Source organism: Caulobacter sp. 10L414 (genome assembly GCF_056395525.1).
In genome coordinates this window covers 1-55,382 of sequence record NZ_JBFTJR010000021.1, presented here as the reverse complement: position 1 = coordinate 55,382, position 55,382 = coordinate 1, and the positions used below count along the sequence as shown (strand labels likewise).

The following is a 55,382-nucleotide window of genomic DNA, read 5'->3' as shown; positions in this document are numbered from 1 at the left end:
GGCGTCGCCGGCAAGCGCCACCGCCTGATCGGCCACAACGGCAAGTACATCCGCCAAAACCGCGGCACGAAGGTGATGAGCGAGGCTGACGCCAAGATCATCCGTACGTACCTGCCCTACGGCCTGTAAGAGGAGCGCTGACACATGGCTCGCGTTAAACGTGGCGTCACCGCCCACGCCAAGCACAAGAAGGTTCTGGAGCAGGCCAAGGGCTTCTACGGCCGCCGCAAGAACACCATCCGTACGGCCAAGGCCGCGGTCGACAAGGCCGGCCAGTACGCCTACCGCGACCGCAAGGTGCGCAAGCGCGCCTTCCGTTCGCTGTGGATCCAGCGCATCAACGCCGGCGCCCGCACCGAAGGTTTCACCTACTCGCAATTCATCCACGGCCTGGACGTGGCGGGTATCGTGATCGACCGTAAGGTCCTGGCGGACATCGCCGGCAACGACGCCGTTGCGTTCAAGGCCATCGCCGACAAGGTTCGCGCTGCCCTGGCCTAAGGACATCTGAGCCTCACCGCTCACCTATCCTTTGAAAAGCCCTTCGGCGCGAGCCGGAGGGCTTTTTGCTGTGCGTTATCCGGTTCCACCCAGCGTCAAAACCGCCTAGACCCACACCCGTCATGACCGATCTCAACACCCTCGAATCCGACGTCCTGGCCCAGGTGGCCGGCGCGGCCGACCTTTCAGCGCTCGACGCCGTCCGCGTGGCCGCCGTCGGCAAGACCGGCTCGATCTCGGGCCTGCTCAAGACCCTGGGCGCGATGAGCCCCGACGAGCGCAAGGAACGCGGCGCGGCGATCAACGCCCTGCGCGACCGCGTGCAGTCGGCCATCACCGAGAAGAAGGCCTCGCTGGAAGCCGCCGAGCTCGACGCGCGCCTGTCCCGCGAGACCCTCGACCTCACCCTGCCCGGACCCTATCGCCGCAAGGGCAGCGTCCACCCGACCATGCAGGTCATGGACGAGATGGTCTCGATCTTCGCCGACATGGGCTTCGCCGTCGCCGAAGGTCCGGACATCGAGGACGACTTCCACAACTTCACGGCGCTGAACTTCCCCGAGAAGCACCCGGCCCGCGAGATGCACGACACCTTCTTCTTCGAGCCGAAGGAAACGGGCGAGCGCATGCTGCTGCGCACGCACACCAGCCCCGTGCAGGTGCGCACCATGGTCTCGCAGAAGCCGCCGATCCGCATCATCGCGCCGGGCCGCACCTATCGCTGCGACAGCGACGCCACCCACACGCCGATGTTCCACCAGGTCGAGGGCCTGGTGATCGACAAGGGCATCCACATGGGCCACCTGAAGTGGACCCTGGAGACCTTCATCGCCCGGTTCTTCGAGACCGACGCGGTGACGACCCAGTTCCGGCCGCACCACTTCCCGTTCACCGAGCCGTCGGCCGAGATGGACGTGCAGTGCGACCGCTCGGGCGGCGAGATCAAGATCGGCCAGGGCTCGAGCTGGCTCGAGATCCTGGGCTGCGGCATGGTCCACCCGAACGTGCTGCGCGCCTGCGGCATCGATCCGGACGAGTACCAGGGCTTCGCCTTCGGCATGGGCGTCGATCGCCTGGGCATGCTGAAGTACGGCATGCCGGACCTGCGCGACATGTTCGCGTCGGACAGCCGGTGGCTGGCCCACTACGGCTTCTCGGGCTTCGCCGCGCCGAACCCCGCGTCGGGACTGAGCTGATGACCCAGAGCTTCCAACCCGGCGGCCGCCCCGGCCGCGTGCCGACCGACGCTTTCGCCACGGTGTTCGAGAACCTCGACATCTCGCTGTTCGACCTGGCGCGGGCCAACTTGGCCAGGCAGCAGAAGATCGTCGGCCGCACCTTCCGCAACTGTCATATCGACGGTCCGGCGGTGATGCTGGTGCTGGGCCGCACGACCTTCGACGCCACGAACTTCGGGCCGTCGGGGGGCGACATCCGCAACCTGATCCTGCGCCCGGCCGGCCCGACCAGCGTGGTCGGCGCGATCCCGGTGCAGGACTGCCAGTTCATCGGCTGCTCGTTCTTCAGCGTCGGCTTTACCGGCCCGGATGCGTTCCTGGACCAGTTGCTGAAGCTGCAGGCCGAGGCCTGAGTTTTCTTTTCGCGAGATCCGCGACCGCCGGCGCCGCCGGGGTTTCGGGCCTCTAGGACATAGTTTCGGATTTCGCTCCTCGCCCCGCGCGAGGCGAACCCAAGACCGGCGGACCGCCACATGAAATTCACCCTGTCCTGGCTCAAGGACCACCTCGACACCGAAGCGACCGCCGCCGAGGTGGTCGCCGCCATGACCATGGCCGGCCTCGAGGTCGAGCACGTCACCGACCCGGCCGCCAAGCTGGCCGCCTTCAGCGTCGCCAAGATCGTCGAGGCGGTGCAGCACCCCAACGCCGACCGCCTTCGCGTCTGCCAGGTCGACACGGTCGACGGCCGCAAGGAGATCGTCTGCGGCGCGCCGAACGCCCGCGTCGGCCTGACCACCATCTACGCCCCGATCGGCGCCTACGTGCCGGGCCTGGGCGTCACCCTGGTCGAGAAGCCGGTGCGCGGCGTCGTCTCCAACGGCATGCTGTGCTCGGGCTCGGAACTGGAAGCCGACGACGGCTCCGAAGGCATCCTGGAACTGTCCGGCGACCTGGCCGTCGGCACGCCGGCCGCCGTGGCGCTAGGCCTCGAAGCCGTCATCGACTTCGAAGTCACCCCCAACCGCCCCGACTGGCTGGGCGTCGCCGGCATCGCCCGCGATCTGGCCGCCGCGGGCGTGGGCAAGCTGAAGGACCTGTCGATCGCCCCGGTCGCCGGAACCTTCCCCTGCCCGATCACGGTCGAGGTGGACGGCGAGGCCTGCCCGGTGTTCGCCGGCCGCTTGATCAAGGGCGTCAGGAACGGCCCCTCGCCCCAGTGGCTGCAGGATCGCCTCAAGGCCATCGGCATCAATCCGAAGTCGGCCCTGGTCGACATCACCAACTTCATTTCCTACGACCGCGCCCGGCCGCTGCACGTCTATGACGCGGCCCTGCTTTCGGGGACCAAGATCGAGACGCGCCTGGGTCGCCACGGCGTCAACGGCGACGAGCACCTGATCGCGCTGGACGGCAAGACCTACGAACTGACCCCGGCCATGTGCGTCATCGCCGACGCCGGCGGGGAACGTCCGATCGGCCTTGGCGGCGTGATGGGCGGCGAGAGCACCGGCTGCTCGGAAGCCACCGTCGACGTCTTCGTCGAAAGCGCCTGGTTCGAGCCGATCCGCATCGCCCAGACCGGCCGCGACACCGGCATCAACAGCGACGCCCAGTACCGCTTCGCCCGCACGGTCGACACCGGCTCGGTCGTCCCGGGCCTGGAACTGGCCACCAAGCTGATCCTGGAGCTGTGCGGCGGCGAGGCCTCCGAGGTCGTGGTCGCCGGCCAGGCCCCGGCCGCGCCGGGCCCGATCCTGTTCGACCCGGCCTATGTGCAGGGCCTGTCGGGCCTGGATATCGCCCCCGAGCAGAGCCTGTCGATCCTGCAGGCCCTGGGCTTCAAGATCGAGCCGCCCAAGGACGTGCCGGTCGCCGAGTTCGCCACCCATGCCGAGAGCATGGTCTGCGTGACCCCGCCGACCTTCCGTCGCGACGTGCACGGCAAGGCCGACCTGGTGGAGGAAGTGGCCCGCATCGCCGGCTTCGGCGCCCTGCCCTCCACGCCGCTGCCGGACGTTCCGCGCGCCGTCGGCGGCGTGCTGACCGCTCGCCAGGCCCGCGCCCGCACCGCCCGTCGCGCCCTGGCCGCGGCCGGCTACGCCGAGGCCGTGACCTGGAGCTTCACCAGCCGCGCGACCGCCCAGCTGTTCGGCGGCGGCGCCGCCGAACTGGTGCTGGCCAACCCGATCGCCTCGGAACTGGACTGCATGCGCCCCTCGGTGCTGCCCAACCTGATCGAGGCGGCCGGCCGCAACGCCCGCCACGGCTTCGCCGACGTCGCCCTGTTCGAGGTCGGCCCGGTGTTCCTGAGCGACGGCCCCAAGGACCAGCGCACGGTCGTCGCCGGCATCCTGGCCCCGCGCCCGCCGCGCGCCTGGGACAAGCGCCCGGCCGAGGACGTGTTCACGGTGAAGACCGACCTCCTGAACCTGCTGGAGGAGATCGGCGCGCCGGTGGCCTCGCTGCAGACCGCCCAAGGGACGACCTCGCCCTGGTGGCACCCCGGCCGCTCGGCCCGCCTGCAGCTGGGCCCCAAGGCCGTCGTCGCCGAGTTCGGCGAACTGCACCCGGCAGTGCTGAAGGCGCTGGACGTGGCCGGCCCGGTCTACGGCTTCGAGATCGTCCTGGAGGCGATCCCCGAGCCGAAGAAGAAGGCGGTCAAGACCAAGGCGGCGTTCACGCCGTCGGCCCTGATGCCGCTGACCCGCGACTTAGCCTTCGTCGCCGACAAGGCCAAGGCGGCCGGCGATCTGGTCAAGGCCGCGGCCGGCGCCGACAAGGCCCTGATCGCCTCGGCCCGCGTCTTCGACGTCTACGAGGGCCCCGGCGTGCCGGAAGGCTCCAAGTCGGTGGCCATCGAGGTGCTGGTCCAGCCCCGCGAAGCCACCCTGACCGACGCCGAGATCGAGGCCCTGTCGGCCAAGGTCGTCGCGGCGGTCGAGAAGGCGGGCGGCAAGCTGCGCGCCTAGGCTTGAAGCCTTCGCACTAGACGCCATGTGCGGGGCGAAGGTGATGCTGCGCTGCATCCACCTTCGCCCTCTCGCGTTTCAGGCCCCATGAGCGATCTCTTCAGCCACAACCCCGCCAAGAGCCGCTACGAGCTGGACGTCGACGGCCTGATCGCCTTCGCCGACTACCAGCGCAGCGGCCATCGCCTGGTCATCCCTCACGTGGAGGCCGATCCCGCCCTGCGCGGCACCGGCGCGGCCGGCCGCCTGATGGTCAAGGTGGCCGAGGTGGCCAGGGCCGAGGGCATGCGGATCACCCCGCTGTGCTCCTACGCCGCCGCCTGGCTGCGCCGGAACGATCCCGAACTGATCGCCTGACGCTTTCCGACAGACGGATAATCCGGGAACAGCGGGCCGAACACCGGTCACCCGGCGTTTGCAACGCAGCAAAGCCCTTGGCGAGCGTGCGGCTACTCGTGCTAGAACTTTCGCGACGGTCCAACGCGCCCTGCCGGGAGCCTGCCCGACCGTGAGCGAAGGCTTGGATTTTCATGGTTGATATCAAGACGGTCGGCGTGATCGGCGCCGGCCAGATGGGTTCGGGCATCGCCCATGTCTGTGCGCTGGGCGGCTATGACGTCCGCCTGCACGACGTTTCGCGTGAGCGTATCGACGCCGGCGTCGCGCTGATCGGCAAGAACCTCGCCCGCCAGGTGGCGCGCAACATCATCGACCAGGACGCGGCCGACGCCGCCCTGGCCCGCATCTCCATCGCCGAGAACGTCGAGGCCATCGGCCAGACCGACCTGGCCATCGAGGCCGCCACCGAGAACGAAGAGGTCAAGAAGGCCATCTTCCGCAGCCTGCAGCCGCACCTGAAGCCCGACACGCTGCTGGCCTCGAACACCTCGTCGATCTCGATCACGCGCCTGGCCTCGACCACCGACCGCCCCGAGCGGTTCATCGGCCTGCACTTCATGAACCCCGTGCCGCTGATGAAGCTCGTGGAGATCATCCGCGGCATCGCCACCGACGTGCCGACCTACGAGACGGCCGTGGCCTTCGCCAAGTCGCTGGGCAAGATCACCAGCAACGCCGAGGATTTCCCCGCCTTCATCGTCAACCGCGTGCTGGTGCCGATGATCAACGAGGCGATCTACACGCTGTACGAGGGCGTCGGCACCGTCGACGCCATCGACACGGCCATGAAGCTGGGCGCCAACCATCCGATGGGCCCGCTGGAGCTGGGCGACTTCATCGGCCTGGACACCGTGCTGAGCATCATGAACGTGCTCTACGAGGGTCTCGCCGACAGCAAGTACCGCCCCTGCCCGCTGCTGGTGAAGTATGTCGAGGCCGGGTGGCTTGGCAAAAAGACCGGCCGCGGCTTCTATGACTATCGGGGCGAGACGCCGGTCCCCACGCGCTAGGCGTGCAGCGGCGTCTCCCGCGACAGGGGGACGCCGACATGACCGACACACCCAAGCATCGGTCCTGCGACCGGTCGCGGCCGCCGAGCGGCATCGCAGCCTCGACATCCTGCGGGGCCTGGGCGTGATGGGCATCCTGGCCGTCAACGCCGTGGGCTTCGCCCAGCCGATGTCGGTCTACCTCTCGCCGGAACTTTCGCCCCACCCGCTGGTCGGGGCCGAGGGCGGCGCCTGGTGGGTGGTCCAGACCTTCTTCCACTACAAGTTCGTCACCCTGTTCTCGATGCTGTTCGGGGTGTCGATCCTGCTGGTCGGCGGCGAGCGCGCCGACAAGCCCAGGGGCGCCCTGCTGCGCCGCCGGCTGTTCTGGCTGCTGGTCATCGGCCTGATCCACGGCCTCGTCATCTGGTTCGGCGACATCCTGCTGCTCTACGCCTGCACCGGCTTCATCGTGATGCTGATGCGCTCGTGGTCGCCCAGGCGGCTGTTCATCGTCAGCCTGACCATCATCGTGCTGGGCTCGGTGCTGGCGGTCGCGCCGTTCCTGGCGCTGGAGCACGCGCCGCTCGAGATCCAGAAGCAGGTCGCCGCCCAGATGAGCCCGCCGGGCTCGGACGTCGACGTGCCCACCGCCATCGCCGCCGTGCGCTCGGGCCTGGGGCCGGCGATGATGCAGAACCTGCAGCAATGGGCGATCCTGCAGTCGGCCAGCCTGATCGTCTTCATCTGGCGCACCGGCGCGCTGATGCTGCTGGGCATGGCGCTGTTCAAGACCGGCTTCCTGACCGGCAAGGCCAGGACCTCGGTCTACCTGGCCCTGATCGCCCTGGGCGCGGCGGGACTGGCCTGGTCGGGCTGGGAGAACGCCGCAAAGCTGGCCAGCGGCTTCGCCAAGCCCGAGGCGCTGGGCCGCTACCAGCTGGCCTACGAGTTCATGACCCTGCCGATCACGCTGGGCTATGCGTCGCTGGCGATCCTGCTGATCCGCAGCCAGGCGATCTCCAGGGCGCTGACGCCGCTGGCGCGCCTGGGCCAGATGGCCTTCACCAACTACCTGACCCAGTCGATCATCATGACCACGATCTTCTGGGGCGGGCGCGGCCTTGGCCTGTTCGGCCAGCTGGACCGCATCCAGCTGTGGGGATGCGTGCTCGCCATCTGGACGCTGCAGCTGGTCTGGTCGCCGCTGTGGCTGTCGCGCTTCAGGATGGGACCGCTGGAGTGGGTCTGGCGACGCCTGTCCTACGGCAAGGACCTGACGCGCGCCGGCTAGGGCGGGGGCCCTACCCCGCGCCCAGCGCCACGGCCGTGTGATAGACGACGAAGGCCGCCAGGTAGGCTAGGCCCACCATGTAGACGAACATCACCGTCGGCCAGACCCAGCTGTTGGTCTCGCGCTTGACCACGCCCAGCGTGGGCAGGCACTGCGGCGCGAAGACGTACCAGGCCAGGAAGGCCAGGGCCGTGGCCAGCGACCACTGCTGCGACAGCAGGGCGGTCAGCGCGTCGTGCGAGTCCGCGTCGCCGCCGACGGCGTACACCGTGCCCAGCACGCCCACGGCCACTTCGCGGGCGGCCATGCCGGGGATCAGGGCCACGGTCATCTGCCAGTTGAAGCCGATCGGCTCCATGATCGGCGCGATGAACTTACCGACCCGGCCGGCGATGCTGTAGTCGATGGCCGGCCCGGTCGCGCCTTCCGGCGGATAGGGGAAGGTGGCCAGCACCCAGACCAGCACCATCAGCGGCAGGATGATGCGGCCGGCGCGGCTCATGAAGATCTTGGCGCGGGTCCACAGGTTCAGCAGCACGTTGCGCGGCTCGGGCCAGCGATAGGTCGGCAGCTCCATCATCAGCGGCTCGGCCGCGCCGCGCCAGAAGATGCGGCGGATGATGAACGACACCAGCAGGCCGAAGATGATGCCGCTGGCGTAGAGGCCGAACATCACCAGGCCCTGCAGCGACAGCACGCCCCAGACCTTCTGGTTGGGGATGAAGGCGCCGATGATCAGAGTGTAGACCGGCACGCGCGCCGAGCAGGTCATCAGCGGCGCGATCAGGATGGTGGTCAGGCGGTCGCGCTTGTTGTCGATCACCCGCGTCGACATGATCCCGGGGATGGCGCAGGCGTGGCTCGACAGCAGCGGGATGAAGGCCCGCCCGTGCAGGCCGGCCACGCCCATCAGCTTGTCCAGCAGGAAGGCCGCGCGGGTCATGTAGCCGCTGTCTTCCAGGATCAGGATGAAGAAGAACAGCACCAGGATCTGGGGCAGGAACACCAGCACGCTGCCCACGCCGGCGATCAGGCCGTCGGCGATGAAGCTGGCCAGCAGGCCCTCCGGCAAGTGCTCCGACACCAGGCCCGCCAGCGCCCCGAAGCCGGCGTCGATGGCGTCGGCCGGGACGGTCGCCCAGGCGAACACCGACTGGAACACCAGGAACATCAGGATGGTCAGGATCGCCAGGCCGGCCACGGGCTGCAGCAGCACCGCGTCGATCTTGCCGGTCACCGTGTCGGGACGCTCGGGCGGGCGCACGCAGTCGCGATAGATGCGCTGGGCCTCGCCGTGGGCGGCGCGGATCTCGGCCGCGCTGGGCTCGCGCCAAGTGTTGTCGCCGGCGTTGGAGTGGGTCAGCGTCAGGGTGTCGACCTGGGTCAGCAGCTCGTCCAGGCCGCGCTTGCGGGTGGCCACCGTGGTGACGATCGGCGCGCCGATCTCGCGGCCCAGCTGCTCCAGATCGATGCGCAGGCCCTGGCGCTGGGCGATGTCGAACATGTTGAGGGCCAGCACGAACGGCCGGCCCACCTGCTTCAGCTCCAGCACCAGGCGCAGCACGAGGCGCAGGTTGGTGGCGTCGGCCACGCAGACCAGCACGTCCGGCGCGGTCTCGCCCGACAGACGGCCCAGCACGGCGTCGCGGGTGACCACCTCGTCGGGGCTGCGCGCCCGCAGCGAATAGGTGCCCGGCAGGTCGAGGACGCGGATCGTCCGGCCGCCCGGCGTGACCAGCTGGCCTTCCTTGCGCTCGACGGTGACGCCGGCGTAGTTGGCCACCTTCTGGCGGGCCCCGGTCAGGGCGTTGAACAGCGCGGTCTTGCCGGAATTCGGATTGCCGACCAGCGCGACGCGCGCGGGCCGGATAGCGGTGTCGGTCAAAGCGTCTATCCGTCGAACTGAACGGTCACGGCGCGCGCCTCGCGGCGGCGCAGGGCCACGCGGGTGTCGTCCACCCGCACGGCGATGGGATCACGGCCAAAGAGGCCTTCCTGCAGGATCTCGATGCGCGCGCCCTCGACGAAGCCCATCTCCAGCAGGCGGCGCTCCAGCTCCTCGGCGGCCACGGCCTCGGGCGCGCCGGTGTCGCCGCGCACCGCGACGATGACGCCCTTCTGTCCGCGCGAGGCCATGCTCAGGGCGCGGATCGGCGCGTCGGAAGCAAGGGCGTCATCGGCGGTGAGGACGGCGTCGGACATTCTTGGGCCTCGCGGCAAAAAGTTGCGAACGATTATCAGCCCCAACCGCCACTGTCGATGAAAGATGCCCCCTTCGAACGCCGGTCGCGGAAAAAATTAACAGGCATGGCGCGGCGTAATGGCCCAGCCGCGTTAATCTATTCGACTCAAGGCCGCTCCGGTTGCATTAATTTTTGCAAGCGATTCGTAGGGACCCGATATGCGAAGGCTCAAGCTGGCTCTGCTGACCGGCGCCTATCTTTGCCTGGCTCTTATCGTCTCCCTGCTGCTGTGGCGCATGGGGGCGACGCCGGCCGTCGGCCTGTCGGCCTTCATCGGCTCCCTGGGCCTGTGCTTCGCGTTCCACGGCATCATCAGCGGCATGTTCGACAACGCCCAGCTGAAGCTGGACATCGAGACCGTGCGCGAGGCCCACGGCATCCTGGTCGAGCAGATCGAGAAGATCGACGCGCGCATGACCAGCCTGGTCGAAAGCGTCGCCGAGGACGCCGAGAAGCGTTCGGCCGAGCTGACCAGCGAGGTCCACCAGCTTGAAGACCTGATGCAGCGCATGAGCGAGCGCCTGGAAAGCCAGCTGACCCACCAGGTCGCGGCCGCCCGCCACGACGCCCGCGGCCGCGGCGCCGCCGCCCCGGTCAACGCCGTGCTGGAAGCCGTGCAGGACGCGCTAGCCGAGAACCGCGTCGACCTGTACCTGCAGCCGGTCGTCAGCCTGCCCCAGCGCCGCACCGTTTTCTACGAAAGCTTCTCGCGCCTGCGCGACGAGACCGGCCGCGTGATGATGCCGGCCGAGTACCTGGCCGTGGCCGAGCCGGAAGGCCTGATGACGGCGGTCGACAACCTGCTGCTGTTCCGCTGCGTGCAGATCGTGCGCCGCCTGGCCAAGCAGGACCGCAAGGTCGGCATCTTCTGCAACATCTCGCTGGCCAGCCTGGCCGACGAAACCTTCTTCCCGCAGTTCCTCGAGTTCCTGCAGGGCAACAAGGACCTGGCCGGCTCGCTGATCTTCGAACTGGGCCAGACCGCCTTCAACCAGCGCGGCCCGGTCGAGGCCCGCCACATGGCGCGCCTGGCCAGCCTGGGCTTCCAGTTCAGCCTCGACAAGGTCGTGGACCTGGATCTCGACTTCCAGGACCTGGCCCGCGCCGACGTCAAGTTCGTCAAGGTCGGCGCCCAGCTGATCCTCGAACAGCTGGAAGAGCAGGACGGCAAGCTGGTGCTGAGCTCGCTGCCCGACCTGAACGCCGCCGACTTCGCCGCCCTGATGCGCCGCTACGGCGTCGAGGTGATCGCCGAGAAGGTCGAGGGCGAGCGCCAGATCGCCGAGATCCTGGATCTCGACATCGGCTACGGCCAGGGTCACCTGTTCGGCGAGCCCCGCGCCATCCGCGACGCCGTGCTGGCCGAAACCGATCCACCGGCCGACTTCGTCCAGGCCCCGCTGCGCCGCCGCGCCGCGAACTGGTAGGCGAGCCGCTTCACGAGACGTAAAGACCGCCGCCGGGGCCCCGCACCGGCGGCGGTTTTCGTTTGCGCAGCAAGCATCGGAATGACGCCCGCCTGCGACGGCGCGACCCTGTCGGCAGATCCGAAAGGAGCCCGACATGACCACCGCCTATTCCACTGACGAGCATCGCTGGGCCGCCATCGAGCGTCGCGATCGCGCCGCCGACGGCGCCTTCTTCTGCGGCGTGCGCACCACCGGCGTCTATTGCCGCCCCAGCTGCGCGGGCCGCCCCCTGCGCCGCAACGTCGCCTTCTACGAAACGCGCGAGGCCGCCCGCGCCGCCGGCTTGCGCCCCTGCCTGCGCTGCCGCCCGGACGAGCCGATCGAGACCCTGGCTTATGGCCTTGGCGAGACGCCGCTGGGCCTGGCCCTGGCGGCGGTCTCCGAGACGGGCCTGGCCCTGCTGATCCTCGGCGACGACCGCGCGGCGATGGCCCAGGACCTGGCCGCCCGCTTCCCCCGCGCCCGGCTGGCCGAGGACGCCGGCGCGGTCGCCCCCGCCCTGGCGGCCCTGTCGTCGGCGATCCAAGGCCGAGCCGCCGCCGGCCTGCCCCTCGACGAGCGCGGCACCGACCTGCAGCGCGCCGTCTGGAAGGCGCTGCGCGACATCCCCACGGGCGCTACCGCCTCCTACGCCCAGGTGGCCCGCGCCATCGGCCGTCCCGAGGCCGTGCGCGCGGTGGCCCAGGCCTGCGGGGCCAACCCGCTGGCCGTGCTGACGCCCTGCCATCGCGTGGTGCGCTCGGACGGCGGCCTTTCGGGCTATCGCTGGGGCGTGGCGCGCAAGCAGGCCCTGCTCGACCGCGAGCGCGCGCAAGAGGCGGCGGCGTGAACCTGGACTGGACGCGTATCGCCGCCGAGCTCGACGCCCGGGGCTGGGCCCTGACCGGCCCGGTCCTGACGCCGGAGACCTGCGCCAGGGTGACAGACCTCTACGCGCAGGAAACCCCGTTCCGCAGCCGGGTGGTGATGGCCCGCCACGGTTTCGGCCGCGGCGAGTACAAGTACTTCGCCTATCCCCTGCCCGAGGTCGTGCAGAAGCTGCGGGCCGGGCTCTATCCGCCGCTGGCCCAGATCGCCAACGGCTGGATGGCGCGGCTGGGCGAGGCGCGGCGCTTTCCGGAAATGCTCGAAGGCATGCTGGAGCGCTGCCACGCGGCCGAACAGGCGCGCCCCACGCCCCTGCTACTGACCTACGGCCCGGGCGACTACAACTGCCTGCACCAGGACCTCTACGGCGAGCATGTCTTTCCGCTGCAGGCCGCGTTCCTGCTGGACCAGCCCGGACGCGACTTCGAAGGCGGCGAGTTCGTCATCGTCGAGCAGCGCCCGCGCCAGCAGTCGGCCGCCCAGGTCGTGCCGCTGGCCCAGGGCGAGGGGGTAATCTTCGCCGTGCGCGAACGGCCGGCGGAGGGATCGCGCGGCGTCCATCGCCGCATCCTGCGCCACGGCGTCAGCGAGGTGCGCGGCGGAACCCGCCGGACGCTGGGCGTCATCTTCCACGACGCGACCTGACGCCGATACGAAAACGGCCCCGGAGTCTCCTCCGGGGCCGTCCTGCTGGATCAGGTCTGTTCGACGCTTACCAGGCGAAGCCGAAGCTGCCGCCGCTCATCACGTCGCGGCCGGTGGCCGAGAAGCCGACGTTGAAGCTGGCCGCGCGGCTGCTGTGGGTGTAGCCCGCCGCGATCGCGGCCTGGCCGCGATAGCCGCCGACGGCCAGCGACAGGCGGTTGGTCAGGCCGGCGTTCGCGCCGGCGCTGTTGCCCGCCATCATCGCCATCGCCGAGCTCATCGCGCCCACGCCGTCGAGGCGCGCCGAGACGTTCTTCAGGCGGTTGTCGAACTGGCTGGTAAAGCTGTCCACGCGCCAGTCGGTGTAGGCGTTGGCCGAGGCCAGCGTCTGGGCCGACTTGGTGTCGGTATAGCTGTTGGCCGCCGTCAGGGTCTGGGCCGAACGCGTGTCGGTATAGGCGTTGGCGGTCGTCACGGCCTGGACGCCGACGGTGTCGGCGTAGGTGTTGGCCGAGGCCAGGGTCTGGGCCGACTTGGTGTCGGTATAGCTGTTGGCGGTCGCCACGGCCTGCACGCCGACGGTGTCGGCATAGGTGTTGGCCGAGGCCAGCGTTTGGGACGCCACGGTGTCGGTGTAGCTGTTGGCCGAGGTCAGGGCGCCCGCGGCGGCCGTGTCGGCATAGGCGTTGGCCGAGTTCAGGGTCTGCGACGCCACGGTGTCGGTATAGCTGTTGGCCGAAGTCAGGGCGCCGGCGGCGGCCGTGTCGGCATAGGCGTTGGCCGTGCTCACCACGCCGGCGACGGCGGTGTCGGTATAGGCGTTGGCCGTGCTGACGACCGACGAAACGGCGGTGTCCGTATAGGCCTTGGCGTTGATCAGGGTGATGGCGTCGCCGTCGTTCATCTGGCCGACATTGGCCGCGTCCGTCGGGTTGGCGCCGGCGGTCACGTTGGTGATGCGGCGGCTCGAACCGGCCGAACCGACCGAGACCGTGTTGGCTTCGTTGGCGACCGAGCCGTAGCCGATGGCCACGCTGTTGTTCTGGGTGGCCGAGGCGTTGGCGCCGATGACGGTGGCGTTGTTGCCCGAAGCCGTGGTGTGCGTGCCGACGGCCACCGTGTTGGCGTTGGTGGCGTTTGCGCCTTCGCCCAGCGCGGTGGAATGGGTGGTGCTCGCCTGGGCGCCCACGCCGACGGCGGTGGCGGTGGCGTCAACGGCGGTCGCGCCGGAGCCGAGCGTCGTTTGAGCAAAGGCGCCTTGAGCGGCGAAGAAAGAAACCACAACAGCCGAGCAGAACAGAGCCGACTTCTTCGAGATGCTACGCACTATACAAACTCACTTACACAATCAGGCTCGGAATTCTTCCGCCGCCCCCTGCCACAATGAAGTAGTGCGTATGTATTATCGTACGGTTAAGCTCAAAATTACTAAGAAATATGAATGAACATAACGACGTTACAAGCAACCGCACGTAACATCGATATTGACGACTGACCGATAGACCGCGCCCCCGTTGATGGGTCGGGCCAGCATCACCATATGACCAGCGCGGACGGGCATCGGCGAGCGCCCCCGCCTCCATTGACGCCCTCGCTTTCGACCGGTACCCGCCCAACCCATGATCGACTTTCCCGCCGGCCTCTCCGCCCTGACCGACCGTTATGACGTGGTGCTCTGCGACGTCTGGGGCGTCATCCACAACGGCGTGCGCAATTTCCCCGAAGCCTGCGAGGCGCTGGAGCGCTTCAACAAGGACCACGGGCCGGTGGTGCTGATCTCCAACGCCCCGCGCCCGTCCAAGGACGTGCTGTCCCAGCTGGACGGCCTGAAGGTTCAGCGCGAGGCCTGGAGCGCCTTCGTCACCAGCGGCGACGCCACCCGCTCGCTGCTGACGCCGCAGGCGGGCAAGAAGGTCTGGAAGATCGGCCCCGACCGCGACGCGCCGCTGTGGGCCGGTCTCGACCTGTCGCTCGCCGGCTGCGACGACGCCGACTTCATCCTGTGCTCGGGCCTCTACGACGACGAGACCGAAGTCCCCGAGGATTATCGCGCGCGCCTGCAGGTCGCCGCCGATCGCGGCCTGCTGTTCATCTGCGCCAACCCCGACCGGGTGGTGCAGCGCGGCGACAAGCTGATCTTCTGCGCCGGCGCCCTGGCCGACCTCTATGAAGAGCTCGGCGGCAAGGTGGTGATGGCCGGAAAGCCCTATGCGGCGATCTACGACCTGGCCCTGGCCGAAGCCGAGCGCCTGAAGGGCGGCCCGGTGGACCGCTCGCGCGTGCTGTGCATCGGCGACGGGATCATCACCGACGTCCTGGGCGCCGAGAACCAGAAGCTGGCCTGCCTGTTCGTCGCCAAGGGCATCCACGGCGACAAGGCCCTGGGCCCCGACGGCCTGCTGGCCCCCGAGGCGGTGGCCAAGCTGCTGGCCGCCGAAAGCGTCGGCGCGACCCACGCCATCGCCGATCTGGTCTGGTGAAGCCAATCTGGTCTGGTGAAGACCGCCCGGCGCGCTAAAAAGCCCCAACAACAATCATAAGAACGCAGGATCGGGGATCATGCAGGGTCTCTTTCTCGAGGACTTGAGCGTCGGCCAGACCGCCGAGTTCAGCCGCACCGTGGGCGAAGCCGACATCCAGGCCTTCGCCGAGGTCACGGGCGACACCAACCCCGTGCACCTCGACGCCGACTACGCCGCCACGACCAGCTTCGGCGAACGCATCGCCCACGGCATGCTGTCGGCCGGCTACATCTCGGCGGCGCTGGGCACCACCCTGCCCGGCCCGGGCGCGGTCTATCTCTCGCAGTCGCTGAACTTCAAGCGGCCGGTGCGCATCGGCGACACCGTGGTGGTCAAGGTGACCGTCACCGCCATCGACGAGGCCAAGGGCCGCGTCACGCTGTCGACCACCTGCATCGTCGGCCGCAAGGCCGTGGTCGACGGCGAGGCCGTGGTCCTGGTTCCCAGGAAAGGCGCCTGAGCATGGATCAGCGCGTGCGCCTGAAGATCGTCCACGGCTGGAAGGACGTGCCGCCCGAGGAAAAGGGCGCCGCCGTCGCCCTGGGCAATTTCGACGGCGTGCATCGCGGCCACCAGCAGGTGATCGCCGAGGCCGCCAAGGCCGCACGCGAACTGAAGGTCCCGCTGGGCGTGGTCACCTTCGACCCGCACCCCCGTCGCCTGTTCCGCCCCACCGAGCCGGCCTTCCGGCTGATGACCATCGAGCAGCAGGCCCGCCTGCTGAGCGGCCTGGGCGTGGATTTTCTCTATCTGCTGCCGTTCGACTTCGAGATGGCCACGCTGGACGACCGCGCCTTCGCCGAGCGGGTGCTGCACCAAGGCCTGGGGATCAGGCACGTGGCCGTCGGCTTCGACATCTCGTTCGGCAAGGGCCGCACCGGCAGCCCGCAGGCGATGAAGGTCTATGGCCAGGAACTGGGCTTCTCGGTCTCGGTGGCCGAACCTGTCGCCAACCGCGACGGCGAGAAGTTCTCGTCCACCGGCGTGCGCGAGGCCCTGCGGGCCGGCCACCCTGAGGAAGCCGCCCGCATCCTGGGCCGCCCCTTCGCCATCGAGGGCGTAGTGCGCCGCGGCCAGCAGTTGGGCCGGCAGCTGGGCTTTCCCACCGCCAATGTCGAGATCGTCGACTACGTGGTGCCCAAGCTCGGCGTCTACGCCACCCGCACCCGCCTGCCCGACGGCCGGGTGATCCCGGGCGTCGCCAACCTCGGCAACAACCCGACGACGGGCGAGGTCGAGACCCGGCTGGAGACCTGGCTGTTCGACTTCGACGAGGACCTCTACGGCCAGGTCATCGAGACCCAGCTGATCGCCTTCCTGCGCCCCGAACTGAAGTTCGACAGCATCGAGCTGATGATCGACCAGATCCGCTGCGACGAGACCCAGGCCCGAGCGATCGTGGCTCCGTCGTTTTAGCCCCTCTCCCGGAGGGGAGAGGGAGGGGCCCGCGCGTAGCGTGGGAGGGTGAGGGGTGACGGTGTTTGACGTCGTGCCGGCACGCCGTCCTCAGTCCCTAACCCCTCATCCGACCTGCTTCGCAGGCCACCTTCTCCCTCCAGGGAGAAGGATTATCTGATCCCCGGCACGTGCAGGGCCGCCTCGCGCTCGGCCTTCTGGGCGTAGGCCAGGTCGCCGTACTTGGAATATTCCATCCGCGCGATGGTGCGGCAGTGCACCTCGTCGGGGCCGTCGGCCAGGCGCAGGGTGCGGATGCCGGCATAGAGCTTGGCCAGGCCAAAGTCGGTGGTCACGCCGCCGCCGCCGTGGGCCTGGATGGCGTCGTCGATGACCTTCAGAGCGATGCGCGGCGCGGCGACCTTGATCATCGCGATCTCGAGACGCGCGGCCTTGTTGCCGGCCTTGTCCATCATGTCCGCGGCCTTCAGGCACAAGAGGCGGCACATCTCGATGTCGATGCGGGCCTCGGCGATGCGCTGCTCCCACACCGAGTGCTCGGAGATGTACTTGCCGAAGGCCTTACGGGTCATCAGGCGCTTGACCATCTTCTCCAGCGCCACTTCCGCAGCCCCGATGGTGCGCATGCAGTGGTGGATGCGGCCCGGGCCAAGGCGGCCCTGGGCGATCTCGAAGCCGCGCCCCTCGCCCAGGATCAAGCCGTCCTCGACCGGCACGCGGACGTCTTTCAGGATCACCTCGGCGTGGCCGTGCGGGGCGTCGTCGAAGCCGAACACCGGCAGCATCCGCACCACCTCGATGCCGGGCGCGTCCATCGGCACCAGGATCTGGCTCTGCTGCTGGTGGGTGGAGGCGCTCGGATCGGTCTTGCCCATGACGATGGCGACCTTGCAGCGCGGGTCGCCCACGCCAGAGCTCCACCACTTGCGGCCGTTGATGACGTAGTCGTCGCCGTCACGCTCGATGCGGGTCTCGATGTTGGTGGCGTCGGAGCTGGCCACCGCCGGCTCGGTCATCAGGAAGGCCGAGCGGATCTGGCCGTTCATCAGCGGACGCAGCCAGCGCTCCTTCTGCGCCAGCGTGCCGTAGCGCATCAGCACTTCCATGTTGCCGGTGTCGGGCGCCGAGCAGTTGAAGACCTCCGACGCGAAGCCGATCTTGCCCAGCTGTTCGGCGATCAGGCTGTATTCGAGGTTGGTCAGCTGCACGCCCTCGAACTGGAACGTGTCGTCGACATGGGTCTGGCCGCTGTGCGGCGGCATGAAGAAGTTCCACAGCCCCTCGGCCTTGGCCTTCTGCTTCAGCTCCTCCAGCACCTGGACGACTTTCCAGCGCTGGTCGGCGGGGACGTCCATCTCGGCTTCGTAGACGGGGACCGCCGGACGCACGTGTGCGTCGATGAAGCCGTTCACCCGGTCGAGGAATTCCCGCTGGCGGGGAGAGATGTCGAAGTCCATGGCGTTCCCGATCCCTGGTTCAAACACTTGTTTGAAGCATGTGTAGCACCGAGTTGACGGGCGCGGCAAGCGGGCGTTGCGGACGGTTTGAACGTTCGCGTCGTCTTGAACGCGGCTGGCCGCCAGACGGCTTGTCACGCGGCCGCTCCTGGCGGAAAACACCGGTCATGAACCTGACCATCAAGCCCCTCGAAGGCCGCTACGTCCGGCTGGAACCGATCACCCGGGACCTGCGCGAAGAGTTGCGCGGCGCCATCGACTGCGATCCCGCCAGCTGGGAGATCATGTCGGTCAACGGCTGCGGCGAGGGTTTCGAGGACTGGTGGGGCGCCCTGCTGGGCGAAAGCGACCGCGGCGAACGCGTCGGCTTCGCCATCCGCCGCAAGTCGGACGGCAAGATCGTCGGCACCTCGAGCTATCTGAACATCCGCCGCCTGCACAAGGGCCTGGAGATCGGCTCGACCTTCCTGCACCCCGACGCCCGGTCGGGTCCGGTGAACCCCGAATCCAAGCGCCTGCTGCTGGGCCACGCCTTCGACGCCGGCGTCATCCGGGTCGAGTTCATGATCGACGTGCGCAACGCCCGCAGCCAGGCCGCGGTCGAGAAGCTGGGCGCCAGCAAGGAAGGCGTGCTGCGCAGCCACAAGATCACCTGGACCGGCCACGTGCGCGACACGGCCGTGTTCTCGATCACCGATTTCGACTGGCCCGGCGTCAAGCAGCGCCTGGAGTTCCGCCTCAGCGAAGACTTCGTCTAAAGCTCGCGGTCACCGGGAAAACCGGAGTGTCGCGAGCGCCATAGGCGAAAGCGATTGCGACACCCTGCCGCACCTATACCTGGGCAATACATAAAAAACCGCCGTTATCCTTCTCTCGTAAGGATTTCGCCAAGCATTGGCGGTCAAATTCCCGTCCATGACGGCCATAGCCTGCCTGCGTATCCTGCTCACCGCCGCGGAGACGGCGGGCGCCAGCGTTCCCCCCGCCCATGTCGAGGCGGCCGCCGACGTTTATCTCAAGCATCGCTGGAAGCATCCGCGCCGCTACGGCGTCGTCGCGCCCCTGGCCTTCGTGCTGGCGGACACCAAGGCCGAGCGCCTCGATCCCGAGGAGATGCAGGCCCTGGCCGTCGAGCTGGAGACCTCGCTGTTCCCCGGCCGCAAGAGCGGCCAGGTGTGCCTGATGACCTTCGAGGGCGACGAGAACGCAGTGCTGCAGTTCGCTAGCCTGTCGCAGGCGGAACTGGCCGGCCTGATGGCCGGTCGCGGCTATTCGGGCGCCCCGGGCCACGTGCAGGTGATCACCGCCGAGGAGATTCGCGCTGTCCCCAGCGCCCCGCCGGAGACCCCGCCCGCGCCGCAGGCCAAGCCGGCCGCGACCACCGCGCCGATCGAGCCGCCCAAGGCCAAACCCGCTCCCGCCAAGCCCGCCGCCGCCCCGGTCCGCCCGGTCGTCGCCGCGCCGCAGCCCAAGCCGGCCGCGCCCCTGACCACCGGCTGGCGCGCGATCTATCACCTGCCCTCCGAAAGCGTCGTCGGCGCGGTGCTGGGCCACAAGGCCGACCTGACCGCCCCGCGCCCGGAAGAAGACGGCGAGCTGCTGGCCCGCGACCTCACCGGCCTCAACGACGCCCAGTTCGGCTTCCCGACGGTCAAGACCGGCGAGGGTGCGCTGTTCCTGCCGCTCAGCTTCTGGAACCTGACGACCCCGGCCTCGCAGGAGGCCTACAAGCGCCGCCTGTCGCGCTATCCGCTCGACCTGCAGCCGCGCCTGGGCGCCACCGTCTACGACACCCCGCGCGAGCCCTCGATGGGCCTGCTGCAGCAGATCCGCGCCTTCCTTCAGGGCTCGTTCGCCTATATCGACCTCTGCATCTCCGACCCGAACTTCCCGGTGAACACCCTGCCGGGCGACATCGCCTCCAGCATCACCCTGGAACTGCGCGACGAGCCCGACGCCGAGCGGATCAAGGCCATCGCGCTCTTCGCCTCGCGCCAGTCGGTCTATCGCGCCAAGGGCGTGCACCAGGGCGTCCTGGGCGTGCGCAACGCCAAGGAACTGGACGCCTGCCGCGCCGCGGGCCTGGGCTATGTCACCGGCCTGGCCGTCAGCGCCCTGCTCGACAAGCCGCCGGCCCTGGGCGCCAACCCGGCCGACGCCCTGCCGCTGCAGGCGGCGTAGGGTTCATTTGGCGCGTTGCGGACGCCGAAACCGCTGACGCTTTCGGCCGCCACGCTTTGGAAAACCAGCGTTCGCGACGCTGGGTCGCAGCCGACCTATAACGCGTGATAACCACCTCCACGCAACCTAGGCGGCATGACCGCCATCGCCTGCCTGAAGGTCTTCGTCGGCGAAGATCCCGCCGAGACCGAGCGTAACGCCCCCCTGATCGCCAAGATCGCCGGCGACTATCTGAAGGGCGCGTGGCTGGCCCCGCGCCGCCATGGCCTGGTCGCGCCGTTCTCGTTCGTGCTGGCCGATCCGCGCGCCACGCGCCTGGACGCCCGCGAACTGCAGGCCCTGGCCCGGGCGCTGCAGCACAAGCTGTTCGGCGACGACGACGACGGCGAGATCGTCATGCTGATGTTCGAAGGCGACCAACACGAGGTCATGCGCTTCGCCGGCCTGCCGCCCCGCCAGCTGTCGCTGTTGCTGGCCGGCGAGGAGGACGCCTCGCTGGCCGGGCGCGTCTGCCGCATCACGCCGCGCGACGTGCGCTCGGTGATGCCCTTCGGCGGGCCGATCGCCGGCGTGCCGACCATGGAGGCCCTGGCGCGCCTGTGCCCGCGCCCGCCGCCGGCCCGCGTGGCCTGGCGCGGCGTCTACCACGCCGGCCGCGAACTGTTCGTCGGCAATGTCGGCGTCTGGCGCGAGGCGGGCCTGGCCGGCCGTCCCTACGAGATCTATGTCGACGGCCAGCGCCAGCAGCACGACCTGGCGATCCTGAAGTCGGCGATCGCCGCCATCGGCCCCAACAGCGGCGTCACCTACCTGCCGATCGGCTTTTCCTCCGCGCTCAAGCCCTCGCTGCGCGCCGAGCTGGAGGCCTGCCTGCGCACCCTGCCTCGCGACCTGCGCGGCCGGCTGGCGGCGGGCGTCTACGGCGTGCCCCGCGCACCGTCCTTCGTGGCGCTGGGCCAGATGAAGGCGTTCCTGGAGCCCTATTTCAGCCGCGTGGACCTGCGGATCAGCGATCCGGCCTTCAAGGTCGACGATCTGGCCCCGGGCCTGGCCGCCAGCGTCACCTTCACCCCCGAGGGCGAGGTCGAGGCCAGCCGCATCGCCGCCATCGGCCGCTTCCTGAAGGACGGCCCCGCCTATCGTCGCCGCCAGGTCTGGCAGGGCGTCAGCGACCTGCGCAGCCCGCGCGAACTGCTCGCCGCCCTCGACCAGGGCGCTCCGTTCGTCAGCGGCCCGATGGTCACCGACCTGCTGGAGGCGCCAGTGAACGTCACGCCCTACGCCAAGGGCCAGCTGCCGCTCTACGGCTGGACGGCGGAGGCCGCGGCCTGACCCACAGATCCTCCCCCTGAAGGGGGAGGTGGCGGCGAAGCCGACGGAGGGGGACGTGACGCCTTCAAAGCGGCATCGGTCCACTCGGAAGGGACTTCCCCCTCCGGCCCTTCGGGCCACCTCCCCCTTCGGGGGGAGGATCGGTCAGCGCCGCCCGAACAGCTTCTCGATGTCCGACAGCTTCAGCTCCACATAGGTCGGGCGGCCGTGGTTGCACTGGCCCGAGTGGGGCGTGGCCTCCATCTCGCGCAGCAGGGCGTTCATCTCGGCGGCGGCCAGGCGACGGCCGGCGCGGACGCTGCCGTGGCAGGCCATGGTCGAGCAGACCTCCTCCAGCCGCTCCTTCAGGGCCAGGGCCTGGCCGTTCTCGGCCAGGTCGTCGGCGATGTCGCGCACCAGGCCCGCGGCGTCGGCCTTGCCCAGCAGGGCCGGCGTCTCGCGCACCAGCACCGCGCCGGGGCCGAAGCTTTCCAAGACGAGGCCCAGGGTCGCCAGTTCGTCGGCGCGCGCCACCACCCGCTCGGCCTCGGCCGGGTCGAGCTCGACCACCTCGGGCAGCAGCAGGGTCTGGCGCGCCACGCCGCCGGCTTCCATCTCGTGCTTCATGCGCTCGTAGACCAGGCGCTCGTGGGCGGCGTGCTGGTCGACGATGACCACCCCGTCGCGGGTCTGCGAGACGATGTAGGTCTCGTGCACCTGGGCCCTCGCCGCCCCCAGCGGGAAGTCGATCGGGTCGAACGGCTGGGCCGGCGCATGGTCCTGACCCGGATAGGCCACGGCGGGCGGGGCGTCATAGCCGCCATAGGCCGCCTCGCGCACGGCCTCGGCGACGCCGCCGCCAAAGCCCCCGCCCAGCGTCTGGTAGGCCTCCTCCGGGCGCGCCTCGTGACGTGCCGAGACCTCCGACAGGCCCGGCAGGTCCATCGGACGCTGGGTCGGCGGCGTCCAGCCGCCCTCGCGCCAGGCCGAGAAGCCGGCGGGCGACGGGCCCGGCTGATATCCCGGAAAGACGCTCTGCGGGCGGATGCTGTCCAGCGCCTGGGCGGCCGTGGTGGTCGAGGCGCGGTGGCCGGCCCCGGCCAGGGCGTGGCGCAGGGCGCCGACGATCAGGCCGCGCACCAGCGACGGATCGCGGAAGCGCACCTCGGCCTTCGCGGGGTGCACGTTGATGTCGACCTCGGTCGGGTCGAGCGTGACGTAGAGCGCCGCGCTGGGATGGCGGTCCCTGGCGAGAAAGTCGGCATAGGCCGCGCGCAGCGCGCCCTGCAGCAGGCGGTCGCGCACCGGCCGGTCGTTGACGAACAGGTACTGGTGGGCGGCGTTGCCGCGGTTGTAGGTCGGAAGCCCCGCGAACCCCGACAGCCGCACGCCGTCGCGAATCTGGTCGATCTCCAGCGCGTTGTCCTGGAAGTCGCGGCCCAGCACGGCGGCCAGGCGGGCCAGACGGCCTTGCGGGCCGGGATGCTCGGGCGGCAGGCGCAGGATGCGGCGGCCGTCGATGTCGAGGGAGAAGCCCACAGACTCGTGGGCCATGGCCTGGCGCTTCAGTTCCTCGGTGATCGCCTGGGCCTCGGCGCGCTCGGACTTCATGAACTTCAGGCGCGCGGGCGTGGCGTAGAACAGGTCGCGCACCTCGATGCGGGTGCCGTGGTCGCCGGCGAAGGCGGCGGGCGCCACGTCGTCGACGCGGCCGCCCTCGACCAGGATCGACCAGGCCTCGCGCTGGCCCTTGGCGCGCGAACTGATCGACAGCCGCGCCACCGAGCCGATCGACGGCAGGGCCTCGCCGCGGAAGCCCATGGTGTGGATGCGCAGCAGGTCCCACAGCCCCTCGTCGTCGGGGGCCAGCTTGGAGGTGGCGTGGCGCTCGATGGCCACCGGCAGTTCCTCGGCGCTCATGCCGCAACCGTCGTCGGCGACCATGATCCGCGTCAGGCCGCCGCCGTGGGCCTCGACCTCGATCCGAGTGGCGCCGGCGTCGATGGCGTTGTCGACCAGTTCCTTGATGGCGCTCGCGGGCCGCTCGACCACCTCGCCGGCGGCGATGCGGTTGACGGTCTCGGGCGGCAGGCGGCGGATCGGCATCGAAATCGGACTTTCAGCGCAGCCGGGCAGCACAGGCGAGCCCTGCATTGCGGCGACTTAATTTGACCGCCCCGGTTGAGAACGGTTCAGCTTGCGGCGACCCGTCATCCTAGAACGATTCCAGACCCGCCGAGGACGAGAGATAGTGATCCGTCGCGTAGCCGCAGCCCCCGCCCTGGCCCTCGGGGCCTTCCTTCTGGCGGCCGCCGCCGGTCCCGCCATGGCCCAGCAGGCGGTCGACGCCTCCGGCCCGATCGACCTCCAGCKGGTGGATCCCAACGAGAACCTCGTCGAGGAGCTGGTGGTCAACGCCCGCCTGCCCGGCCCGGCCTGGTGGAAGGTCAGCGACGGCGACACCACCGTCTACGTGCTGGGCGTGCCGGCCATGGTCCCCAGCGACACCAGGGCCGAGGAATCGGTGCTGCGCCGCCGCCTGGACGGGGCCAACGTGCTGATCATGGGCCAGGAGGCCGACGTCAGCGTCGTTCGCCTGATCGCCCTGGCGATGGGCGGCCGCAAGCTGTTCGTTTCCGAGCAGCCGATGCGCCAGACCCTGCCGCCGGACCTGCGCCAGCGCCTGGAAGCGCGGCTGAAGATGATGAAGCAGAAGCCGGAATCGGTGGACGACATCAAGCCCGCCTTCACCGGCTTCATGGTCGCCAACAGCCAGGACGGCAGCGTCTCGATCAGCGTGGGCGGCGTCACCGACCGCATCCGCGACATCGCCAAGAGCCGCGATCTAGCCAAGCGCCCTCGCATCCAGAACCTGCCCGGCTACAGCCTGGCCGACGCCATCAAGGCGCTGGCGACCGCGCCCCAGCCGCTGCAGCTTCTCTGTCTCGACGCCGGCCTGAACCAGGCCGAAAGCGGCCAGGGCGGGATCAAGGACACCGCCCGGCGCTGGGCCGACGGCCAGGTGCGCGACGTGGTCGCCGCCGATCGCGGCTTCCAGCGCTGCCTGGACTCGACGCCCTCGATCGCCCGCGAGCTTCGCGAGGGCCGCGACGATGCGGTCAAGGCGATCGAGGTCGCCCTGAAAAAGCCCGGAAAGGCGGTTGCCGTCATCGAACTACGTTCTCTGCTGGCGCGGGACGGCGTCCTGGACCAGCTGCGGGCCAAGGGGTTCAAAGTCACGACGCCTGACGAATGACCGGGCGGCGTCGGCCAGGGGGAAATCACATCGTGCGCACACGCTTCGCGGCGATCGCCGCCCTGGCGGTCCTGGCGGCCGCCCCGCTGGCCCGCGCCCAGGGCGCCGAGCAACCGATCGACGATCCCGAGGCCAACGTCGTCGAGGAACTGGTGGTCAACGCCAGGCTGCCTGGCCCCGCCTGGTGGAAGGTCAGCGACGGCGACACCACGGTCTACATCCTGGGCGTCCCCGGCGCGGTTCCAAAGGGCATGACCTGGGACACCTCGGTGCTGGAGCGGCGGCTGGACGGGGCCTTCGCCGTCATCACCCCGCCCGTCGCCCGGGCGGGCCTGACCGACCTGCCGGCCCTGCTGTCGATGCGCAGCAAGCTCAAGGCCGAGCGTCCGCTGGAGCAGGTCGCGCCGGACCTCGCCCCGCGCATGGCCAGGGCCTGGACCGCGACGGGCCAGAAGGGCGACGGCTGGAAGGACTGGAAGCCGCTGGGCGCGGGCCTGCTGCTGGCGGGCAACGCGCAGAAGGCGAGCGGCCTGACCGGCCAGGAGCCCGACAAGACGATCCAGAAACTGGCCCGCAAGCACAGGGTCAAGTCACGGCCGGCCGCCGTCTACAAGGCCATGCCGATGATCAAGACCCTGGTGAAGCAGCACTCCGAAGAGGCGGGCCTGATCTGCCTGGAAGGCGTGCTCGACGAGGTCGAAGCCGGGCCCGAGCCGGTGCGCAAGGCCGCGCGCGCCTGGGCCCACGGCGACGTGCGCGCCGCCGTCCACGCCCCGCGCGAGGGCCAGCGCTGCGTCATGGCCCTGCCCGGCATGGCCGAGGAGTTCCGCAGGATGTCGGCCGCCCAGGTCGAGGCGGTGTCCCAGGCCATGAAGACCCCCGGCAAGGCGGTGGCGGTGTTCTCGCTGCGCGGCCTGGTGGTCGAGGACGGCGTGCTGGACAAGCTGCGGGCGCGCGGCTTCAAGGTCACCACGCCCGACAGCGCCAACTAGCCGCCCCTGCGCCTGAGGCGGGGCGTGATCGTCGCCGACATCAGCCGCCCCTCGCGGATCAGGGTGAAGGGCGTGGGCACGTCGATGCAGGCGTGGTCCAGCGCGCGCAGCAGATCATCCAGGCCCGTCAGCGGCCGCTCGCCGGCCTTGACCAGCAGGTCGCCGGCCCGCACGCCGGCCTTGGCGGCGGGACCGCCCGGGTCGGCCTGGGCGACGAACACCGCATAGCCCTGGGTCACCCCGGTCGAGCGCGCCAGCAGCGGCGGCAGCGGGGCCTGCTGGGCGACGACGCCGATCGAGGCGCGCCGCACCTGGCCATGGGCCAAGAGCTCGCCGATCACGAAGCGCGCGGTGTTGGCGGCCACGGCGAAGCACAGGCCCGGATAGCCGGCGATGACGGCGGTGGCCACGCCCACCACCTCGCCGTTCGAGGCCACCAGGGGCCCGCCGCTGTTGCCGGGATTGAGCGCGGCGTCGGTCTGGATCAGGTCTTCGATCAGCCGGCCGCGCTCGCCGCGCAGGCTGCGGCCGAGGGCCGAGACGACGCCGGTGGTCACCGTCGCCTCGAAGCCCAGCGGCGCGCCGATGGCGATGACCAGCTGGCCGCGGCGCAGGGCCTTGGAATTCCCCAGCCGCACGAGCGGCAGGTCGACGGCCTGGTCGATCTTCAGCAGGGCCAGATCGGTGTCGGGATCATCGCCGACGCAGCGCGCCGTCAGGCTGCGGCCCTCGGCGGTGATCACGACGAAACGGCGCGCGCCCTGCACCACGTGGCTGTTGGTCAGGACGATCCCGCCCTCGGCCACCACGAAGCCCGAGCCCACGCCCTGCACATTGGCGTCGTCCAGCATCGGGTGGATACGCAGGACGCTGGGCCCGACCGTCTCGACGGCGCGGACCACGGCGTTGGAGTAGGCGTCCAGCAGGTCGCCCTCGTCGACGCGGGGCGGCGCGGGCGGCGGCGTCCCGGCGTCGAACACGAACTGGGCCTCGGCCGGCCAGGCCAGGATCTCGCGCGCCCGCATCGGACGCGGGCGCCTGGCCCTCGCGAACAGTTCGTACTTGCGCGCCTTCATCCCCCGCCCCCGACGGCAACCGGCGGCGACCGCCGGGGGAGAAGGTTAACGACGGCGGCGCGCGCCGATCAAGCCCGGCTCAACGCGGCGCCTGAGCGATCGCAGACGGCGCCACGCTGGCGACCGGGATCACGAAGCCCGCCGGCCGGGGCGGCGGCGAAGGCGGCGCGACCGCCGGCGACGACAGGCTGGCGCCGGCCGCGTCGTTGACGCACTGGGCGGTGTCGATCATCGCGTGCTGGCCCAGGCAGAAGACGTCCTCGTAGTGCGGACCGGCGACGGCCAGGCACTGATAGAGGTTCAGCTTGGCGATCTTCATGCAGAAGTTCGCCTTCTTCTCGCTCAGCACCGGGGCCAGGCGGGCCACGTCGGCGTCGCCCGCCGCGTCCAGCACGGCCAGGGCCGCCAGGGCCGCCGACCGCACCGTCACCGGCGTGAACACCCGGCCGCCCTCGGCGAAGCCGCCGCCCGCGCCGGTGGCCGCCTGGATCAGGCGTCCGGCGTCGTCCTGGCCCGGCGCGAAGACCGTCGTCGACAGTTGCTTGACCCGCGCCAGGCGCCCGGCGTTGTCGGCCACCGCGCCCTTCGACCAGGTCTCGCGCTGGATGTCGTAGGCCGACTGCTTGACCGCCTTGCCGGCCACGGCCAGCGGCGCGCCGCGCCCCTGCAGGGCCAGCTGCGCCCGGGCGGCGGCAAGGCCCACGCCCTCGATCTCGACCACGCTCTCGGGCGAGGCCAGCAGGCGCTCGACCAGCGCCTCGCGCGAAGTCTGGCGGGCCGCCGCGCGCACGCCGTCGATGAAGGCCGGCTCCTGCAGCGCCGCGATGGCGCCATAGGCGATCATGCCCGTTTCCAGCTGGTCGGCCTTGTAGGCCGCGCCGGCGACCAGCGCCCTGGCCACCCCTTCGCCGTTGGTGAACACGGCCGGCGAGATCGAGCCTGCTCCCCGCGTATAGGTTTCGAAGGCGCTGGCCGCGGCCACGACCTCCTGCGCCAGGCTGACGCCCGGCGCTTCACGCTCCTGGCGAGCGCTCGCCAGTCCGCCCACGGCCAGGGCGACGACCGCCGCTCCCGCCACCATCCAATGCTTGTTCCACGCCATGCCCGAAAGCCTCCCGACTACGGGCGTATTGGGCGGCGAACGCGGTTGCCGAGATCATAATCGCGATGGCGAATCGGCCATTAACTTTCGTGTATTCGACCAATTTTCATGCGCATAATGTCGCACCTTGAACGGCCAAGTTCGCTTAAGTCTGAGACACGACAAATCCAATCGACATTATGTCGACAGCTCAACTCTCTAGAACACACACAATCCGCATCCAGATCGCGAACTCTACAATAATGACCACCTCCGCAAGAAACGGGCGGACGGCGAATGCGGTTCGCCGCATAGTGTCGACATGCCGACTCCCGCCCCCGTTCGCCTGCTCCTGGACCACGCGCCCAGCCCGATCGGCCAGGTGCTGCTGGTCTGCGATGAGGAGGGGCGGCTGCGGGCGGTCGACTTCCACGACTTCGAGCCGCGGATGCTGCGCCTGCTGCGACTGCACTACGGCGAGGCCGCGCTCCAGCCGGGCGCGGCGCCGGCCACCACCCGCTCGGCCCTGGCGGCCTATTTCGACGGAGACCTGGCGGCGCTGGCCGCCATCCCCTGGGCGACCAGCGGCACCGCCTTTCAGCAGGCGGTGTGGCGCGCCCTCTGCGATGTCGCGCCCGGAACCACCCTGACCTATTCGGGACTGGCCGCGCGCATCGGCAAGCCGGCGGCGGTGCGCGCCGTCGGGGCCGCCAACGGCGCCAATCCGCTCAGCATCGTCGTGCCCTGCCACCGGCTGGTCGGCGCGGACGGCGCCCTCACCGGCTACGGCGGAGGCGTCGAGCGCAAGGCCTGGCTGCTAGCTCACGAGGGGGCGCGAGCGCGCGACTGAGCCGCCGCCCGCGATCTCGCCGCGCGCCAGCGCCTTCATCAGCGCCTCGCCGTCGGGCGCCGCCCACAGAGTGCCGACCTTGGCGACGTCGGCGGCCGTGACCTTGCCGCCCTCGCCCGTGCCCGACACCATGCCGTTCATCGGCGCGCCGAACTGACGAGCCAGCACCCGCCCATCGGCGGCGACCAGCAGGTTGCACGGCAGCCCCGGGCGAGCCGGGCCGTTCGGCGTCTCGCGCATGCTCAGCGCCTGGAACAGGCCCTTGGAGTCGGCCCCGCGGTCGATCACCGGCGCGAAGACGCCCGCCTTGTGCTTCTTAAGCAGGAAGCCCGCCTCGGCGGCCGTGATCGGCTCGCGCGGCGCGGTCAGGATCGGCAGGATGCGAAAGCGCGGACCGCCGAACTTCTCCTGCAGCATCGCAAGATCGCCCAGCTCGTGCAGGCACGGCGCGCACCACGGCGCCCACAGCGACACCAGGGTCAGGCCCGGCTGCAGCTTCAGCGGCGCGACGCCCTCGCGACGCTCGACCTTCAGCGCCGGAACGGCGAGGCCTTGCGGCGGCTCGCGAAAGGCCCTGGCCATGCGGTTGCCGCGCAAGGCCGGCGTGTCGAACACCTTGGCCGGGTCGCCCAGCACCGGGATCCTCGTCTGCGCCCCGGCCGCGCCGGCGCCCGCCAGGGCGGCCGCACCGGCCATCGCCCCACGCCTCGTCCACGTCGTCATCCCGCCCTCCGTCGCTGAAACCCTGCGGGACAATCTTGGGTCGAACGGCGGCGCTTTTGCGGCGAAGCTTCAGACCAGCATGCTGCCGCCGATGCGATGCAGCGGCAGGCTGCCCTCGTTGAAGAACGGCAGGGCCAGCGTGACCCCCATCAGCAGGTCGAGGAACACGCTGCCGTAGTTGAAGCGGCCGCCGGCCTTCTGCAGCAGCATCGAGACCAGCCGCCCGAAGGCCGCGCCGAACCAGGCGATGGCCAGGACCAGCGCCATGGCCGCCCCGGCGCTGGACTGCCAGCCCAGGAACAGCGCCGCCGCCCCGTGCGAGGCGATCAGCAGGCCGCCGAAGGCCCGCCCCTCGGTGACGGCGTTGACGCCGCCGTCCTGGTCGCTCTTCAGGCCCGCCAGGCCCAGCATCGAGTCCGGCCGCGCCAGCACCAGCCCGCCCAGCACGCCGCCGATGACGCAGGCGATCACGGCCAGGATCAGCGACAGGGCGTAGCTCGACATTCAGTCCTCCGAAACGGGGGCGTGGTGGACGGCCTCGACGTTGAACCCGTCCGGGTCCAGCACGAAGGCCCCATAGTAGTGTTCGTGATAATGAGGGCGAAGTCCGGGCGGGCCGTTGTCGCGACCGCCGGCTTTCATCGCGGCCTCGTAGAACGCGTCGACATCCGCCCGGCTCCGGGCGGCGAAGCAGACGTGCAGCTTGCCGCTGGTCTTGCCGCCGCCCGAAATCCAGAACTGCGGACGCTGGGCGCCGTAGCCGACCACGTCGATCCCGCCGGTGTGCTCCTTGGGCACGGCGTAGAGGCGCGCGATCCCAAGCGGCGCCAGGGCCGCATCGTAAAAAGCCGCCGACCGCTCGAAATCGACGACGTCGAACCCCATGTGGTCGAACATCGAGAACTCTCCCTAATGACGCCCGCCGTTCACCTTGCCAATAAACCGGGGCCAATTAACCGGGGCCAATTAACCGGGATCGCAAAAACTTCGCGGCCGCCGTCCTTGACTCCCCAGGGGGCGGCGCCTAACTCGTGACCGGCGTTGGCACTCGATGGGAGCGACTGCTAACAGCGACGCTCCCTCGGCCTACGAAAGCCTTTTACAGAAACCGTTCCGACGGAGAAGACACATGAAGTTTCGTCCCCTGGGCGACCGCGTCCTCGTGAAGCGCGTCGAAGAAGAAACCAAGACCAAGGGCGGGATCATCATCCCCGACACCGCCAAGGAAAAGCCCCAGGAAGGTGAAGTCGTCGCCGTGGGCCCGGGCGCCCGCAACGACAAGGGCGACATCGTCGCTCTCGACCTGAAGGCCGGCGATCGCATCCTGTTCGGCAAGTGGTCGGGCACCGAAGTGAAGGTCGACGGTCAGGACCTCCTGATCATGAAGGAAAGCGACGTCCTGGGCGTGGTCGAAGCCTAATCGGCTTCCCCTCCGGACAGCTTTCTTCCTCCGAAATTTTCTAGATTAGAAAGGCGCCCGACATGGCCGCTAAAGACGTCTACTTCTCCTCCGACGCGCGCGACAAGATGCTGCGCGGCGTCAACGTTCTCGCCAACGCCGTGAAGGTGACCCTCGGTCCGAAGGGCCGCAACGTGGTCATCGAAAAGTCGTTCGGCGCCCCGCGCACCACCAAGGACGGCGTCTCGGTCGCCAAGGAAATCGAACTGGCTGACAAGTTCGAGAACCTCGGCGCGCAGATGATCCGCGAAGTGGCCTCGAAGACCAACGACAAGGCTGGCGACGGCACCACCACCGCCACCGTCCTGGCTCAAGCCATCGTCCAGGAAGGCCTCAAGTCGGTCGCCGCCGGCATGAACCCGATGGACCTGAAGCGCGGCATCGACAAGGCCGTCGCCATCGCCGTCGAAGACATCAAGTCGTCGTCGAAGAAGGTCACCACCAACTCTGAAATCGCTCAGGTCGGCACCATCTCGGCCAACGGCGACAAGGAAGTCGGCGAGATGATCGCCAAGGCGATGGACAAGGTCGGCAACGAAGGCGTCATCACCGTCGAAGAAGCCAAGACCGCCGAAACCGAACTCGACGTCGTCGAAGGCATGCAGTTCGACCGCGGCTACCTGTCGCCGTACTTCATCACCAACGCCGACAAGATGGAAGTTCAGCTCGAAGAGCCGCTCATCCTGCTGTTCGAAAAGAAGCTGTCGTCGCTGCAGCCGCTGCTGCCGGTGCTGGAAGCCGTCGTCCAGTCGGGCCGCCCGCTGGTCATCATCGCTGAAGACGTCGAAGGCGAGGCCCTGGCCACGCTGGTCGTCAACAAGCTGCGTGGCGGCCTGCGCGTCGCCGCCGTCAAGGCTCCGGGCTTCGGCGACCGCCGCAAGGCCATGCTGGAAGACATCGCCATCCTGACCGGCGCTCAAGTTGTCAGCGAAGACCTCGGCATCAAGCTCGAGAACGTCTCGCTCGACATGCTGGGCCGCGCCAAGAAGATCCAGATCACCAAGGACGACACCACCATCGTGGACGGCGTCGGTGAGAAGGACGCGATCGAAGCCCGTATCGCCCAGATCAAGCGCCAGATCGAAGAMRCCACKTCGGACTACGACMRKGAAAAGCTGCAAGAGCGCSTGGCCAAGCTGGCCGGCGGCGTCGCGGTCATCCGCGTCGGCGGCTCGACCGAAGTCGAAGTGAAGGAAAAGAAGGACCGCGTCGACGACGCCCTCAACGCGACCCGCGCGGCCGCCGATGAAGGCATCGTCCCGGGCGGCGGCACCGCCCTGCTGAAGGCTTCGAAGGCCCTGGCCGGCGTGGTCGGCGAGAACGACGACCAGACCGCTGGCATCGCCATCGTCCGTCGCGCCCTGCAGGCTCCGATCCGTCAGATCGCCGAAAACGCCGGCGTCGAAGGCTCGATCGTGGTCGGCAAGATCCTGGAAAACGACAGCAGCTCGTTCGGCTTCAACGCCCAGAGCGAACAGTACGTCGACCTGGTCGTCGACGGCGTCATCGACCCGGCCAAGGTCGTCCGCACCGCTCTGCAGAACGCCGCTTCGGTGGCCGGCCTGCTGATCACCACGGAAGCCGCCATCGTCGAAGCCCCCAAGAAGGGCGGCGGCGCCGCTGCTCCGGGCGGCATGCCGGGCGGCATGGGCGACATGGACTTCTAAGAGAAGTCCATAAAGTCGCCCATCCTCGAAAGAGGTCGGGATCGGCAAGCCGATCCCGAGCGGCGACATGGATTTCTAATTTAGAAGTCTGCGTCAGCTCAGCTGAACAAAGAGAAGGGCGGAGCCGCGAGGCTCCGCCCTTTTTCTTTGTGCTCTCGACCCCGCCTAGGGCGTCACGCCCCGGCGCGCCCACAGCACCTCGATCGACGGGTCGATCTTCACGGCGCGAGCGATGTCGATGTCGCCCTCGGCCTCCTGACCCAGGCGACGCTTGACCACCCCGCGCATGAAAAGAAGCGAGGCCGAACGCGGATAGCGCCTGACCAGTCCGTCGTGATCGGCCAGGGCCTGGGCGTACTCGCCCCGCCGGTAGCGCACGAAGCCGCGGGTGCTCACCGCATCGACCGTGGCGCCCAGATCGACCGCCTTCTCGCTGTCGGCAAGGGCCTGATCCAGGTCGCCGCCGCGCAGCGCCTCGATCCAGGCAACGTGACTCCAGGCATTGGCCTGCTCGGGCTCAAGCCGCGCGGCCTCGTGGTAATCCTCCTGGGCGCCGCCCAGATCGCCTATGGCCCCGCGCGAGAAGGCGCGCTCGGTAATCACCGAGGCGAAGTCCGGCTCCAGCTTCAGGATCTTGTCGTAGAAGGCGATGGCGGCCACATGGTCGCCGCCGCGGGCGGCCTTGCGCGCCTTTTCCAGGGCCCGTGTCGCAGCCACGCTCGCCGGCTCTCGCCGACCGTCGGCCCACGCCGTCGCGGCCGGAGCCCCGAACGCGATCGATATCGCCAGCAGCGACGCGAGACCCAGACGCATGATGCAACCCCCATTCACGATCGGCGAAGCTACGCGCGCTGTGGCTGCATCGCAACGGCGATGGCGGTTGACGCGCGACCCGCGCACGGCCAAGCACAGCCTATGTTCCGCCAACGCCCCGACGCCGACATGATCCCCCAGGGCTGGGTGATCGCCGTTATGGTCGAGGTTCCGGGCGAGCGCGTTCCCGTCCCGCACTACTTCGCCGTCGGCAAGGCCGACCGGGCCCAGGCCGAATGGGCGGCGACCGACCTCGCCCAGCAGGCCGGCACGATCGCCTCCAGCCCCGTCGACGGCCGCGAACCGGTCGACGCCATGCGCCAGATCCTGGCTTACCGCATGCGGGAGCTTGGCCTGAAGACTGGCGAGGCCCGCGCCCTGGGCGACAAGTACCCGAGGCGGTGGCTGTTCTGACCAAAGGCCCTCCCCCTGAAGGGGGAGCACCTTCCCCCTTACGCAATCTTCTGCGAGGCGTTCGCATTGCCGCGCGCCGCCTCAGGCCCTAAAGCCTGGGCGTAGGACGACGAAGGCCCCCGCCATGATGCTGCAGATCCCCGACGTGCTGAGCCCCGACGAAGTCGCCCACTGCCGGGCGGTCATCGACGCCGCGCCGTGGGTCGACGGCAACGCCACCTCGGGCTTCCAGGCGGCCATGGCCAAGAACAACCAGCAGCTGCCCCAGGACGGCCCGGCCGCGCGCGAGGTCGGGGCGATCATCGTCCAGGCCCTGCAGGCCAATCCGCTGTTCGTGTCGGCCGCCCTGCCCCACACCATCCTGCCGCCGCTGTTCAACCGCTACGGCGAGGGCATGGGCTTTGGCGACCATGTCGACAACTCGATCCGCCGCAATCCCGCGACCGGCGCCCAAATCCGCACCGACCTGTCGGCGACCCTGTTCCTGAGCGATCCCGACGACTACGACGGCGGCGAACTGGTGGTCGACGACACCTACGGCAGCCACCTCGTCAAACTGCCGGCCGGGTCGCTGATCCTTTATCCGGCCTCGAGCCTGCACCACGTGACGCCGGTCACGCGAGGCATCCGCACCGCCAGCTTCTTCTGGATCCAGAGCCTGGTGCGCGACGACGCCAAGCGCGCCCTGATGCTGGACATGGACGTCTCGATCCAGCGTCTGGCCGGCCAGGTCGGCCAGGCCGACCCGTCGGTGCTGTCGCTCACCGGCACCTATCACAACCTGCTGCGGATGTGGGCCGAGGTGTAAACCCGCACGACCGCCTGAACCGCGCACGCGCCAAGGTCGTAGGCTGAAATTGCTCTAATCGGAGGGGACTATGGGCTCGATGTCGATCCTGCACTGGATCATTCTGCTGCCGCTGCTGGGCGTCTTCATCATACCCGTGGCGAAGATCTTCCAGCGCGCCGGCTGGTCGCCGTGGCTTTCGCTGCTGACCCTGATTCCGGGCGTCTCCCTGGTGATGCTCTGGATCTTCGCCTTCGCGCGTTGGCCGGCGACGGACGACAAGCCGCCCGCCGCCTGATCGGCCGTCAGCCCGCCTTCTTCAGCAGCGCCTCGGGCACCGGCGCGGGGCAGTATTGGCGCAGGAAGTCGCCGTGGCTGGGCAGGGTGTCGACGAGCTCGCTCAGCATCGGCGCCGACTGGTCCAGCAGGCCCTTCACCACCCCGGCCGGCAGGGTGTCGGCCAGTTGCTGGTAGCGCTTGGGCCGGATGCCCATGCCCTCCATCACCGACTGCCAGCTGGGCGCGCGGAACATGTCGTCGACCCCGTCGCGCAGCACGCCGCTGGCCTTGAACAGCTCCATCCGCTCGCGCAGGCTCTCGGGCGGCGTCACCTGCTGGTAGGCGCGCCAGAACGGCGTGTCGTCGCGCTTGGTCGTGCAGTAGTGCAGCACGATGAAGTCGCGGATCTCCTCGTAGTCGATCTGCATGCGCCTGTTGTACTCGGCCGCCAGCACCGGATCGCAGTCGCGGTCGGGGAAGAACCGCAGCAGGTAGTCGACGCCGCGATAGATCAGGTGCAGGGCCGTCGACTCCAGCGGCTCGATGAAGCCGCCGGCCAGGCCGATGGCCACGCAGTTCTTGTTGAACAGCTGCTTGCGCATGCCGGTCTTGAACGGCACCAGCCAGGGATCGCGCACGGCCTCGCCCTCGACCTGGCTCATCAGCGTGGCCAGAGCCTCGTCGTCGCTGCAGTACTGGCTGCAATAGACGTAGCCGTTGCCGGCCCGGTGCTGCAGCGGGATGCGCCAGCGCCAGCCGGCGTCCTGGGCCTGGGCCAGGGTGTAGGGGTGCGGGTCCTGGATGTTGGCGGTCTGCACCGCGATGGCCCTGTCGTTCAGCAGCACGTCCGACCAGTCGAGGAACTCGGTGCCCAGGGCCTTGCCGTTCAACAGCGAGCGGAAGCCCGAGCAGTCGATGAAGAGATCGCCCGACGCCTCGCGGCCGTCCTGCAGGATCACCTTCTCGATGAAGCCGTCGGGCCGGGTGGCCATGTCCTTGACGATGCCCTCGGTGCGCTTGACGCCGCGGGCCTCGGCGAACTTGCGCAGAAACTTGGCCAGCAGGGCCGCGTCGATGTGCACGGCGTAGTTGGCGTTGGCCAGCATGGTGCGCGGCGCGAGCGCCGGCGACATGAACTTCCAGCGGTCGGCCATCACCGAGGCCGGCGCGAAGTCCTGCAGGCTGGACGGATGCCCCTCGGCCTTGCCGCGCAGCCAGACCTGGTAGAACTCGTGCACGTCCACCGGCCCGCCGATCAGGCCGAACGGGTGGTAGTAGACCTCGCCCCTCTTGCGCCAGTTCTCGAACCGGATGGCCAGCTTGAAGGCGGCCTGGGTCTCCTTCATGAACTCGACCTCGTCGATGCCGAGGCTGCGGATCAGCTGAAGGAACGGCGGGATGGTGCTTTCGCCAACGCCGATGATGCCGATCTGCTCGGACTCGATCAGTTCGATCTCGCAGGGGCTGTCCTTGAGATAGTGGCTGATCATCGCCGCGGTGATCCAGCCGGCCGAACCGCCGCCCACGATCACGATCTTCCGCAGATTGTTGGCCATCGGCCGCCTCCCGTACGCTTTTCTCTTGTCGTTGTTGTCTATTCGGCCGCCGCCGGCGCCGCGCCGACATAGCGGCGCAGGAAGTCGCCGTGGGTCGGGGCCTGGGCAACCGCCCGCGCCACGCCCGCCCGCATCTGGTTCAGGCTGGCGGCCAGGGCCGCGCCGTCGATCCCGTCCAGCGCCGGATCCCAGCCGTCCGGCAGGATGTCGAAGCCGGCGAAGATCGCCAGCCAGCTGGGCGGCTGGAACATCTCCCAGCGATAACGGGCGATGTGCCCGCGCGAGCGGAACAGTTCGACCTTGCGGGCCAGGGTCTCGGGGATGTCGGCGTCGCGGGTCGTGCGCCAGAACGGCGTGTCGCCCCGCTGGGCGGCCTTGTAGTGCAGCACCACGAAGTCGCGTACCCGCTCCATCTCGCGCCGGGACCAGTCGTTGAACTCGTCGACCACGGCCGGGTCGAAGCCGCGGTCGGGGAACAGGGCCTTGAGCTTCTCTATGCCGGTCTCGATCAGGGCGATCGAGGTGCTTTCCAGCGGCTCGAGGAAGCCCGACGCCAGGCCCAGGGCCACGACGTTGCGGTTCCACACCTTCTTGCGGCGGCCGGGCGTGAAGCGGATCAGGCGCGGCTCATGCAGCAGGCGGTCGGGCACGGCGGCGACCAGCTCGGCCTTCGCCGCCTCGTCGTCGATGTGGCGGCTGGAATAGACGTAGCCGTTGCCGTAGCGGTGCTGCAGCGGGATGCGCCAACGCCAGCCGGCGGTGTGGGCGGTGACGTCGGTATAAGGCGGCGGCTGCGCGCCCTCAGGCGGCTGGCTCTGCACGGCGAGCGCCCGGTCGCAGAACAGCCACTGCGACCAGTCCTCGTAGCCGGTTCCCAGCGCCTCCTCGATCAGCAGGCCGCGGAAGCCCGAGCAGTCGATGAAGAGGTCGCCCTCGATGGTCGCGCCGGTATGCAGGTCCAGCGAGGCGACGAAGCCGTCCTCGGGACGCAGGTTGACCTTCACCACCTTGGCGTCGATCCGGCGCACGCCGTTGGCTTCGGCGACGCGGCGCATCAGCTGGGCGAACAGGGCCGCGTCGAAGTGCAGGGCCCAGTCGAACACCGACAGGCTCGACGGCGGATTGGCCGCCGGCACGGTGAACTTGCCCGCCGCCGCCAGGCTGGCGCCCAGCGAATATTCGCCCATCTCGCCGACGTCGGCGACGCTGCGGGCCTTCAGCCAATAGTGCTGGAAGGGCACGCCGTTCAGGTCCTGGCCATAAAGGCTGAAGGGGTGGATGAAGGCCGAGCCCGGCGCCATCCAGTCCTTGAAGCGGATGCCCAGCTTGCATGTGCCTTGCGTGGCGCGCAGCACCTCCAGGTCGTCCAGACCCAGCGACTGGTAGAAATTGCGGATGGTGGGGATGGTCGCCTCGCCCACCCCGATCGTGCCGATCTCGGAACTCTCGACCAGGGTGATGTCGATCGGCGCCCTGCCGAAGTGGCGGCGCAGGCTCGCGGCCGCCATCCAGCCGGCGGTGCCGCCGCCGACGATGACGATGCTGCGGATGCGTCCGTTCCGAACGTCTTCGCTCATGGCCGGTCCTCCCCGAACCGGAAAATCGACGCCCCCAGGCGCCGACGGCCCGAACCGGAAACTGGCGCCCGAGAGCGCCGTTGGATAGCACCCTCCCCAAACAAAAAGAGCCGCCGTGACGACCCCGAAGGGCCGCCACGACGGGCGCAGGGAGGAAGGCTTCAGATCACCACTTGGCGCGGAGACCGATCGTGTAGCGGGGCTCGAACTCGTTCTGCGACGAGTACTGTTCCTTGCCCTTGGCAAAACGCAGGTAGTAGTCCTCGATCTCGCCGGTGACGTTCGAGCCGTTGAAGTAGACCGTCACGTTCTCGCGCACGTCGTAGCTGACGTTGACGTCCACATAGCCGGTCGAGCCCTGGTAGATCGGGATCACCCGCTGGCCGCCGCCGCCCATGGTGCCGGACAGGCGATCGGTGCGGTAGTTGTAGGCCACCCGCGCCTGCAGCTTGTCGTCCTGGTACCAGCCGACCAGGTTGAACTGGTGCTTGGAGTTGTCGAAGAACGGCAGGCGGTTGCCCGACAGGTCCAGACGATCTTCCTTGCTGGGCGAGTAGGTGTAGTTGGTGTCGACACCGAAGTTCTTCAGCACCGGCACGTCGGGGATGATGTCGGTGAAGGCGATCTTGGCCCCCACTTCCAGACCCTTCACCTCGCCGCCCTTGCCCTGCAGCGGCAGCGACACGTCGACTTCGCGGCGGATCACGCCGTCCTGGTCGGGGAAGCTGCCCTTGATGGTGCCGCCGGTGACGAAGCTGTCGATCTTCAGCAGGAAGGCCGACAGGTTAATCATCGACGCCCGGCCGAAGTAGTACTCGATGGCGCCGTCGTAGTTCTGCGAACGCCACGGATCGAGGTTCGGGTTGCCCGAGGCGCTGGCCCCGGTCACGCAGCGAACGTTCGGCATGGTCGCACCGCAGTCGGCGGTGAAGATCGACAGGCCGCCGCCGTAGCTGCCCAGGTCGAGCGGCTGCATCGTCTTCGAATAGGCGAAGCGCAGCTTGACGTTGTCGGTCAGGTCGTAGGTGGCGTTGAACGAGGGCAGCCAGTCCGTGTACTTGCGGCGGGTCACCGTGTCGCCGGCGTCGGCGTTGGTGTCGCCGTAGTTCATCACGTCGCCGGTCAGGTTCTGCTTCACCAGCAGTTCCGTCTGGATGACGCGCAGGCCGAAGTCGCCCGACAGCTGGCCGATCTCGAAGGAACCGGCGCCGTAGGCGCTCTGTTCCTTCAGGTCGACGTCGTAGGTCTGGCCGGGCACCTGCACCCGGACGGCGTCGCCGAACACCTTCTTCTGGAAGGACAGCACGTCGTCGAAGTCACGCGGGTCGATGGCCCAGAAGCCGGGCATGCCCTTGGTGACGCCGCCCAGGTTGTTGACCCAGATGGCGTTGTTGTAGGTGGTCAGCTTGGTCGGACGGTTGACCGTGTAGCCCTGGAACTCCGGCACGCCGGTGATCGGGTTGGGCACGAACTCGCCAGCCTGGCACTGGTTCTGGTTCATGACCACGTCGATGGCCTTCCACTGGGCCATGCAGCCGCCGGCCGGCACGGGCGTGCCGTTGGCCTGCACCGCGCCGGGAACGCCGCCGTAGAAGCCCGAGAACAGGTGGAACTGCTCGACGCTGACCGAACGGTCGCTCTGGCGAACGCCGGCGTCGACCTTGGTGATGAAGCCGAGGAACTTGTCGTCGAACTTGTAGTGGCCGTCGGCGCGGAACACGTTCATGTCCGACTCGACTTCGTTGTTGCCTTCCGACGAGAAGGCCCCGATCGCGTAGCTGTCCTTGTTGGCCATGTAGTCGCGCAGGGTCTTGCCCGCGCCCAGGCCGCCCGAGATCGGCGTGTCGAAGCCGCTCCACACCGGGCTCTTGCCGCTGACGTCATAGTGCAGCTGCGGGTTCTGGCCGTAGCCCAGCGGGTTCGGGTTCAGGTAGCAGCCGCCGGCCGAGCCGGTGACGGCGTTGCTGCGCTGGCTGGCCGGATACTGGTCGCAGATCGCCTTCGGATAGAAGGTGCCGCGCGTGCGGTCCTGGGCGTTGCGGAACAGCGTGAAGCGGTCCGGCGCGTACTGCCAGTTGCTAAGGTCGCCCTGGGCCTGGCCGTTCATGCTCAGGCGTTCGCCGTCGGCGCGGATGGCCCGCGCCTCGAAGGCGAACGGACCGCCGTTGTCGTACTTCAGTTCGAGATTGTAGTTCTTGCTCTCGGACTTGGTGACGCGGTTGACGGTGAACGAGTTCACCCACCAGGCGTCGATGTCGTACTCGCTGACCGCCAGCCACGGACGGCCGTTGCCGCCGATCGGGGCCGGGCCGGGCGGCGGCGCGTTGACGCCGGTCTGCTCGAAGTCGGTCGGACGGGTCCAGTTGCCGAAGGCGCCGCCGTCCCAGCGGTTGGAGATGTTGATGCCGGCGGCGCGGTTGTACTCGTCGAGCTTGGCGTAGAAGCCCTCGGCGATCAGGGTGAAGCCCTCGCCCAGCTTGGCCTCGAACGACACGTTGACGCCGGTGCGCTTGCGCTCGACGACGCGGTTGAAGCTTTCGAAGCCGTGCGGCGACAGGAAGTTGTTCGGGTTCGAACCGCCCCAGTCGTTGTTGCCCGACAGCGAGACCGCGCCCGAGAAGTTGTTGCCCAGGTTCGACTTGCTCTGCGCGGCCGAGACCAGCAGGCCGACGCGATCGTTGCGCCAGCTGGCCAGGATGTTGGCCAGGTAGTCGTCTTCCTTGGTGCGTTCGCCGCGCTGGGCTTCGGCCGCGCCGGCGAAGGTGAAGCCGTCCTGCATCTGGAACGGCCGGCGGGTGCGCAGGTCGATGGTGCCCGAGATGCCCGACAGGGCGTTGTTCGGGTCGGTCGACTTGTAGACCAGCACCTGGTTCATCAGCTGCGAGGGCACGTCCAGCAGGTTGGGCTGGGCCGAGCCCATGTTGCCCGCGCTGAGATACTGCTCGCCGTTCAGCAGGGTGATGACCTGGGCCAGGCCCCGGATGTTGACGGTGGCGCCTTCACCGGCGTTGCGCTGGATCTGGATGCCCGGGATGCGCTGCAGCGAGTCGGCGATGGTGACGTCCGGCAGCTTGCCGATGTCCTCGGCCGAGATGGCGTCGACGATCGAGGCTTCGCGGCGCTTGACGTCGACCGACTTCAGCTGCGAGCCGCGCACGCCGGTGACGACGATCTCGTCGACGGCGGTCTCTTCGGTCTGGCCGGCGGTCTGCGCCAGGGCGCTAGTGGTGATGACGGCCTGCGACGCGCCGGCCAGCAGGGCCAGGGTCAAGCCGCGAGTCCAGGCGGACTTCTTACGTGGTGTGGTCAAATCGATCGCTCCCCAATGTCTTGTTCTTGCGTTCGGGCCGCGACGCCTTTTGACGCCGCGGTGGGTCTCGAGCCGGGCCTCGACCTTCACGCCAACCTGCTTCGGCGGTCGTGACCCGGTGATTGTCCTGTCGGCGACCCCCGGCGCCGGAACGGTGCTGCGATCCGGCTCTCAGACGCCGGTCACGGCGGCAACATTCCCAAATGTCCCGAGCAAGTCAACAAGAATGTCAACGTTGTCATTTCCGGAAATCACCGGGTTTCGAAGCGTTGCAACGATGACGCACGATCGCGAGATCGCTCGACCAAATCACCATTATACATTGTTTTAAAAGTATATTTTCCTCCGCGGGCACTTGCCGGCACGCCGAAAGACAGCGCTAACAGGGATGAAAGCTCGTGTCCTCAGGCGCCAGGCCCCGCCGGCCGCCATCGCGAAGATTCCACCCAAAAGTGAATCGGAAGCGGTACCAATCAAGACCACCTGACCCGCGGGACAAACAGAATGACCACACCTATGTCCTCGACGAGGACATTTTTTGACCCGCATTTGTCCTGCCGCATGACAAGCCCGCCGGGCTGCGCTATGGCTGGTCCTCGGGAGCCGTGGAGCCGCCCCTGCCGGGGGATGCGCATTCGCGGCCTAGTCGGGTGCGGGTCTTACGGAATGGCGACGATTCACGATGTGGCCAAGCGGGCGGGGGTTTCGGCCAAGACCGTCTCGCGCGTGATGAACGATCACGCCAGCGTCACCGCCAAGACCCGCGACAAGGTCCGCGAGGCCATGGCCGCCCTCGGCTACCAGCCCAGCGCCGTGGCCCGCCAGTTCCGCGCCCAGGGCGCCTCGGCCGTCGGCGTGCTGATGGGCGACCCCAGCGGCGGCTACCACACCCGCACGCACCACGCCCTGTTGCTGGCCTGCCTTGAGACGGGCCGCCACCTGACCGTGGAGCTGTTCGACGGCCCCGTCGTCGGCTGGCACGAGCGCATCCGCGCCTTCATCGAGGACGGCGGCATCCGCGAAGTCATCCTGCTGCCGCCCGAATGCGACTTCGGTCCGCTGAAGGCGCTGATGCGTGAACTGGACGTGCGCTGCGTGCTGATCTCGCCGACCACGCCCGACCCCAACTTCCCGGCCATCGCCATGGACGACCGCGCCGCCGCCCGCGAGGTGGTCGAGCACCTGTTCAGCCTGGGCCACACCCGCATCGGCCACATCGCCGGCCACCCCGACCACGCCGCCAGCACCCACCGCCGCAACGGCTTCTTCGAGGCCTACGCCGCCGCCGGCCTGCCGCGCCCCGCGCCCGAGCTGATCGTCGGGGGCGAGTTCACCTTCAAGACCGGCATGGACGCGGCCAAGCTGCTGCTCGACATCGACGAGCCGCCCACCGCCATCTTCGCCGCCAACGACGACATGGCCGCCGCCACCTGCATGGAGGCCCAGCGCCGGGGCCTGCGCATTCCCGACGACCTGTCGGTTGTCGGCTTCGACGACGCGCCCATCGCCGGGGTCATCTGGCCGACCCTGACCACCATCCGCCAGCCGTTCGAGCCGATGGCCCTGCGCGCCCTGCAGACCTTCGCGGCCTGGAACAGCAGCGACTCGGGCGTACGCCCCAGTCCGTTCCTGGCCCAGCACACCCTGGTGGTGCGCGAATCCACCGGCCCGGCCCGCAAGCGGCTACCGGGCAAGTCCGGCTGACGGACGACGAAACACCCGCCGGCCCAGCCGGCCAAGATCATACGAGTGGGAGGTAGAATGAACTCGCGTCTCTGGCGCGCCAGCGCCCTGGCCCTGACGGTCGCCACCCTGGGCGCCGCGCCCGCTCTCGCCCAAGGCCATGCCGGCCACGCGGGCCACGGCGCGCCCGCCGCCGCCCCGGCCGGCCAGCCGTGGCTGGATCCCAAGCTCGACGCCGACACGCGCGCCGACCTGGCCGTCAAGGCCATGACCCAGGACGAGAAGCTGACCCTGGTCTACGGCTACTTCGGCGCCGACATGAAGCCCAAGTACACGTGCATCGAAGCCTCGCTGCCCGGCTCGGCCGGCTACGTGCCGGGCCTGCCGCGCCTGGGCATCCCCGCCCAGTTCGAGACCGACGCCGGCGTCGGCGTCGCCACCCAGGGCAGCGCGGCGGAATTCCGCGAGCGCACCGCCCTGCCCTCCGGCATGGCCACCACGGCCACCTGGAACCCGGCACTGGCGCAAAAGGGCGGCGCGATGATCGGCAAGGAGGCCCGCGACTCGGGCTTCAACGTCATGCTGGCCGGCGGCGTGAACCTGGTCCGCGAGCCGCGCAACGGCCGCAACTTCGAATATGGCGGCGAGGATCCGCTGCTGGCCGGGGTGATGGTCGGGGCCCAGATCAAGGGCATCCAGTCCAACCACATCGTCTCGACCATCAAGCACTACGCGCTGAACGCCCAGGAGACCGGGCGCTTCGTGGTCGACAGCAAGATCGGCGACGCCGACGCCCGCACCTCCGACCTGCTGGCCTTCCAGATCGCCATGGAGGCGTCGGACCCGCATTCGGTGATGTGCGCCTACAACCGCGTCAACGGCCACTACGCCTGCGAGAACGACTGGCTGCTGAACAAGGTGCTCAAGCAGGACTGGGGCTACAAGGGCTACGTGATGTCCGACTGGGGCGCCGTGCATTCGGGCGCCAAGTCGGTCAACGCCGGCCTCGACCAGGAATCGGCCGGCGACGCCTTCGACAAGCAGCCCTTCCTGGCGGGCGTGCTGAAGGCCGATCTGGCCAGCGGCGCGGTCAGCCAGGCGCGCCTGGACGACATGGCCCGCCGCATCGTCCGCTCGCTGTTCGCCAGCGGCGCGGTCGACCATCCGGTGAAGATCGCCCCCATCGATCTGGCCGCCAACGGCAAGGTCAGCCAGGCCGACGCCGAGGAAGGCATGGTCCTGCTGAAGAACGACAAGGGCGTGCTGCCCTTGGCGCTGAAGGCCCAGAAGATCGCCGTCATCGGCGCCTATGCCGATGTCGGCGTGCTGTCGGGCGGCGGCTCGTCGCAGGTCTATCCGGCCGGCGGCCGCGCCGTTCAGGGCCTGGAGCCCAAGACCTGGCCCGGCCCGGTGATCTACTATCCGTCCTCGCCGCTGAAGGCGCTGCAGGCCCGCGCGCCCCAGGCCAGCTTCACCTACAACGACGGCAAGGACGCCGCCGCGGTCGCCAGGCTGGCGGCCGACAGCGACCTGGTCATCGTCTTCGCCGACCAGTGGACCACCGAGTCGGAGGACGTCGCGTCCCTGGCCCTGCCCAAGAACCAGGACGCCATGATCGCCGCGGCCGCCAAGGCGGGAAAGCCCACCGTCGTCGTGCTCGAGACCGGCGGCCCGGTGACCATGCCCTGGCTCAAGGACGTGGGCGCGGTGCTGCAGGCCTGGTTCCCCGGCACCAGCGGCGGCGAGGCCATCGCCCGCGTGCTGACCGGCGAGGTGGACGCCTCGGGCCGCCTGCCCGTGACCTTCCCGGCCAGCGAGGCCCAGCTGCCGCGGCCCAAGCTCGACGGCGACCCGAAGAAGCCCGACGACCTGTTCGCCGTCGACTATTCGATCGAGGGCGCGGCCGTCGGCTACAAGTGGTTCGACAAGAAGGGCCTGTCGCCGCTGTTCCCGTTCGGCCACGGCCTGTCCTACACCAGCTTCGCCTACTCGGACCTGACGACCTCGACGCAGGGCGGCGCCCTGACCGTGGCCTTCAAGGTGACCAACACCGGCAAGCGCGCCGGCAAGGACGTGCCGCAGGTCTATGTCTCGCCCAAGGCCGGCGGCTGGGAGGCTCCGCGCCGCCTGGCGGGCTTCGAGAAGGTCGAGCTCGCCCCCGGCGCCAGCAAGACCGTGACCCTGGCGGTCGACCCGCGCCTGCTGGCCACCTGGGACGACAAGGCCCACGGCTGGAAGGTGGCGGCCGGCGACTACGAGGTCCAGCTGGGGGCGTCGTCCGCGGCGATCTCGGCGCGCGCCACCGCGGCGGTGCAGGCCCAGACCGTGCCGGTGGGGCTGCGGAAGTAACCCCCCTCCCCCTGAAGGGGGAGGTGGCCCGGAGGGCCGGAGGGCCGGAGGGCCGGAGGGCCGGAGGGGGGCGGACGCGCAGGCGTCCGCCCTCTTTCCGTTCAAGCCATGCGCGATGCGAAGGGCTATGGCTCGGTCATCCACCCGACGCTTCCCAGCCCAGCCCCGCCCGCTCTAGTCTCCCGTCATGCGCGCCCAGCTCCTCGCCCTGGCCATCACGCTCGCGACCGCCGCTTCGGCGCGGGCCGGCGAGACCGCCTGCTGGTTCGAGAACGGCGCCGTCGTCGCGCCGGCCGCGATCGGCGACATGACCGGCGACTTCGTCATCGACCTGTCGGCGCCGCGCACCCTGCTGCACGACACCAAGGCCCAGGCCGGCGGCTTCGAGGGCTTGGACCTATCCCTGCCCGTCCGCCTCGCCGGCCAGGCCCTGTCCGCCCAGCCCGTGGCGGTGACCGACCTCGACTATCGCGGCGTCGGCTTCGTGGCCCCCATCGCCGGGGTTATCGGCGCCGACATCCTGGCCCGCTACACGGTGGTGATCGACTTCTCGCCCTGCCGGCTGAGGCTGGAGGCCGCCGACGGCCTTGCCCGCCCCTCAGGGCCCTTCCTGCCGGTCGAGATGGTCGGCGGGGTGCCGACGGTGCGCGCCAGCGCCTCCGACGGCTTCTCGAGCGTCCAGGGCCCCTTCGCCCTCGACACCGCCTCGGCGGGCGCCCTGCGCGCCCGAGGACCGGCCGACGGACCGCGCCAGGCGCCGGCCGGCACGGTGGCGGGCCTGGCCTTCGACGGCCGGCTCTATGCCCGCGCCCGCGCGGTCAGGGCCGGCGACCTGCCGCCCGGCGTCGTCGGCGCCCTGGGCGTCGAGGTGCTGGCCCGGGGCCGCCTGCGGCTGGACCCGGCCGCCCACGCCCTGTGGCTGACGCCCTAATTCACTTCATCCCGATACGGAGTTTCCCATGGCCTCGCGCGTTCACGCCGTCACCGCCGACCCGCGCCACACGATCCAGCTCGACGTCAACGGCCACCAGCTGGTCGGCGACGAGCCGCCCGCCCTCGGCGGCCAGGACGCCGGCCCGCCGCCGTTCGGCTTCGTGCTGGCGGGCTTGGCGGCCTGCACGGCCACCACCCTGCGCATGTACGCCGACCGCAAGGGCTGGGGCGAGGTGACCATCACCGTCGACCTGGTGCTCGACAACAGCGGCGACAAGCCCAGGATCGATCGCAAGGTCTCGGCGACCGGCGACCTCGACGAAGCCGCCATCGCCCGCCTGCGCGACGTGGTCGAGCGCACGCCGGTGACCCTGGCGCTGAAGAGCGGGTTCGGCATCGACACGGTGCTGGAGAAGGGGTGATCCCCCTCCGGCCCTTCGGGCCACCTCCCCCAGAGGGGGAGGATCTGAAGCGCTAGATGCTCCCCCTCTGGGGGAGCTGTCGGCGAAGCCGACTGAGGGGGTCTCTCGCAAAACAAAAGGGCCCGGCGTCGCCGCCGGGCCCTTCTTCATTTCCGGTGCGAACAGGCCGCTCAGTGCGACTCGTTCTTCCAGACCTTGCGGTAGCTCGCATAGAGCAGGCCGGCGAAGAGGATCAGGTAGATCATCACCGCGAAACCCGTCTGCTTGCGCTCTTCCAGCTTGGGCTCGGCGGCCCACATCAGGAAGGCCGAGACGTCGCGGGCCTGCTGGTCGACCGTGGCCTTGGTGCCGTCGTCGAAGGTGACGCCGTTGTCGGTCAGCGGCGGGGCCATGGCGATGAAGCCGCCCGGCGGAACGTGGGCGTGGTCGCCGCTCCAGTAGGCCGCCAGGTCGCCCGGCATGTACGGGTTGTAGTGCTGGCCCGGACCGACCTTCAGGCCCGCCGGCGGGTTCTTGTAGCCCGTGACGATAGCGTGGATGTAGTCGGGACCGCCGGTGCGGGCCTTGGCCAGCAGCGACATGTCCGGCGGGAGGGCGCCGCCGTTGCTGGCGCGGGCCGCGGCCTCGTTCGGGAACGGCGAGGGGAAGCGGTCGGCGCTGGTGGCCGGACGCTTGATGGCGTCGCCGGTCTCGGAGTCGATGTCGGCGACCTCGAACTCCTTGGCGATCGCCTTGACCCACGGGTTGTCGTTCGAGTTCGGGTACTTCTCGTTATAGAACGGACCACCCTTGTCGCCGAGGTTCCGGAAGCTGACCAGCTTCATGGAGTGGCACGACGAGCAGACCTCGCGATAGACCTTGTAGCCGCGTTGCAGCTGGGCCTGATCGAACTTGCCGAACGGGCCGTTGAACGACCAGTGGATCTTTTCCGGTTCCAGCGGGTGACCGGCGGCCAGGGCCGGGGCGGCGGCGGCAGCCGCCATCAGACCCGCGACCGCTGCGATGACGGAGAGTTTGCGCAGCATCGGGATCAGCCCTTCATTTCAGGCGCGGCGGTCGCTTGCTCCGGCGCGGCGGCCGGGTGCGACAGAGCGGGCGAGGCGATGGAGTCCGGCACCGGCAGGGTCTTCTCGACCAGGCCCAGCACCGGCAGGATCACCAGGAAGAACGCGAAGTAGTAGAGCGAGGCGAAGCGGCTCAGCCACACGAAGCTGTTCAGGTCGGCGTCACCCAGGGTGAAGGTCTTGAAGTGACCCAGCACCGGATCGTCCGGCAGCTTGGCGCCGCAGAGACCCAGGATGCAGCACGCCACCACGAAGATGATGAAGTACAGCTTGGCGGTCGGGCGGTAGCGCATCGAGCGCACCTTCGAGGTGTCCAGCCACGGCAGGGCGAACAGGCAGGCGATGGCGCCGAACATGGCCAGCACGCCCATCAGCTTGTCCGGCACGGCGCGCAGGATCGCGTAGAACGGCAGGAAGTACCATTCGGGCACGATGTGCGCCGGCGTCACCAGCGGGTTGGCCTCGACGTAGTTGTCGGCGTGGCCAAGGGCGTTGGGCAGGTAGAAGACGAAGGTCGCGAAGAGGATCAGGAAGACGCTCATCGCAAAGCCGTCCTTCACCGTCGCGTACGGCGTGAAGGGCAGGGTGTCGGCCTTCGACTTGGGCTCGACGCCGGTCGGGTTGTTCTGGCCGACCACGTGCAGGGCCCAGATGTGCAGGATCACGACGCCCGCGATCATGAACGGCAGCAGGTAGTGCAGCGAGAAGAAGCGGTTCAGCGTGGCGTTGTCGACGGCGAAGCCGCCCCACAGCCAGGTGGTGATCGACGGACCGACGATCGGCAGGGCGCCGAACAGGTTGGTGATCACGACGGCGCCGTGGAAGCTCATCTGGCCCCAGGGCAGCACGTAGCCCATGAAGGCCGTGGCCATCATCAGGAGGTAGATCACGCAGCCCAGGATCCACAGCACCTCGCGGGGGGCCTTGTACGAGCCGTAGTAGAGGCCGCGCAGCATGTGGACATAGACGGCGATGAAGAACATCGACGCGCCGTTGGCGTGCATGTAGCGGATCAGCCAGCCGTAGTTCACGTCGCGCATGATGTGCTCGACGCTGGCGAAGGCGTGGTCGGCGCTGGGGGTGTAGTGCATCACCAGGATGATGCCGGTGATCAGCTGGCTGGCCAGGCACAGCGACAGGATGCCGCCGAAGGTCCACCAGTAGTTCAGGTTACGCGGGGTGGGATAGTCGACGAAGCTGTCGTAGCCCAGGCGCACGATCGGGAGACGGGCGTCGAGCCAGCGCTCGATACCGGTCTTCGGCTGGTAGGTCGAATGTCCGCTCATCTGGCTTACCCGATCTTGACCTTGGTGTCGGACAGGAACTCGTACTCCGGAACCGCGAGGTTCAGCGGAGCCGGACCCTTACGGATGCGGCCCGACGTGTCGTAGTGCGAGCCGTGGCACGGGCAGAACCAGCCGCCGTAGTCGCCGCCGCCGAAGGTGGGCACGCAGCCCAGGTGAGTGCACGAGCCGATCAGCACCAGCCATTGGGCCTTGCCCGGCTTCACGCGGTCGGCGTCCTTCTGGGGATCCTTCATGGCCGCGCCATCGTCGGCGACCGCCTTCTGGATTTCGGCCGGGGTGCGGTTGCGCACGAAGAGCGGCTTACCCCGCCACTTCAGCGTCACCTGCTGGCCGTCGGCGACCTTGGTCAGGTCGAACTCGGTCGAAGCCAGGGCCAGCGTATCGGCCGAGGGGTTCATCTGGTCGATGAACGGCCAGGCAAGCGCCGCTGCGCCGCCGGCTGCGGCGGTGATCGCGGCAATGTAAATGAAATCGCGTCGGCTGGGATCGGACCCAGGCCCTTTCGTTGCGCCCTCGGCGGTGTCGGCCACCTTGTTCCACCCTTTGAAATCCGTCCGACCGCGAACGGCCAGACCAGGAAATGCGCCATTCGGCGCGATATCTTTACCTCGACCCGCGAGCGGATCTTCGCCACAAGGGGCACGCTCCCTATCGGATGGGCGAACAGAGTTCGCAAGCCCTATTCGATGTGCAGCAATGCCCCTACTAGCCCCATGGTTGGTTTCGTTAGAATGCGTCTCGCGCTTTTTCAACCCGGCATTCCCCAGAACGTGGGCGCGGCGATTCGGCTTTCGGCCTGCCTGGACGTGGGCCTCGACATCATCGAGCCCTGCAGTTTCCCCTTGGATGACAAGAGCTTGAAGCGCGCGGCCCTCGACTATGGCCCGCTCGCGCACCTCACCCGGCACGATTCGTGGGAGACCTTCCTGAAGGCGCCGCAGCGCGCCCACGGGCGCCTGGTGCTTTTCACCACGCGCGGCGAGCAAAGCTTCCACGACTTCGCCTTCCAGCCCGGCGACACCCTGCTGTTCGGCAACGAGAGTCGCGGCGCGCCCGAAGAGGTGCACGCCGCGGTCGACGCCCGGGTGGTGATCCCGCTGCGGCCGCAGGCCCGCTCGCTGAACGTCTCGGTCACCGCGGGCATGGCGCTGTCGGAGGCCTTGCGCCAGACGGGCGGCTTTCCGTCGCTGACCACGCTGCAGACGTAAAAAAGGCGGCCCCGTTTCCGGGACCGCCCAAGTTTAACCATCGGCGCTCGGATGCGAGCTGGCGGGCAAGGTGTGGAGTCTTCGCCCGCGCTCGGCGTCCTTCGCGGCCTGCCCTTGCGGGTTAGGCCAGCACCATGATCACGACCCGGCGGTTCTGCGCCCGGCCTTCGGTGGTCTCGTTCGGGGCCACGGGATCTTCCGCGCCGTACGAGATGGTCGCCATGCGGTTCAGGGCCACGCCCTGACGCGACAGGAACTTGCGCACGGCGTCGGCGCGGCGCTGGCCCAGCTTTTCGTTGTAGCCGGCCTCGCCGGTGGCGTCGGTGTAGCCCTGGATCTCCAGGTACACGTTCTTGTTCTCTTCCTTCAGCTTGGCCGCGAAGTCGGCCAGACGCTGTTCAGCTTCCGGGGACAGGGCGTCCTGGTCGGTCGGGAACTTCACCGAGTCGTCCGAGAGCACCATCGAGTACATGAACTTGCCTTCGGCGAGCTTGCCGGCGGCAGTCGCGCGATCGAGGGCTTCGCGGGACGTCTTGTCGAGTTCGGCGATCTGGGTGTCGTGGCCGTCCACCCGCGTGTTCACCGCTCCGACCTGAGTGTTGACGTACTTCTTCGTCGCGCAGCCGCTGACCGCCAGGCCCCCAGCCACCAGCGCGACAACCGTCGCCATCTTCAAGCTGCCTTTGACTTGGCCGATCATTGTTCGCTTCTTCTCCTCATTGATCCAAGAAAGCTTGACCTTGGACCTACACACTCATCCGGGTCGTTCAGCTTTCGCATTACGAAACCGTCAGGTGACAGAGGCGAAAAATAGGCGTGTTCTTGTCGTGATTGGCGCCGCTTGCAGCCTATGCTCTTGATCACTCTATTGACCGCGCGCGATCGCTCGAACCGCGATTTGGTTCCGTAAATTATTTTCAGTTCGAAGAGGATTTTTTGAGGGGCGCGGAGGGCTCGGGAGCCCTCGACACGGGCTCGGTGCGGGTCCCCGAGGGAATCGGGAAACGGCGCCGGCGGCCGGGAAAGACGCCCGGCTCTCCCTCTAGATGTAGGGAGCTTTCGCGCCACCGCAAACGAAAAACGCGCCCCGGGCATCCGGAGCGCGTCTCTTTTCGACTCGGCTGGCGCCTACTGCAGGGTCGCCCTGCCGAAGGACAGGCCGCCATCGTCGGCCCCGACGGCGATGACGCCGCCGTCCTCCAGCTCGCCGGCCAGCAGCCTGCGGGCGATCGGGTCGACCAGTTCCTTCTGGATCACGCGCTTCAGGGGACGCGCGCCATAGACCGGGTCGTAGCCCTTGTCGGCCAGCCACTGCAGGGCCTCGGGCGCCAGCGCCAGGGTCATGCGGCGATCGGCCAGCAGCTTCTCCACCCGGCCCAGCTGGATGCGGACGATGTCGCTCATGTTCGAGCGGTCCAGCCGCTTGAACAGGATGATCTCGTCGATCCGGTTCAGGAACTCCGGACGGAAGTGGCCGCGCACCGTGGCCATGACCAGCGGCCGCACCTCTTCCACGTCGGCCCCGTCTTCCTGGTTGGCCAGGAACTCAGCGCCGAGGTTGGAGGTCATGATGATGATGGTGTTGCGGAAATCGACCGTCCGCCCCTGCCCGTCCGTCAGACGGCCATCATCCAGCACCTGCAGCAGCACGTTGAAGACGTCCGGGTGGGCCTTCTCGATCTCGTCGAACAGGACCACCTGGTAGGGACGGCGACGGACGGCTTCCGTCAGCGCCCCGCCCTCGTCGTAGCCGACATAGCCGGGAGGCGCGCCGATCAGACGGCTGACCGAGTGCTTTTCCATGTACTCGCTCATGTCCATGCGGGTGATCGCATGCTCGTCGGCGAACATGAATTCGGCCAGAGCCTTGGTCAGCTCGGTCTTGCCCACGCCCGTCGGGCCCAGGAACAGGAACGAGCCGATCGGGCGCGTGGGATCGTGCAGGCCGGCGCGGGCGCGGCGGACGGCGTCGGACACGGCCTCCAGGGCCTCGTCCTGGCCGACCACGCGCGAGCGCAGGGCGACCTCCATCTGCAGCAGCTTCTCGCGCTCGCCCTCCAGCATCTTCTCGACCGGCACGCCGGTCCAGCGGCTGACGACGGCGGCGATCTGCTCGGCGTCGACGACTTCCGGCGTCAGGGCCTTGTCGCCGTTCTCGCCGGCCTCAGCGTCGGCCAGGCGCTTTTCGAGCGCCGGGATCTCGCCGTACTGGATCTGGCCGGCGCGGGCGAAGTCGCCGGCGCGCTGGGCGTTGGCGAGATCGGCGCGCAGGCGGTCGAGGGCTTCACGGGCCTGCGCCGCACCGCCGACCTTGTCCTTCTCGGCCTTCCAGCGGGCGGTCATCTCGTCCGAGCGGAACTGCAGGTCGTCGATCTCGACCTCCAGGTTCTCCAGGCGCTGCTTGGAGGCGGCGTCGGTTTCCTTGGACAGGGCCTCGCGCTCGATCTTCAGCTGCACCAGGCGGCGGTCGATCTCGTCGAGCTCCTCGGGCTTGCTGTCGATCGCCATGCGCACGCGGCTGGCCGCCTCGTCCACCAGGTCGATGGCCTTGTCGGGCAGGAAGCGGTCGGCGATGTAGCGGTTCGAAAGCGTCGCGGCGGCCACGATGGCGGAGTCCGAGATCCGCACCCCGTGGTGCACCTCGTACTTCTCCTTCAGGCCGCGCAGGATCGAGACGGTGTCCTCCACCGTCGGCTCCTGCACGAACACCGGCTGGAAGCGACGGGCCAGGGCCGCGTCCTTCTCGACGTGCTTGCGGTACTCGTCCAGCGTGGTGGCGCCCACGCAGTGCAGCTCGCCGCGCGCCAGGGCGGGCTTGAGCAGGTTGGAGGCGTCCATCGCCCCGTCGCTCTTGCCCGCGCCGACCAGCGTGTGCATCTCGTCGATGAACAGGATGATCGAGCCCTCGGCCGCGGTCACCTCGGCCAGCACGGCCTTGAGACGCTCCTCGAACTCGCCGCGATACTTCGCGCCGGCGATCAGGCTGCCCATGTCGAGCGACAGCAGCTTCTTGTCCTTCAGGCTCTCGGGCACGTCGCCGTTGACGATGCGTTGCGCGAGGCCTTCGACGATGGCGGTCTTGCCCACGCCCGGCTCTCCGATCAGCACCGGGTTGTTCTTGGTGCGGCGCGACAGGACCTGGATGGTGCGGCGGATCTCTTCGTCGCGGCCGATCACCGGGTCGATCTTGCCGTCACGGGCCGCGGCGGTCAGGTCGCGGGCGTAGCGCTTGAGCGCGTCATAGCCTTCTTCGGCGTTGGCGCTGTCGGCAGTGCGGCCCTTGCGCAGGGCGGCGGCGGCGGTTTCCAGGCTCTGGGCCGAGACGCCGGCGTCCTTCAGCGCCTTGGCGCTCTCGGCGCCGTCCTTGGCGATGGCCACGAGCAGGCGCTCGGTGGTGACGAAGGCGTCGCCGGCCTTCTTGGCGCCGTCCTCGGCGGCCGCGAACACCCGGGCGGTGTCGGGCTTCATGTAGAGCTGGCCGCCGGCGCCGTCGACGCGCGGGTTCTTGGCCAGGATCGCGTCCACGGCGGCGTCGGCCGCGTCAGGGCGGCCGCCGGCGTTGGCGATGATGGTGCGCGAAAGCCCGTCCTTTTCTTCCAGCAGCACCTTCAGCAGGTGCTCGGGCCCAAGTTGCTGGTGACCACGGGCCAGGGCCAGGCTCTGCGCGGATTGCACGGCCTGCTTGGCGCGGTCGGAATAGATGTCGATCTTCAAGTCAGCGTCCCCTTCACTAGGCGGATCAGGCCGGGTCGCCTCTGATGAGCACGACCCGGTCCGTCAGGGGATGTAGTGTGGCCCCAGAGCCACACAAGGCTCACCAGCCCTGGCTGGCCAGATAGTTTTCCAGCGCCTGGATGCGGGTGGCGTCCGAAGGGTGGGTCGAGGCGAACTCGGGCCGTCCCGCCCCGCCCTGGGCCTGCATCTTGCGCCACAGGGCCACCGCCTCGCGCGGCCGGAAGCCGGCGCGCTGCATGATGTCGACGCCGATGCGGTCGGCCTCCAGCTCGTGCTTGCGCGAGAACGGCAGCAGGAAGCCCATCTGCGCGCCCGCCCCGCCCAGCGAGGCCACGGCCCGGCCGCCGTCGCTGCCGCCGCCGCCGGCCGCGGCCTGGGCGATGGCCAGGACCAGCTGGGTGCTCATCTGCTGCGAATAGCGCTCGGCGGCGTGGCGGCCCAGCACGTGGGCGGCCTCGTGGCCCAGCACGGCGGCCAGCTGGTCGTCGTTGTCGACCAGGCGCACCAGACCCGAATTGACGCCGATATGGCCGCCCGGCAGCACGAAGGCGTTGGGCGTGTCGTTGTCGAACACCACGTAGTCCCACGGCCGGTTGGCCAGGCCCGCGGCCTCGATGATCCGCTGGCCCACCGTGGTGACCCGGGCGTTCATCCGCGCGTCCTTCGAGATCTTGCTGGTCCGCAGAGTCTGTTCCCAGGCCGCCTCGCCGGAACGCGCCAGGCTGGCCTCGTCGACCATGGCGAACTGGTCGCGGCCGAGCTCGGCGTTGTAGGCGCAGCCCGAGAGCATCAGGCCGGCGATCAGGACCAGCGACGGACGAAGGCGCATGGGCGGCTCGCGTTATTGTTGTCGACGGCCCGACTTAAGGCGCGGGGATAGCCGCTGGCAACAGGGTCAGCCCCGAGGGGCCGCTTTCAGCGGTCGAGGCGCCGGCAGGTCATCGCTTCAGTTCCAGGATGTCCAGCTTCGACTCCTGCTTGGGCCAGGGCATGACCAGGCGATAGCGATTGGGGCCGATGCGTTCGAACACGCCGGCCTGGTCGCGCTCGGCGTCGCGGCGGTAGGTCGCCCGCCCCTCGCGGTCGCCCCAGGCCACGGCGCCCAGGAACACCAGCCGCCGGTCGCGGTCGGGATAGAGGTTGCCGGCCTGCCGCTGCGAGCCGGTGGTCTTCTCCAGCAGCAGGTCGCCGCCCGGCGTCAGCTGCACCCGGCAGCGGAACCAGCCGTAGGCGACGTACGGAAGGCCCCGGCCGTCCTGGCTGCCCAGCTTGATCGTGCGGCACTGGTAGGCGCCCGGCGTCGGCTGGGGCCGGGCGAGCGCGGCGCGCGGATCGGCCAGCGGCCCCAGCGCCCGCAGGTCGCGGCCATGGCCGCCCCGCCGCGCTTCGGACAGCGC

At 69.1% G+C, this 55,382-nt stretch carries 51 protein-coding genes (1 of these 51 running past the window's edge); 30 read left to right on the top strand and 21 right to left on the bottom strand.

The window, feature by feature from the left end; genetic code table 11:
* The 8 genes from rpmI to AC1DCG_RS10730 all read left to right on the top strand — a co-directional run.
* Positions 1-129: the 3' portion of a 50S ribosomal protein L35 gene (gene rpmI, locus AC1DCG_RS10765; protein WP_058347693.1), read on the top strand. The gene continues 72 nt to the left of window position 1, outside the view; the window shows 129 of its 201 coding nt (coding positions 73-201); its start codon lies off the left edge, out of view; it ends in the stop codon at positions 127-129.
* A 15-nt stretch (positions 130-144) separates the two neighbouring features.
* Positions 145-501: a 50S ribosomal protein L20 gene (gene rplT, locus AC1DCG_RS10760; RefSeq protein WP_058347692.1), complete on the top strand. Its 357-nt coding sequence runs from the start codon at positions 145-147 to the stop codon at positions 499-501.
* 122 nt (positions 502-623) lie between these two features.
* On the top strand, positions 624-1,697 hold the full coding sequence (gene pheS, locus AC1DCG_RS10755; RefSeq protein ID WP_165258055.1) for a phenylalanine--tRNA ligase subunit alpha: 1,074 nt from the start codon (positions 624-626) through the stop codon (positions 1,695-1,697).
* Positions 1,697-2,092: a hypothetical protein gene (locus AC1DCG_RS10750; RefSeq protein ID WP_165258057.1), complete on the top strand. Its 396-nt coding sequence runs from the start codon at positions 1,697-1,699 to the stop codon at positions 2,090-2,092. The genes pheS and AC1DCG_RS10750 overlap by 1 nt, the downstream gene beginning before the upstream one ends.
* A gap of 120 nt (positions 2,093-2,212) precedes the next feature.
* Positions 2,213-4,651 (top strand): phenylalanine--tRNA ligase subunit beta, encoded by a 2,439-nt coding sequence (pheT, locus tag AC1DCG_RS10745; RefSeq protein WP_477028870.1) that lies wholly within the window; start codon positions 2,213-2,215, stop codon positions 4,649-4,651.
* Positions 4,652-4,738: 87 nt separating this feature from the next.
* Positions 4,739-5,008, top strand: a complete 270-nt coding sequence (locus AC1DCG_RS10740; protein WP_165258061.1) for a GNAT family N-acetyltransferase — start codon at positions 4,739-4,741, stop codon at positions 5,006-5,008.
* Positions 5,009-5,181: 173 nt separating this feature from the next.
* On the top strand, positions 5,182-6,060 hold the full coding sequence (locus AC1DCG_RS10735; RefSeq protein WP_477028869.1) for a 3-hydroxybutyryl-CoA dehydrogenase: 879 nt from the start codon (positions 5,182-5,184) through the stop codon (positions 6,058-6,060).
* A 127-nt stretch (positions 6,061-6,187) separates the two neighbouring features.
* The gene (locus AC1DCG_RS10730; RefSeq protein WP_477028909.1) at positions 6,188-7,333 is read left to right on the top strand and encodes a DUF418 domain-containing protein; all 1,146 of its coding nucleotides are present in this window, start codon (positions 6,188-6,190) and stop codon (positions 7,331-7,333) included.
* Positions 7,334-7,343: 10 nt separating this feature from the next.
* Here AC1DCG_RS10730 and feoB read toward each other — a convergent pair whose 3' ends face one another.
* A complete protein-coding gene (gene feoB / locus AC1DCG_RS10725; RefSeq protein ID WP_477036614.1) occupies positions 7,344-9,227 on the bottom strand; it encodes a ferrous iron transporter B in 1,884 nt (627 codons plus the stop codon).
* Entirely contained in the window at positions 9,224-9,535 is a 312-nt protein-coding gene (locus tag AC1DCG_RS10720) for a FeoA family protein (RefSeq protein WP_165258071.1), read from the bottom strand. The genes feoB and AC1DCG_RS10720 overlap by 4 nt, the downstream gene beginning before the upstream one ends.
* A 199-nt stretch (positions 9,536-9,734) precedes the next feature.
* On the opposite strand from AC1DCG_RS10720, the gene tipF reads away from it, so the two are divergent.
* From tipF to AC1DCG_RS10705, 3 genes are all read left to right on the top strand, one after another.
* A complete protein-coding gene (gene tipF, locus AC1DCG_RS10715; protein WP_165258073.1) occupies positions 9,735-11,003 on the top strand; it encodes a flagella assembly cyclic-di-GMP phosphodiesterase TipF in 1,269 nt (422 codons plus the stop codon).
* Between the two features lie 136 nt (positions 11,004-11,139).
* The gene (locus AC1DCG_RS10710) at positions 11,140-11,874 is read left to right on the top strand and encodes a methylated-DNA--[protein]-cysteine S-methyltransferase (RefSeq protein WP_477036605.1); all 735 of its coding nucleotides are present in this window, start codon (positions 11,140-11,142) and stop codon (positions 11,872-11,874) included.
* Positions 11,871-12,557: a 2OG-Fe(II) oxygenase gene (locus AC1DCG_RS10705; RefSeq protein ID WP_477028867.1), complete on the top strand. Its 687-nt coding sequence runs from the start codon at positions 11,871-11,873 to the stop codon at positions 12,555-12,557. The genes AC1DCG_RS10710 and AC1DCG_RS10705 overlap by 4 nt, the downstream gene beginning before the upstream one ends.
* Positions 12,558-12,624: 67 nt before the next feature.
* Here the strand turns inward: AC1DCG_RS10705 and AC1DCG_RS10700 are convergent, their stop codons facing one another.
* The gene (locus tag AC1DCG_RS10700; RefSeq protein ID WP_477028866.1) at positions 12,625-13,884 is read right to left on the bottom strand and encodes a hypothetical protein; all 1,260 of its coding nucleotides are present in this window, start codon (positions 13,882-13,884) and stop codon (positions 12,625-12,627) included.
* A 292-nt stretch (positions 13,885-14,176) separates the two neighbouring features.
* Here AC1DCG_RS10700 and AC1DCG_RS10695 point away from each other — a divergent pair, with 292 nt between their 5' ends.
* The 3 genes from AC1DCG_RS10695 to AC1DCG_RS10685 all read left to right on the top strand — a co-directional run bounded on the left by AC1DCG_RS10695 (position 14,177) and on the right by AC1DCG_RS10685 (position 16,495).
* The gene (locus tag AC1DCG_RS10695; RefSeq protein WP_165258081.1) at positions 14,177-15,037 is read left to right on the top strand and encodes a TIGR01459 family HAD-type hydrolase; all 861 of its coding nucleotides are present in this window, start codon (positions 14,177-14,179) and stop codon (positions 15,035-15,037) included.
* Between the two features lie 76 nt (positions 15,038-15,113).
* Positions 15,114-15,539, top strand: coding sequence for a MaoC family dehydratase (locus AC1DCG_RS10690; RefSeq protein WP_477028907.1), 426 nt, complete (start codon positions 15,114-15,116; stop codon positions 15,537-15,539).
* A 14-nt stretch (positions 15,540-15,553) separates the two neighbouring features.
* Complete coding sequence (locus AC1DCG_RS10685) at positions 15,554-16,495, top strand: bifunctional riboflavin kinase/FAD synthetase (protein ID WP_477028906.1); 942 nt, start codon at positions 15,554-15,556, stop codon at positions 16,493-16,495.
* A gap of 152 nt (positions 16,496-16,647) precedes the next feature.
* Here AC1DCG_RS10685 and AC1DCG_RS10680 read toward each other — a convergent pair whose 3' ends face one another.
* Positions 16,648-17,952, bottom strand: coding sequence for an acyl-CoA dehydrogenase family protein (locus AC1DCG_RS10680; RefSeq protein WP_477028865.1), 1,305 nt, complete (start codon positions 17,950-17,952; stop codon positions 16,648-16,650).
* A gap of 167 nt (positions 17,953-18,119) precedes the next feature.
* Here AC1DCG_RS10680 and AC1DCG_RS10675 point away from each other — a divergent pair, with 167 nt between their 5' ends.
* The 3 genes from AC1DCG_RS10675 to AC1DCG_RS10665 all read left to right on the top strand — a co-directional run bounded on the left by AC1DCG_RS10675 (position 18,120) and on the right by AC1DCG_RS10665 (position 21,465).
* Positions 18,120-18,710: a GNAT family N-acetyltransferase gene (locus AC1DCG_RS10675; RefSeq protein WP_477028864.1), complete on the top strand. Its 591-nt coding sequence runs from the start codon at positions 18,120-18,122 to the stop codon at positions 18,708-18,710.
* 157 nt (positions 18,711-18,867) lie between these two features.
* Positions 18,868-20,133 (top strand): hypothetical protein, encoded by a 1,266-nt coding sequence (locus AC1DCG_RS10670; RefSeq protein WP_477028863.1) that lies wholly within the window; start codon positions 18,868-18,870, stop codon positions 20,131-20,133.
* A gap of 135 nt (positions 20,134-20,268) precedes the next feature.
* On the top strand, positions 20,269-21,465 hold the full coding sequence (locus AC1DCG_RS10665) for a hypothetical protein (protein ID WP_165258089.1): 1,197 nt from the start codon (positions 20,269-20,271) through the stop codon (positions 21,463-21,465).
* 144 nt (positions 21,466-21,609) lie between these two features.
* Here the strand turns inward: AC1DCG_RS10665 and mutL are convergent, their stop codons facing one another.
* On the bottom strand, positions 21,610-23,550 hold the full coding sequence (mutL, locus tag AC1DCG_RS10660) for a DNA mismatch repair endonuclease MutL (RefSeq protein WP_477028862.1): 1,941 nt from the start codon (positions 23,548-23,550) through the stop codon (positions 21,610-21,612).
* Positions 23,551-23,692: 142 nt separating this feature from the next.
* Here mutL and AC1DCG_RS10655 point away from each other — a divergent pair, with 142 nt between their 5' ends.
* Both AC1DCG_RS10655 and AC1DCG_RS10650 read left to right on the top strand, forming a co-directional pair.
* Positions 23,693-24,700: a TraB/GumN family protein gene (locus AC1DCG_RS10655; RefSeq protein WP_477041483.1), complete on the top strand. Its 1,008-nt coding sequence runs from the start codon at positions 23,693-23,695 to the stop codon at positions 24,698-24,700.
* Positions 24,701-24,732: 32 nt separating this feature from the next.
* Entirely contained in the window at positions 24,733-25,692 is a 960-nt protein-coding gene (locus tag AC1DCG_RS10650; RefSeq protein ID WP_477028860.1) for a TraB/GumN family protein, read from the top strand.
* Here AC1DCG_RS10650 and AC1DCG_RS10645 read toward each other — a convergent pair.
* Positions 25,689-26,768 (bottom strand): S1C family serine protease, encoded by a 1,080-nt coding sequence (locus tag AC1DCG_RS10645; protein WP_165258097.1) that lies wholly within the window; start codon positions 26,766-26,768, stop codon positions 25,689-25,691. The genes AC1DCG_RS10650 and AC1DCG_RS10645 overlap by 4 nt on opposite strands.
* A 79-nt stretch (positions 26,769-26,847) precedes the next feature.
* Positions 26,848-27,870 (bottom strand): hypothetical protein, encoded by a 1,023-nt coding sequence (locus tag AC1DCG_RS10640; RefSeq protein WP_477028859.1) that lies wholly within the window; start codon positions 27,868-27,870, stop codon positions 26,848-26,850.
* Positions 27,871-28,171: 301 nt separating this feature from the next.
* On the opposite strand from AC1DCG_RS10640, the gene AC1DCG_RS10635 reads away from it, so the two are divergent.
* A complete protein-coding gene (locus tag AC1DCG_RS10635; RefSeq protein WP_477028858.1) occupies positions 28,172-28,699 on the top strand; it encodes a methylated-DNA--[protein]-cysteine S-methyltransferase in 528 nt (175 codons plus the stop codon).
* Here AC1DCG_RS10635 and AC1DCG_RS10630 read toward each other — a convergent pair.
* The 3 genes from AC1DCG_RS10630 to AC1DCG_RS10620 form a co-directional block, all read right to left on the bottom strand.
* Positions 28,667-29,422, bottom strand: a complete 756-nt coding sequence (locus AC1DCG_RS10630; RefSeq protein WP_477028857.1) for a TlpA disulfide reductase family protein — start codon at positions 29,420-29,422, stop codon at positions 28,667-28,669. The genes AC1DCG_RS10635 and AC1DCG_RS10630 overlap by 33 nt on opposite strands.
* A 69-nt stretch (positions 29,423-29,491) precedes the next feature.
* The gene (locus AC1DCG_RS10625) at positions 29,492-29,926 is read right to left on the bottom strand and encodes a DUF4345 family protein (RefSeq protein WP_477028856.1); all 435 of its coding nucleotides are present in this window, start codon (positions 29,924-29,926) and stop codon (positions 29,492-29,494) included.
* A complete protein-coding gene (locus AC1DCG_RS10620; RefSeq protein ID WP_165258107.1) occupies positions 29,927-30,319 on the bottom strand; it encodes a VOC family protein in 393 nt (130 codons plus the stop codon).
* Between the two features lie 232 nt (positions 30,320-30,551).
* Between AC1DCG_RS10620 and groES the strand changes: the two genes are divergently transcribed.
* Positions 30,552-30,842 (top strand): co-chaperone GroES, encoded by a 291-nt coding sequence (gene groES / locus AC1DCG_RS10615; RefSeq protein WP_058347663.1) that lies wholly within the window; start codon positions 30,552-30,554, stop codon positions 30,840-30,842.
* A gap of 62 nt (positions 30,843-30,904) precedes the next feature.
* Entirely contained in the window at positions 30,905-32,548 is a 1,644-nt protein-coding gene (groL, locus tag AC1DCG_RS10610) for a chaperonin GroEL (RefSeq protein ID WP_477041479.1), read from the top strand.
* A gap of 165 nt (positions 32,549-32,713) precedes the next feature.
* Here groL and AC1DCG_RS10605 read toward each other — a convergent pair whose 3' ends face one another.
* Positions 32,714-33,361, bottom strand: a complete 648-nt coding sequence (locus AC1DCG_RS10605) for a tetratricopeptide repeat protein (RefSeq protein WP_477028854.1) — start codon at positions 33,359-33,361, stop codon at positions 32,714-32,716.
* 102 nt (positions 33,362-33,463) lie between these two features.
* On the opposite strand from AC1DCG_RS10605, the gene AC1DCG_RS10600 reads away from it, so the two are divergent.
* The 3 genes from AC1DCG_RS10600 (at position 33,464) to AC1DCG_RS10590 (ending at position 34,860) form a co-directional block, all read left to right on the top strand.
* On the top strand, positions 33,464-33,775 hold the full coding sequence (locus tag AC1DCG_RS10600; protein ID WP_477036601.1) for a hypothetical protein: 312 nt from the start codon (positions 33,464-33,466) through the stop codon (positions 33,773-33,775).
* A gap of 124 nt (positions 33,776-33,899) precedes the next feature.
* Complete coding sequence (locus tag AC1DCG_RS10595; RefSeq protein ID WP_165258115.1) at positions 33,900-34,583, top strand: Fe2+-dependent dioxygenase; 684 nt, start codon at positions 33,900-33,902, stop codon at positions 34,581-34,583.
* A 70-nt stretch (positions 34,584-34,653) separates the two neighbouring features.
* Entirely contained in the window at positions 34,654-34,860 is a 207-nt protein-coding gene (locus AC1DCG_RS10590) for a hypothetical protein (protein WP_477028852.1), read from the top strand.
* Positions 34,861-34,867: 7 nt separating this feature from the next.
* Here the strand turns inward: AC1DCG_RS10590 and AC1DCG_RS10585 are convergent, their stop codons facing one another.
* The 3 genes from AC1DCG_RS10585 to AC1DCG_RS10575 form a co-directional block, all read right to left on the bottom strand.
* Positions 34,868-36,397: a tryptophan halogenase family protein gene (locus AC1DCG_RS10585; protein ID WP_477028851.1), complete on the bottom strand. Its 1,530-nt coding sequence runs from the start codon at positions 36,395-36,397 to the stop codon at positions 34,868-34,870.
* A 38-nt stretch (positions 36,398-36,435) separates the two neighbouring features.
* A complete protein-coding gene (locus AC1DCG_RS10580) occupies positions 36,436-37,974 on the bottom strand; it encodes a tryptophan halogenase family protein (protein WP_477028850.1) in 1,539 nt (512 codons plus the stop codon).
* A 166-nt stretch (positions 37,975-38,140) separates the two neighbouring features.
* On the bottom strand, positions 38,141-41,284 hold the full coding sequence (locus tag AC1DCG_RS10575; RefSeq protein WP_165258122.1) for a TonB-dependent receptor: 3,144 nt from the start codon (positions 41,282-41,284) through the stop codon (positions 38,141-38,143).
* Between the two features lie 666 nt (positions 41,285-41,950).
* Between AC1DCG_RS10575 and AC1DCG_RS10570 the strand changes: the two genes are divergently transcribed.
* The 4 genes from AC1DCG_RS10570 (at position 41,951) to AC1DCG_RS10555 (ending at position 46,671) form a co-directional block, all read left to right on the top strand.
* Positions 41,951-42,988, top strand: coding sequence for a LacI family DNA-binding transcriptional regulator (locus AC1DCG_RS10570; RefSeq protein WP_477028848.1), 1,038 nt, complete (start codon positions 41,951-41,953; stop codon positions 42,986-42,988).
* 57 nt (positions 42,989-43,045) lie between these two features.
* Positions 43,046-45,316 (top strand): beta-glucosidase, encoded by a 2,271-nt coding sequence (locus AC1DCG_RS10565; RefSeq protein WP_477028847.1) that lies wholly within the window; start codon positions 43,046-43,048, stop codon positions 45,314-45,316.
* Between the two features lie 187 nt (positions 45,317-45,503).
* Complete coding sequence (locus AC1DCG_RS10560; protein WP_477036599.1) at positions 45,504-46,247, top strand: hypothetical protein; 744 nt, start codon at positions 45,504-45,506, stop codon at positions 46,245-46,247.
* A 28-nt stretch (positions 46,248-46,275) separates the two neighbouring features.
* A complete protein-coding gene (locus tag AC1DCG_RS10555) occupies positions 46,276-46,671 on the top strand; it encodes an OsmC family protein (RefSeq protein WP_165258130.1) in 396 nt (131 codons plus the stop codon).
* Positions 46,672-46,841: 170 nt separating this feature from the next.
* On the opposite strand, the gene AC1DCG_RS10550 is transcribed toward AC1DCG_RS10555, so the two are convergent.
* The 3 genes from AC1DCG_RS10550 to petA are packed head-to-tail and all read right to left on the bottom strand — an operon-like array spanning position 46,842 to position 49,572.
* The gene (locus tag AC1DCG_RS10550; protein ID WP_477028845.1) at positions 46,842-47,696 is read right to left on the bottom strand and encodes a cytochrome c1; all 855 of its coding nucleotides are present in this window, start codon (positions 47,694-47,696) and stop codon (positions 46,842-46,844) included.
* 5 nt (positions 47,697-47,701) lie between these two features.
* Positions 47,702-49,021 (bottom strand): cytochrome b, encoded by a 1,320-nt coding sequence (locus tag AC1DCG_RS10545; RefSeq protein WP_165258134.1) that lies wholly within the window; start codon positions 49,019-49,021, stop codon positions 47,702-47,704.
* A gap of 5 nt (positions 49,022-49,026) precedes the next feature.
* A complete protein-coding gene (gene petA / locus AC1DCG_RS10540; protein ID WP_165258136.1) occupies positions 49,027-49,572 on the bottom strand; it encodes a ubiquinol-cytochrome c reductase iron-sulfur subunit in 546 nt (181 codons plus the stop codon).
* A 201-nt stretch (positions 49,573-49,773) separates the two neighbouring features.
* Between petA and AC1DCG_RS10535 the strand changes: the two genes are divergently transcribed.
* On the top strand, positions 49,774-50,250 hold the full coding sequence (locus AC1DCG_RS10535) for a tRNA (cytidine(34)-2'-O)-methyltransferase (protein WP_477028844.1): 477 nt from the start codon (positions 49,774-49,776) through the stop codon (positions 50,248-50,250).
* A 121-nt stretch (positions 50,251-50,371) separates the two neighbouring features.
* Here AC1DCG_RS10535 and AC1DCG_RS10530 read toward each other — a convergent pair whose 3' ends face one another.
* The 4 genes from AC1DCG_RS10530 to AC1DCG_RS10515 form a co-directional block, all read right to left on the bottom strand.
* Positions 50,372-50,920 (bottom strand): OmpA family protein, encoded by a 549-nt coding sequence (locus tag AC1DCG_RS10530; RefSeq protein WP_240903414.1) that lies wholly within the window; start codon positions 50,918-50,920, stop codon positions 50,372-50,374.
* A 458-nt stretch (positions 50,921-51,378) separates the two neighbouring features.
* Positions 51,379-53,964 carry an ATP-dependent chaperone ClpB gene (clpB, locus tag AC1DCG_RS10525; RefSeq protein WP_477041478.1) on the bottom strand — a complete coding sequence of 862 codons (2,586 nt, stop codon included), beginning with the start codon at positions 53,962-53,964 and terminating at the stop codon, positions 51,379-51,381.
* 100 nt (positions 53,965-54,064) lie between these two features.
* Complete coding sequence (locus AC1DCG_RS10520; RefSeq protein ID WP_477028842.1) at positions 54,065-54,814, bottom strand: M48 family metallopeptidase; 750 nt, start codon at positions 54,812-54,814, stop codon at positions 54,065-54,067.
* Positions 54,815-54,923: 109 nt separating this feature from the next.
* A partial coding sequence (locus AC1DCG_RS10515; protein ID WP_477041477.1) for a DUF4893 domain-containing protein occupies positions 54,924-55,382 on the bottom strand: 459 nt, incomplete at its 5' end.

Excerpts from the sequence above, each read along its gene's own strand:
- AC1DCG_RS10625 (WP_477028856.1), bottom strand. The coding sequence starts at position 29,926 with ATGTCGAGCTACGCCCTGTCGCTGATCCTGGCCGTGATCGCCTGCGTC.
- rplT (WP_058347692.1), top strand. The coding sequence starts at position 145 with ATGGCTCGCGTTAAACGTGGCGTCACCGCCCACGCCAAGCACAAGAAG.
- AC1DCG_RS10605 (WP_477028854.1), bottom strand. The coding sequence starts at position 33,361 with ATGCGTCTGGGTCTCGCGTCGCTGCTGGCGATATCGATCGCGTTCGGG.
- AC1DCG_RS10735 (WP_477028869.1), top strand. The coding sequence starts at position 5,182 with ATGGTTGATATCAAGACGGTCGGCGTGATCGGCGCCGGCCAGATGGGT.
- mutL (WP_477028862.1), bottom strand. The coding sequence starts at position 23,550 with ATGCCGATCCGCCGCCTGCCGCCCGAGACCGTCAACCGCATCGCCGCC.
- AC1DCG_RS10750 (WP_165258057.1), top strand. The coding sequence starts at position 1,697 with ATGACCCAGAGCTTCCAACCCGGCGGCCGCCCCGGCCGCGTGCCGACC.
- AC1DCG_RS10550 (WP_477028845.1), bottom strand. The coding sequence starts at position 47,696 with ATGCTGCGCAAACTCTCCGTCATCGCAGCGGTCGCGGGTCTGATGGCG.
- AC1DCG_RS10565 (WP_477028847.1), top strand. The coding sequence starts at position 43,046 with ATGAACTCGCGTCTCTGGCGCGCCAGCGCCCTGGCCCTGACGGTCGCC.
- AC1DCG_RS10580 (WP_477028850.1), bottom strand. The coding sequence starts at position 37,974 with ATGAGCGAAGACGTTCGGAACGGACGCATCCGCAGCATCGTCATCGTC.
- AC1DCG_RS10630 (WP_477028857.1), bottom strand. The coding sequence starts at position 29,422 with ATGACGACGTGGACGAGGCGTGGGGCGATGGCCGGTGCGGCCGCCCTG.
- AC1DCG_RS10680 (WP_477028865.1), bottom strand. The coding sequence starts at position 17,952 with ATGGACTTCGACATCTCTCCCCGCCAGCGGGAATTCCTCGACCGGGTG.
- AC1DCG_RS10640 (WP_477028859.1), bottom strand. The coding sequence starts at position 27,870 with ATGGCGTGGAACAAGCATTGGATGGTGGCGGGAGCGGCGGTCGTCGCC.
- AC1DCG_RS10535 (WP_477028844.1), top strand. The coding sequence starts at position 49,774 with ATGCGTCTCGCGCTTTTTCAACCCGGCATTCCCCAGAACGTGGGCGCG.
- AC1DCG_RS10710 (WP_477036605.1), top strand. The coding sequence starts at position 11,140 with ATGACCACCGCCTATTCCACTGACGAGCATCGCTGGGCCGCCATCGAG.
- AC1DCG_RS10530 (WP_240903414.1), bottom strand. The coding sequence starts at position 50,920 with ATGGCGACGGTTGTCGCGCTGGTGGCTGGGGGCCTGGCGGTCAGCGGC.
- AC1DCG_RS10645 (WP_165258097.1), bottom strand. The coding sequence starts at position 26,768 with ATGAAGGCGCGCAAGTACGAACTGTTCGCGAGGGCCAGGCGCCCGCGT.
- AC1DCG_RS10620 (WP_165258107.1), bottom strand. The coding sequence starts at position 30,319 with ATGTTCGACCACATGGGGTTCGACGTCGTCGATTTCGAGCGGTCGGCG.
- AC1DCG_RS10635 (WP_477028858.1), top strand. The coding sequence starts at position 28,172 with ATGCCGACTCCCGCCCCCGTTCGCCTGCTCCTGGACCACGCGCCCAGC.
- pheT (WP_477028870.1), top strand. The coding sequence starts at position 2,213 with ATGAAATTCACCCTGTCCTGGCTCAAGGACCACCTCGACACCGAAGCG.
- AC1DCG_RS10695 (WP_165258081.1), top strand. The coding sequence starts at position 14,177 with ATGATCGACTTTCCCGCCGGCCTCTCCGCCCTGACCGACCGTTATGAC.
- AC1DCG_RS10520 (WP_477028842.1), bottom strand. The coding sequence starts at position 54,814 with ATGCGCCTTCGTCCGTCGCTGGTCCTGATCGCCGGCCTGATGCTCTCG.
- AC1DCG_RS10595 (WP_165258115.1), top strand. The coding sequence starts at position 33,900 with ATGATGCTGCAGATCCCCGACGTGCTGAGCCCCGACGAAGTCGCCCAC.
- AC1DCG_RS10570 (WP_477028848.1), top strand. The coding sequence starts at position 41,951 with ATGGCGACGATTCACGATGTGGCCAAGCGGGCGGGGGTTTCGGCCAAG.
- AC1DCG_RS10665 (WP_165258089.1), top strand. The coding sequence starts at position 20,269 with ATGACCGCCATCGCCTGCCTGAAGGTCTTCGTCGGCGAAGATCCCGCC.
- groES (WP_058347663.1), top strand. The coding sequence starts at position 30,552 with ATGAAGTTTCGTCCCCTGGGCGACCGCGTCCTCGTGAAGCGCGTCGAA.
- AC1DCG_RS10590 (WP_477028852.1), top strand. The coding sequence starts at position 34,654 with ATGGGCTCGATGTCGATCCTGCACTGGATCATTCTGCTGCCGCTGCTG.
- pheS (WP_165258055.1), top strand. The coding sequence starts at position 624 with ATGACCGATCTCAACACCCTCGAATCCGACGTCCTGGCCCAGGTGGCC.
- AC1DCG_RS10670 (WP_477028863.1), top strand. The coding sequence starts at position 18,868 with ATGACGGCCATAGCCTGCCTGCGTATCCTGCTCACCGCCGCGGAGACG.
- AC1DCG_RS10560 (WP_477036599.1), top strand. The coding sequence starts at position 45,504 with ATGCGCGCCCAGCTCCTCGCCCTGGCCATCACGCTCGCGACCGCCGCT.
- AC1DCG_RS10545 (WP_165258134.1), bottom strand. The coding sequence starts at position 49,021 with ATGAGCGGACATTCGACCTACCAGCCGAAGACCGGTATCGAGCGCTGG.
- AC1DCG_RS10555 (WP_165258130.1), top strand. The coding sequence starts at position 46,276 with ATGGCCTCGCGCGTTCACGCCGTCACCGCCGACCCGCGCCACACGATC.
- AC1DCG_RS10740 (WP_165258061.1), top strand. The coding sequence starts at position 4,739 with ATGAGCGATCTCTTCAGCCACAACCCCGCCAAGAGCCGCTACGAGCTG.
- AC1DCG_RS10675 (WP_477028864.1), top strand. The coding sequence starts at position 18,120 with ATGAACCTGACCATCAAGCCCCTCGAAGGCCGCTACGTCCGGCTGGAA.
- AC1DCG_RS10585 (WP_477028851.1), bottom strand. The coding sequence starts at position 36,397 with ATGGCCAACAATCTGCGGAAGATCGTGATCGTGGGCGGCGGTTCGGCC.
- tipF (WP_165258073.1), top strand. The coding sequence starts at position 9,735 with ATGCGAAGGCTCAAGCTGGCTCTGCTGACCGGCGCCTATCTTTGCCTG.
- AC1DCG_RS10720 (WP_165258071.1), bottom strand. The coding sequence starts at position 9,535 with ATGTCCGACGCCGTCCTCACCGCCGATGACGCCCTTGCTTCCGACGCG.
- AC1DCG_RS10600 (WP_477036601.1), top strand. The coding sequence starts at position 33,464 with ATGTTCCGCCAACGCCCCGACGCCGACATGATCCCCCAGGGCTGGGTG.
- AC1DCG_RS10730 (WP_477028909.1), top strand. The coding sequence starts at position 6,188 with ATGGGCATCCTGGCCGTCAACGCCGTGGGCTTCGCCCAGCCGATGTCG.